Source organism: Salmonella sp. 32100201201700099SM (assembly GCF_017572645.1).
In the GTDB taxonomy this organism is placed as follows: domain Bacteria; phylum Pseudomonadota; class Gammaproteobacteria; order Enterobacterales; family Enterobacteriaceae; genus Salmonella; species Salmonella enterica.
Map to the genome: position 1 here is coordinate 57,672 of NZ_JAGERQ010000002.1, position 57,671 is coordinate 115,342.

Genomic DNA, 57,671 nt, shown 5'->3' on the forward strand with positions numbered 1-57,671 from the left:
TATTATGCAGCACGCCTTCGAACGGATGGCGGCGCACGGAGGTATCGCCGCGATCGTTCATATATTTAAATTCGATGTTCTCTTTGCCGGAACCGTACAGCACGACTTTGTGTACGTTGGCGCTGAGGCTTGCCCACGGCGCATCCACGTCGAACTTATAGTGTTCCGCCAGCGACTTGAGCATTTGAAAGTAGTAAAAATTGCGACGATCCCAACCACGAATCGCGCCGCCTGCCAGCGACAGGTCGGGATTCTGGATCACGCGGTCCGGATCGAAATATTGCTGAACGCCGAGCCCGTCACAGGTCGGGCAGGCGCCTGCCGGGTTGTTGAACGAGAACAGACGCGGTTCCAGCTCGCGCATACTGTAGCCGCAAATCGGACAGGCAAAATTGGCGGAGAACAGAAGCACCTCCGCTTTCTCATCGTCCATATCGGCAACAACCGCCGTGCCGCCGGATAATTCCAGCGCCGTTTCGAACGACTCCGCCAGGCGTTGGGAAAGATCGTTGCGAACTTTGAAGCGATCGATCACCACCTCAATGGTATGTTTCTTTTGTAGCTCCAGCTTCGGCGGATCGGAGAGATCGCAGACTTCGCCGTCAATACGGGCGCGAATGTAACCCTGGCTTGCCAGATTTTCCAGCGTTTTGGTGTGTTCGCCTTTACGCTCTTTAATAATCGGCGCCAGCAGCATCAGGCGTTTGCCTTCCGGCTGCGACAGCACGTTATCGACCATCTGGCTAACGGTTTGCGCCGCCAGCGGCACGTCATGGTTCGGACAACGCGGCTCGCCCACGCGGGCAAACAGCAGGCGCAGGTAGTCGTGGATCTCGGTAATGGTACCCACCGTAGAGCGCGGGTTGTGCGATGTCGATTTCTGTTCAATTGAGATCGCGGGCGATAGCCCCTCAATATGGTCGACATCCGGTTTTTCCATGAGCGACAAAAACTGCCGCGCGTAAGCGGAGAGCGATTCAACGTAACGACGCTGCCCTTCGGCATACAGAGTGTCGAAAGCCAGTGAGGATTTGCCTGAACCCGAAAGCCCGGTCACGACAATCAGTTTGTCGCGGGGGATGACGAGGTTAATATTTTTGAGATTATGGGTGCGGGCGCCCCGAACTTCGATCTTATCCATTCACCTTTCCCGGTAGAGACTCGGATGCCTGGTTTGTTTGAAGGACAAACGGCAGAAACGGCTAATTATGACACAATTTAACCTGTTTGAATATACAGTATTGGAATGCATCTTCAGCTAAAGTATGCAACAATATGAGGTTCGCGCGAGTGACCTGGAACCTGCATCGCAGCTATTAAAATGCTACGTGGAAATGGTACACTCACGCGTTTACACTATTTATGAAATGTATTCAGGAGACTCAATTATGGCCAGCAGAGGCGTAAACAAGGTGATTCTCGTTGGTAATCTGGGCCAGGACCCGGAAGTACGCTATATGCCGAGTGGCGGCGCTGTCGCCAACTTAACGCTGGCTACTTCTGAATCCTGGCGCGATAAGCAGACCGGCGAAATGAAAGAGCAGACTGAATGGCACCGGGTGGTGATGTTCGGCAAACTGGCGGAAGTGGCCGGCGAATATCTGCGTAAAGGTTCTCAGGTGTATATCGAAGGTCAATTGCGTACCCGCAAGTGGACCGATCAGAGTGGCCAGGAACGCTATACGACTGAAATTAACGTTCCGCAGATCGGCGGCGTGATGCAGATGCTGGGTGGTCGCCAGGGCGGCGGCGCACCGGCAGGCGGTCAGCAGCAGGGGGGTTGGGGTCAGCCGCAACAACCTCAGCAGCCGCAGGGCGGCAACCAGTTCAGCGGCGGCGCGCAGTCGCGTCCACAGCAATCCGCGCCAGCGCCGTCTAACGAACCGCCAATGGATTTTGACGACGACATTCCTTTCTGATTTTTGGTAAAAAACTCAAAGCGTTATTTGCATTTTCGCTATAGCTCTCGTCTGCTGAAATGCCTGGTGTAAACCAGGCATTTTCTTACCTGGTATTATTGTCTTAGAGCCTATCCCACCAGGCGTTATTGGCGCAGCCAGTTTGGACACGGACAGCGCGCAAAAACCGGAGCGTACACGTAGTACGTGGGGATTTTGAGCACTGCCCAGGACCAAAATAGCAAGTAAAATAGCCCTAATGGGATAGGCTCTTAGTATCCCTTTCAAAAAAGAGAAGCGCATATCTTACGGAAAAATGTCGCTTATCGCCTCTGGCCGACTCGCCTCGGCACATCATTATCCAGCCGAAGTTCATAAATGTACTGCAATAACCCGGATTGTCTTAAATATGAAAGAGAAAACTCATCTGCAAAATATATAATTTATAGCCATTTTTTGACAACAAAAAGATATTATAAAATAACGGTAGAGAAGGGTCGGTATTATCAATAGTTAATTAAATGTTTGCTTTAGCTTGTGATGAGCTCAAATATGATATGTGCATCTTGCTTTATTTTTAATTGCTGAAGATAAAGTTGTTACTTATAGCTGGCTTTATATAAAAAATGGTTTTATTTGTGTGTGTTTTTACGCAATTCTGATTTTTTACTCCCCACTTATTATATTTTTAATGATTTAAGTTATATTGAAGTCCCTATGACCCTATGTTTTAATTGTGAAAATTCATTTTATCCTCTGGAGGCAAATTTATTAAATACGTATGGTTATAACGCGTATTAAAAAGAAATATGTCCTTAAAATGATTTAGAGTTTCAATGATTAGCTAACAAATCTATTTATCGGCGGGTGGTTTTAATTTGCTGATGACTATTTTTTATTTATGAGCTGAGAGCTTATGCGATACCTATTATTGGGGAAGATATAGTTAGTGCAATAATTGATTTCTACCTAATTAAAAAAATGAAGAGTGTTTTTAATTAAAGCACTCATCTTTGTTGTGGGCGCATAAAAATGGCGTCGTTGTTTTTATTTTTCTGATTACGAGATGTAAGAAAACTGAACTCTATAAAGCGTATTGGTAGCAGGAAGCCAAGGGCGGTAGCGTTCACTTTCTGAATAAGTTGAGCATCCTTTATCCTTTCTAATCCACAAAAACATTTTATTCACAATGTAATATCAGGAGACAACATGGAAGACGAAAGTAATCCGTGGCCTAGTTTTGTTGATACATTCTCTACGGTATTGTGCATTTTTATATTTCTTATGTTGGTGTTTGCACTTAATAATATGATTATTATGTATGACAACTCAATTAAAGTTTATAAAGCAAATATAGAGAATAAGACTAAATCTACTGCTCAAAATAACGGAGCCAATGACAATTCAAATGCTAATGAAATAGTTAATAAGGAAGTGAATACCCAAGATGTGTCGGACGGAATGACTACAATGTCAGGTAAGGAGGTTGGAGTATACGATATCGCCGATGGTCAGAAAACTGATATAACGTCTACAAAAAATGAGCTTGTTATTACGTATCATGGCAGGCTGAGAAGCTTTTCAGAAGAGGATACTCATAAAATAGAGGCTTGGTTAGAAGACAAAACTAATAGTAATTTATTGATAGAAATGGTTATTCCTCAGGCAGACATCTCTTTCTCTGACTCTTTACGACTGGGATATGAACGGGGAATTATTTTAATGAAAGAGATCAAGAAAATATATCCTGATGTAGTTATTGACATGAGTGTTAACTCCGCAGCATCAAGTACAACGAGTAAAGCTATTATCACGACTATTAATAAAAAGATGTCAGAGTGAAATACATAAATCATTACCGCTATTTGCTTGTCTGTTTTTTCCTTGCCATACTCCCTTTTTTCGCTTTATCTTTTCCCGGTATAAGAGAGTATGTTTTTGATAACTTCATGGTTTCTGCAATTTACAATGGAGTCATTATTGCCATTTATATTACAGGTTCTTTGTGTGCATTATTCACTATTCTTAAAAATATTTCAGCAAAAGACATATTAATAGCTCAGGACGCCAGTAGAAAAAATAGCATTCTTTCTAACCTCAATCAGGTTTTGTTTGCCGGGGAACCCAAACAGTGTGATTTCAATTTACTGATGGAATTAGATGACAATGTGTCTACCGCCCGTAACCAACGATTGTCATTTATTATGAGCTGTAGCAATGTGTCGACGCTTGTTGGCCTGTTGGGGACGTTTGCGGGTCTGTCTATTACGATTGGTTCAATCGGGAACTTATTGAGCTCGCCATCAGATGTTGGCGGTGATAATGCAAGTAATACACTCAATATGATCGTGACAATGGTAGCGTCGCTTTCTGAACCATTGAAAGGGATGAATACCGCATTTGTATCTTCTATCTATGGTGTTGTTTGCGCCATACTCCTGACCTCACAAAGTGTTTTTGTTCGCAGCTCCTATTCCCTTGTTTCTACGGAAATCAAAAAATTAAAAATCATAAGCAACAGATCCAATAATAAACAGCGAAGCCTGCGGGTTGAATCAGAGACGCTTGTAGAATTTAAAGAGTTGTTTAAAGCGTTTTTTGATAACTACCTGACAGTTGAAAACTTACGGACGCAGGATGAAGAAAAGAAACGAGAGATGCTATCAGATAGCTTTGTCACTTTGCAAAACCGACTATTGGATAACTCAGCAAAACTGGAACAAATTTCTACGCTGATTGATGGTTATCTGGTAAGCAGTAACGAAAATCTCAAAAAATTATCTGACGGTGTAATAACAATTACCTCTCGTTTATCTGAAGGTAATATCCTGCTTGCTGATAATAATGCACGACTGGAGGCAATGAGTACAATACAAAATATTATAGATAAAAAGAATGATTCAATAATGGCATCAGTTGATAAATGTTATCAGGAATCTCTTTCACATGGTAAGACCATAAACGATATTGCCGCTGGCAGTGCCGATATTTCTCATACTCTCGATGGGCTGAGAAAAGAAATGGATGAGGATATGAATAATGTTCATTTAGCGCTATCCGATCTATCGGCTACTGATAAAAAGATTATTGCCAATACTAAAGAGATTAGTGCTGAAATGGTTAGCTACCGTGATACCTATATGCCATTAATGGAAAAAATAACATCTATGCATCAGGAAATAGTAAAGCAACGTTTGTTAAACAAGGAGGAAAAAAATGAAGATTAAGATGTTTTTTCTGACGACTGCTTTTATTACACAAAGCACATACGCCAGCGAGCTTCCGGTCATTCCTCTAAGAGATTTAGTTAATGCCGCATTAACGCATCAGCCCTCTGTTGCTGTTTCATATTATGAGACTGAAAAGAAAAACAGTGACTTAGATCTTTCACGGGCAGCACTTTATCCTACCCTGGATCTAACATCTGGCCTTAATAATAACAGAAAGGAGTCGTCAGGTACCGAGAGAAACGTTGAAAATAAGGTGTCCTTATCATACCGAATAACGGATTTTGGAGTGAGGGGGGCTAATATCAGGAAATCTGAATATGAAAGAGATAATAGTAAAACTGACTATGAAAAAACAAAGAATATAGTGTCTCAGGAGGTTGTGACAACCTATTACAACATCAGTAAATATCGTGAAATGATTGATGGCGTAAATCTGGAGAAAGAGTTTTATAAAAAGATGCTGGAAACTTTTTCGCTGCTGGTATCTTCCGGTGTAGCTATGCAATCTGATATGCGTAAAGTACAAGTATCTATCGATGCATTAAATACCAGAAGCATTATGTATCAGTCGATGTTAGATGATGAAATGTATAAAATGCAGAATATGACTGGTCTGAATTTGTCACCAGATCAGATTCAAAGCGATGAAAAATTCAACCTCTTCAAAAAATATATCTTTGTCGAAAGTCCTGAAAAACTTATGGACATGGTGATGAAATACAACGATGACTATAAGATGCTTGTCAATACCCGAAAAGCCGCGACCGAAGATATTAATGCCGCAAAATCATCCTATTTTCCGACTGTAGATCTCGTGTCCAGCTATGTACAGAATAATCCGAGCGGTAGTGCCAAAAAAAGTGATTATGAAGATGAATTTAAAACAGGTATCAATGTCAGTTTCAACATTTTTAATGGGTTCAGAAATTCAGCCCAGGAAAGAAAAATGGTGGCAAGTTACTCGCAGGCTAAGCTGCAAATTGACGATTTTTTGATTAAAACGCGTTATAACATTGATTCACAACTTTCAAGATACGCCGCTGCAAAAGAGACTTACTCAGTGGCGGAACGTTCACATACAAACGCGTTACAGCTTACTGAATTATATGAGCAGGAGTTTCAGTTAGGGCAAAAAAGTTTGCTTGATTTAATTTCAAGCCGTAATGAAGCATTTCAGGCATATGTAAGCATGATCGACAGCAAATATAGCCTGTATATTTTAAAGTTACAGCAACTCTCATTGATTTTTCATTTAATGGATTATTTAAAAGGAAATACTGAAAGTGAGTTAAATGTAATGAAATGAATAGAAGACAAAGCGATCATCTCATGATGATAATTATTTCTTTGACGATCTTAATTATTATCCTTACCTACTTTATAGAAATTAATTCAGTGGTTCATGGTCAGGGCGTTATCACCACTAAAGATAATGCTCAGTTAATATCTCTTTCTAAAGGAGGGACGATACAAGATATTTATGTGGCCGAGGGTGATACTGTAAAAAAAGGAGAACTCCTTGCAAAGGTCGTTAACCTTGATCTGCAAAAAGAATATCAAAGGTATAGAACTCAAAAAGGGTATCTGGATAAAGATGTTAACGAAATATCTTTCATTCTTGATAAAGAAAATGAGAGTGGATTGATTACCCTGGATGGCACCCGTTCTTTAAGTAATAAAGAGGTAAAAGCGAATATTGAATTAGTGCATAGTCAGATAAGAGCTAAAGAGTTAAAAAAAACCTCTCTTGATTCTGAGATTAGCGGATTACAAGAGAAGCTGAGTTCGAAAGAAAAAGAACTCGCATTGCTTGCCGAAGAAATAAATATTCTTTCCCCACTGGTAAAAAAAGGAATTAGCCCATATACCAATTTTCTTAACAAGAAACAGGCGTATATAAAAGTTAAGTCTGAAATTAATGATATTGAAAGTAGCATCACTTTAAAAAAAGATGATATTGAGCTGGTTGTTAATGATATTGAGGCGCTTAATAATGAATTGCGATTATCTTTATCTAAAATAATATCTAAAAATCTTCAGGAACTTGAGGTTGTTAACTCTACATTAAAAGTAATAGAGAAGCAGATAAATGAGGAGGATATCTATTCACCGGTTGACGGTGTAATTTATAAAATCAATAAAAGTGCCACTACTCATGGTGGTGTGATTCAGGCGGCGGACTTACTTTTTGAAATAAAACCAAAAGTAAGGACTATGCTGGCCGATGTGAAAATACTACCAAAATACCGTGACCAAATATATGTAGATGAAGCCGTTAAGCTAGATGTCCAGTCAATTATTCAACCAAAGATAAAATCGTATAATGCGACTATCGATAATATTAGCCCTGACTCTTATGAGGAAAATACCGGAGGAACAATTCAGCGTTATTATAAAGTAATTATTGCATTCGATGTTAATGAAGATGATTTACGGTGGTTAAAACCAGGTATGACTGTTGACGCCAGTGTAATTACCGGAAAACACAGCATTATGGAATACCTGTTATCTCCTTTGATGAAAGGCGTGGACAAAGCCTTTTCAGAACCAGTTAATACTAAACGATTAGATACACCTTGAGAGTGAATATAATATTATGGGAAATAAAAGCATACAAAAGTTTTTTGCCGATCAAAATTCTGTAATTGATTTATCTTCTTTGGGTAATGCCAAAGGCGCAAAAGTTTCTCTTTCCGGGCCAGACATGAACATTACCACGCCGCATGGGTCAGTGATCATTGTCAATGGCGCTCTTTATTCAAGTATCAAAGGCAATAACCTCGCTGTTAAATTTAAAGATAAGACTATTACCGGCGCTAAAATTCTGGGCAGCGTAGATTTAAAAGATATTCAACTGGAGAGAATTGACAGCTCATTGGTTGATTCTGCTCAGGTAGAAAAGAAAGGTAATGGCAAACGACGAAATAAGAAGGAAGAAGAGGAATTAAAAAAGCAGCTTGACGAGGCTGAAAACGCAAAGAAAGAAGCTGATAAGGCGAAGGAAGAAGCAGAGAAAGCTAAGGAGGCAGCAGAAAAAGCGCTCAATGAAGCGTTTGAAGTACAGAACTCGTCAAAGCAAATTGAAGAAATGCTGCAGAACTTTTTGGCTGACAATGTAGCAAAAGACAATCTGGCTCAGCAAAGCGATGCTTCCCAGCAAAATACACAGGCTAAAGCAACGCAGGCTTCTAAACAGAACGATGCTGAAAAAGTTCTTCCTCAACCTATTAATAAAAATACCAGTACTGGCAAAAGTAATAGCAGTAAAAATGAGGAAAATAAGCTCGATGCCGAGTCTGTTAAAGAGCCGCTTAAAGTCACATTAGCGCTTGCGGCCGAGAGTAACAGCGGTAGCAAAGATGATAGTATAACTAATTTTACCAAACCTCAGTTTGTAGGTAGCACTGCTCCCAATGCCACGGTTATTATTAAAATTAATGGTATTGCTGTCGGTCAGGCTGTAGCGGATAGTTTGGGTAACTTCACCTTCACAGCGCCTGAAACATTGACTGATGGAACATACAATCTGGAGGCAGAGGCCAAGACTGCTGATGGAAGCGGTAGCGCCAAACTTGTCATTACTATCGATTCCGTTACCGATAAGCCAACATTTGAACTTTCGCCTGAAAGTAGTGTGTCCGGTCATAAGGGCTTAACGCCGACCTTGACGCCTTCAATTGTTGGTACGGCGGAAGAGAATGCTAAGGTTGACATTTATGTAGATAATAAACTGGTTGCCAGCGTTGATGTCGATAAAGATGGAAACTGGAGTTATGAATTTAAAGATAATGAATTATCTGAGGGCGAAAATAGTATAAAAGTCGTTGCCGTGGATAAAGCAGGTAATAAAAACGAAACGACGGATAGTATCATAACCGACACCATTTCTCCGGAAAAGCCGACGATTGAGCTGGATGATAGTAGTGATTCCGGCATTAAAAATGACAACATTACAAATAGCACTCTGCCAACATTTATTGGTGTGGCGGAACCTGGTTCTACAGTCTCTATTTATCTTGGGCTTAAACATCTTGGTGAGGTCATTGTTGCTAAAGATGGGACATGGAGCTATACGCTTACTACGCCGCTCAAGGATGGCGAATACAATATAACAGCAACCGCTACTGATATTGCCGGGCATACCTCTGCGACGGCAAATCTGCCTTTTACTATTGATACCCGTATCAGCTATTTCAGCGCTGAGATTGAAACGACTGATGATAGCGGTATTGTTGGAGATAACGTTACTAACAATACTCGCCCAACCTTTACAGGTAAAACTGAGCCAAATGCTATTATCAGTGTCATAAATAGTGAGACTGGCGAAGAGGTTATTTTTAAAGCGAATGACAAGGGCGAATGGACGTTCAATTTCACTTCAGACTCAGTGGAAGGGGTTAACAATCTTACGTTCACTGTTGAAGATGTCGCTGGCAACAAAAAGGATTTTTCCTTTAGTTACGTTATCGATACTGTTGCCCCTGTACCTCCGACGGTTTCTTTGGAGGATTTTGTTGTTTTACCGAATGGTATAATTTTATCAGGGAATGATTTACCGGCTTTAGTCGGTACGGCAGAGCCAAAGTTTACCATCTTATTGATGCGAGATGGTAAATTATATGACAGCATTGAGGTTGACTCAAACGGGACCTGGAATTATCAGTTTAGTAATAAATTTCTTCAGGGCGCCTATGATATTGAAATCATTTCTCAGGATGCCGCCGGTAATAAATCCTCTACTGTTAAATATTCTTTTACTATTCAAACTGAAGTTGTACCTCCAAAAGCGGAACTCGATGCCAGTGATGATTCCGGTGCAAAAGGCGACTGGATTACCAATAAACATAATGCTCTGACATTACTGGGAACAGCGGATAGGTTTGCTACCGTAAATATCCTTATTGATGGTAAAACGATAGGCGTGACGACTGCGGATGCAGACGGTAACTGGAATTTTGATATTTCCCGAAATCTGTCTGACAATGTTTATAAGATTACGGTTGAATCCATCGATCCTTTAGGAAGAACGTCATCTGTAGATTATCAGCTTACCATTGATAGCTTTACGCCGATCCCTACTGTTATGTTGCATGATAGCGCTGACTCTGGCGTTAAAGGCGATATGATTACTAAAATTAATACGCCGTTGTTTACCGGGATGGCTGAAGCTAATGCTAAGGTTTCCATCTATGTTGACGGTGTGTTAAGTGGTGAGGCTATTGCTGGCGATGATGGTGTATGGAATTTTCAATTTACCACAGCGTTATCCGATGGCTCGCATGACGTAACGGTAAAAGTAGAAGATATTGCCGGTAATACTGCCTCCTCATCAGCGTATAATTTCCAAATCGTAACGCAAACGCAAAAACCAACAATAGAGTTGGTCAACGATACGGGGGTTGATAATACAGACCATATTATTAATGAAAAGAATCCTGCACTGACAGGGACCGCTGCACCCTATTCAACGGTTAAACTCTATGTTGATGGCGCACTGATCGCTGAGGTCAGAACAAATAAAAATGGCAGATGGGAGTATACCCTGAAAGCCGATCAAGGTTTGGTTGATGGCGATCATAGAATAACCGCTTCAGTTGAAGATATCGCTGGCAACATTGCCCATTCGGATCCTTTCTTAATTAGCGTCGATACTGCTATTTCAATACCGATAGTTTCATTGAGCCCGGATTCAGATTCGGGAATTGCAGATGATAATTTAACGAATATCGTTAAACCTACCTTGCACCTAAAAGATATTGATCCGGACATTATCAGTGTTCAGGTATGGGATGCCATGTCTGATACGCAGATCGGTGTTGCCACGCAACAACCTGATGGTTCATGGGCCTATACCTTTACTTCAGATTTAACGGAAGGCTTGCATCAGGTTTATGTCAAGGTTGAGGACATTGCGGGTAATAAAGCGAACAGCGCGGTATTCGATTTTACTATCGATACCACAGTATCAACGCCGGTGATTTCCCTGCTTTCTAAGGATGATACGGGGGTGACAGGCGATAACCTGACCAATATCAATAAGCCAGGTTTTGCTATTTCCGGTGTTGATGCCGATGCGCATCGGGTCGTCGTACAGGTGATGCACAATGGCGTGAGCGAAGAGATCGAACTTTCCCACCTCAATGGTAGTTGGTTATTTACACCAGGGAATACGTGGGCGGATGGCAGCTACACGTTAACGGTGAAAGTAGAAGATAAGGCAGGAAATACCAGCTATTCAGCGCCGCTGACGGTCGTTATCGATACCCAAATCGCCATTGATGGGGTGGAACTGGTCAACGATAGCGGCGTGAAAGGCGATAATATGACCAACGACGACCGTCCCCACTTTCGTGTGACGGTACCTACGGATGTCAATGAAGTCCGTCTGAGCATTGACGGTGGTAATTCGTGGGTTCAGGCAACCCCGGGCGTGGCAGGAAGCTGGGAGTATATCTGGCCGACAGACCTGGCAGATGGTCAATACACGCTAACGGTGGAAGCGACTGATAAAGCAGGCAATACAGTGACGAAGACCATCGATTTCGCGGTGGATACCACGCTGTCAGTGCCGGTCATCGTACTGAATAGCGCGGACGATACCGGTGTCCAGGGCGATAACATGACGAATCGCACCCAGCCGACATTTGCCCTGCAGCATATTGATGATGATGCCGTTCGCGTTACGGTCAGCGTGGAGCATGGCGGCGTCACCACCACATTTGACGCCACGAAAGGCACAGGCGGATGGACCTTTACGCCGACAGGGGCGTGGGCGGATGGGGATTATACCCTGAGTGTGTCAGTCGAAGATAAAGCGGGGAACACCAGTCATTCTGCATCGCTGACGGTGACGGTGGACACGCAAATCGCCATTAATAACATTGAACTGGTCAATGACAGCGGTATTCCCGACGATAATCTGACTAATAACGTGCGTCCGCACTTCCAGGTGACGGTACCGACGGATGTCAACGTGGTGCGCCTGAGCATTGACGGCGGCAAGACGTGGTTCAACGCTACCCAGAGCGCGACGCCGGGCGTCTGGGATTATACCTGGCTGGCTGATGTGGGAGAGGGGAAGCATACCCTGACAGTGGAGGCGACCGACAAGGCGGGAAACCAGACGACGCAGCAACTGGACTTCATCATTGATACCCTACTGTCAGAACCGACTATCGTGCTGGACAACACGGACGACAGCGGAACAAAAGGCGATAACCTGACCAACGTAAATAAGCCGACGTTTTTACTGGGCAATATTGACGTAGACGCGCGGTATGTCACGGTTGAGGTGCTGCATGGCGGCACGAAAGAAGTGCTGACGGCCACCAAAGGCGCGACCGGCATCTGGAGCGTGACACCGACCGGCACATGGGCAGATGGCGACTATACGCTGACGGTGAGGGTGGAGGATGATGCGGGGAACGTAAAATACTCAGCGCCGCTGACGGTCACGGTTGATACCCAAATCACCATCGATGTTATTGAACTGGTTAATGATAACGGTATTCCCGGCGACAACCTGACCAATGACGTTCGTCCACACTTCCGCGTCACGGTGCCAGGGGATGTCAACGAGGTACGTCTGAGTATCGACGGCGGTAATACGTGGGTTCGTGCAACACAGGGCACGGCAGGGATCTGGGATTACACCTGGCCGAAAGATGTGACCGACGGGCTACATACCCTGACGGTAGAAGCGACCGATAAGGCGGGAAATAAGACGACGCAGACGCTCGATTTTACCATTGATACCCGGCTGTCAACGCCTACCATCGCTATGGACAGCAGGGACGATACAGGCGCCATTGGCGATCATATTACGAGCGTCAAAAGACCGGGCTTTACCATTGGCAATATTGACGCCGATGCGCACTCGGTCATTTTGCGGATCACACAGGGCGGCAATAGCCAGGAAGTGACACTAACCCAGGTTGGAGGACAGTGGCGCTTTACGCCAGATGCTGACTGGGCGGACGGTAGCTATACGCTGACGGTAGAGGTAACGGATAACGCAGGAAACGTTCGTCAGTCCACGCCGCTGGTGGTGACGGTGGACACGCAAACCAGCATTACTGATATTACATTGGTCAATGATCATGGCGTACCTGATGACAATCTAACTAATAGCACCCGTCCGCAGTTTGAGATCACGGTGCCGGCGGATGTGAATTCTGTGCAACTGAGCATTGATGGGGGCGCAAACTGGGTGAGCGCGACGCAGGGTATCGAAGGCGTCTGGGGCTATACCTGGCCAACGGATATGGGCGATGGAAAACACACCCTAACCGTCATGGTCACCGACAGAGCGGGCAATACGGCGACGCAAACGCTTGAATTTTTCATCGACACCCGGTTGTCGACGCCGACCATTGCGCTGGATAGCACGGATGATACCGGTACGCCTGGCGATGATATGACCAATCGCACCCGGCCGACTTTTATTCTGCAGAATATCGATTCGGATGTTATCAACGTTACAGTCAGCGTCACGCATAATGGAACGACAACCTCGTTTACCGCGACACAGGGGGCTGGAGGATGGAGCTTTACACCGCCAGCGCCGTGGGGCGACGGTGATTATACGCTGACGGTGACAGTGGAGGATCGGGCGGGAAATACGCGTCCGTCTACGCCGCTGACGGTGACAGTGGATACGCAAATAGCCATTGATCATATTGAATTAGTCAACGATAGCGGCGTCCCTGGCGATAATGTGACAAAACATGTGCGTCCGCAGTTCCAGATCTCGGTACCGGATGATGTGGAAAAGGTTCTTCTGAGTATTGACGGCGGCACGACCTGGGTTACTGCAATCAAGAGTTCGACGGCTGGCATTTGGGATTACACCTGGCCGACGGATATGCCAGAGGGACAGCATACCCTGATCGTGGAAGTGACTGACGGTGCGGGTAATAAGATGACGGGGACGCTCGATTTCACTATCGACATCACGTTGTTGACGCCAACCATTGAGCTAGCGCCCGATCAGGATACCGGACAGAATAAGAACGATAATCTGACCAGCGTCACTCAGCCGGTATTTGTGTTGGGGAGTATCGATAAAGATGTTCGACACGTGGAATTGAGTATTGAGCATAACGGCACGTTTAAAACGGTGGTACTCACCGAATCAGCCGACGGCTGGCGCTATCGACCGGATTCTGCTTTGGCGGACGGTAGCTACACATTCACCGTGACGGTAACAGATGTGGCCGGTAATCAGCAAACATCCGCGCCTTTAAAGGTGACGATAGACGGTACGTTGACTACGCCGGTGATTGAGCTGGCGGCCGGCGAAGATAGCGGTACTGTTGGCGATCGCCTCACCAATCACGATCGGCCTGTGTTCGACATACGCCAGATTGATTCTGACGTTACGCGCGTGATGGTCAAAGTAACTTACAACGGTAAAACGCACGAGGAAGCGGCGGTATTCACCAATGGTCAATGGCGCTTTACGCCTTCTGCGAGCTGGGCTGATGGCTCATATCAGTTAGCCGTTGTGGTGGAAGATCTGGCGGGGAATGTAAAAGAATCTGCGCCGTTAGAGGTACGTATTGATACCACGACAACCATTAACAATATCGTATTGCTTAATGATACTGGCGTGCAGAATGATCAATTAACGAATGTTGCCAAACCGTCATTCAGAATTGACGTTCCCGGTGATGTCGTCCAGGTACGCGTAACCCTGGATGGTGGCGCTAACTGGAATGTGATACGCAAAAATGCCGACGGACAGTGGATTTTTGACAGCCCGAATACTCTGGTTGACGGCACATATACCCTTCGCGTAGAGGCCACGGATGAGGCAGGTAATATTGCGAATAAAGATTTAGTATTTAATATCGATACTAATATACAGGTTCCGACTATTGCTTTAGACGCAGGACAAGATACCGGAGCGAATACAGCCGATAATATTACTAATATTTCACGACCCACCTTTACGATTGGTAATGTTGACCCCGATGTTATCAAAGTCGTGGTGACGATTGATGGTCATGATTATAACGCGACTAAGGTTGGGGCTGGTTGGCAATTTACACCAGGCAATGCCATTCCGGATGGTTCTTATAATATTACCGTTACGGTTGAAGATAAGGCCGGAAATACCGCGACATCGAAACCATTACCTGTTGTGATAGATACGACGGCTGAAATTGAAAGCGTCACGTTGGTTACAGATAGCGGTGATAGCGATGTAGATAACATTACCAAAGTCGACAAGCCGCAGTTTAGTATTGTTACCGCTGATGATATTACCCATGTGCGCGTTAAAATCGATAACGCCGCTAATTGGATTGAACTCACAAAAGGAGGGGATGGTCGCTGGATATTTAATGTCGGTTCGGCATTACCTGATGGGCAACACACTCTCTTGGTTGATGTGACTGATATCGCCGGCAACGTTGCGCAAGAAACGCTGCAGTTTACGATTGATACGACTCTGCGAGAGCCGACAATTGTACTCGATCCCACCCATGATACTGGTGATGATACTAATGATAATCTTACCAGGATTAACAAACCGGTGTTTATTATCGGTAATGTCGATAATGATGTATCACACATTGTGGTTCATCTTGATGGTCGGGATTACACCATTGAAAACAAAGGGGGGAATTTAACCTTTACGCCGGATCAACCGCTGTCTGACGGTCAGCATACGATCTCTGTTACCGTAACGGATATTGCTGGTAATACCAAAACATCGGCCGAACTGCAGATTGAAATCGACACGCAGGTTCAGATTGACAGTGTTACGTTAACAACAGATAGCGGCGTCAACGATCACGATAATGTCACCAATGCTACCCGTCCCTCTTTTGAAATTGCAACGCCTGATGATGTGACATCGGTGCTGGTTTCTTTCGATGGCGTAAACTGGACGCCCATCAGTAAAAATGCGGCCGGGCAGTGGCAATTTACTGCAGGTAGCGCATTGTCTGATGGTCATTATACTCTCCATGTCCAGGCGACGGATCGGGCAGGGAATACGGCAAATTCCACGCTGGGCTTTACCGTGGATACGCAGATTGACGGCCTGAGCGTCGTGATGCTGGACGACGCCGGAAAGGATTCTACGGATGGTATTACGAATATTACCTCTCCACGTTTTGAAATTTCAGCCAGAGAACAGTTGCAGAGCGTGACGGTAATTTTAAACGGGAAATCCAGCACCCTGACTCAGGGGGCAGGTAATAAATGGCTGTTTACCCCTGATACACCGTTAGTGGATGGAACTTACAAAATAGAAATAGTGGCTGAAGATATCGCAGGTAATAAAATTAGCAAAGAGGTATCATTCACAATAGACACTATTGTTTCTGATCCCAGTATTGATTTGCTGGATGCGGATGATACTGGCGAAAGCGCTGTTGATAATATTACGAGTGTCACTACACCACGTTTCGTTATTGGCAATGTACCCGCCGATATTGATACTGTTGTAATCAGAATTAACGGCGTTTCTTATCCGGTTACGGCAAATGGCAATAACCTCTGGGAATTTCAGGTTCCCGTTGCGTTAAACGATGGCGTATATGAAGCCGTTGTTGTCTTCAGAGATATTGCCGGAAATACTTCTGAAACTAAGCTGCCCTTTACCATTGATACCACGACAAGCGTCAGTGTCAGAATGGAGCCAGCGTCTGATACCGGCAGCTCCAATAGCGATAACCTTACGAATAAGCAAAATCCCAAATTCGAAGGTACTGCAGAGCCCAATGCGAAACTGGTGATTACCATTGTTGACGATAAGTCAGGTCGGGAGGTTTTAAAACACACGATTACGGTTGGCGCCGATGGCAACTGGAGTGTGACGCCGAATATACTGCCGGATGGCATGTATACCATCAACGTCGTCGCAACAGATGTCGCGGGAAATACTGCGCAAACGCAGGAAAGATTCACTATCGATACGGTTACGATCGATCCCACCATTCGCCTTTCGGATCCATCTATTGATGATCAGTATGAGGCAACCAGCCTGCGTCCTGAGTTCAAAGGGCTCGCCGAAGCGTTCTCGACGATTATGATTCAGTGGGATGGGAAAGTGGTCGGCTCGGCAAACGCCAATGCGAATGGTGAATGGAGTTGGACGCCGCCATCAGTATTAGCGCCAGGCTCCTATGTTGTGAGCATTGTTGCCAAAGATAAAGCGGGTAATGAATCGTCGCAGGTCGACTTTCCTGTAGTAATACCTGTTATTGATGTCACGCCTCCAACCATAAAGCTCAGCGAGGAGAGCGATAGTGGTGCCTTAGGAGACTTTACGACGAATAATAAAACGCCGACCCTGATTGGGAGCACGTTACCTAATACGATTGTGAGTATTTATGTGGATGGCGTGAAGGTCGGCGAGGCGACAGCGGATACAGCGGGCCGATATACTTTCCAGTTATCGGAAATGAAAGATGGCCATTATGTCGTCCAGGTGGGTATCGTCAACCCTCGCGATAATAGCGAACTGCGTTCCACCGCCGTTGATGTCACTATCGATACCGAGGTTGCTGAACTGGTATGGAATATATCTGGAATGCATGAGGGCGGATATATCAACACGGTGACGCCGGAGATTGGCGGCACCAGTGAGCCAAACAGCAAAATCACTATCTTTGTGAATGGCGTTGAAAAAGCGATTGCTTATACGACAGGCGCAGGACACTGGGGCGTAGTATTACCCGCTTTGGGTAATGACGGTAATTATGAATTAACGTTTAAAGTTGAAGACGTTGCCGGCAATATCAGAGAGTTTGGTCCGCAGAATGTGATACTGGATACGGTAATTTCGCCGTTAACCGTGGTATTACGCGAAGCTGATGACAGTGGCAAAGTTGGCGACTGGATCACCAATAAATCTCATGTCACCATCGATGGTACTGCCGAAGCCGGAAGTACTTTGACCATCAGGAATCCGCAGGGAGTGGTTATTGCTACCCTGGTGGTAGGCAATGATGGTCGATGGAGCGCAGAATTAGATCTGCGTGAAGGTAGTAATGCCTTTGTCGTGGTATCGGAAGATAAAGCGGGCAACAGCCAACAAAAAGATATTCTGATAGAACATGATACGCAGATTGAAATCAGCGATATTTCATTAAGTCGGGATACTAATAGCGGTGATAAATATGATCTGATTACCAATAATAAGTCTCCGGTACTGGTTGCCATGACCGATCCCGGCGCGACGGTACAGGTTTATATTAATGGTGTGTTACAAGGCACAGTAGAGGCGAGTTCGTCAGGTAATATTAGCTATACCATGCCGGCAAATAGCGCCGACGGCGAGTATCAGGTGCAATTTGTTGCTACGGATACTGCTGGTAACCGGGTTGAATCTGCGATTACGACCGTGACAATCGATTCTCAAATTGCTGTCTTTGATATTGATGAAGATTCATTACCGGCCCTCTCTAATAACCGGGCGTTGTCAGTCTCAGGCGTCGGGGAGGCTGGTTCTCAGGTCAGCATCTTTGTCGATGGTAAATTAGTCAACGTTGTTATGGTTGAGGCTGATGGCTCATGGCGCGCGCCGATACTGCTGCAAGATGATGGTACGTTTAATATTCATTTCAGCATTACTGACGTTGCTGGCAACACTCAAGTAAGCAAGAATTACAGTGTGGATGTCGATTCATCAACCGACTTCCCAACGCTCAACCTTGAAGATGCGAGCAACTCTGGTTCACTTGACGATCTGATTACTAATCACAACAAGCCTGTGTTAGTTGGCACCGCAGAAGCGGGAGCCACAATCCATATTTATGTGGATGAAAAGATCGTGGCAAATGTGCTTGTGCTTGAAGATGGAACCTGGTCCTATCAGTTTGATAATGCGTTAAAAGATAGTGAATATTCTATCCGTGTGGTTGCCGAAGACCCGGCAGGTAATACGGCAGAATCGCCTCGCTTACTCGTCACGATAGATACCAGTACGTTTATCGATAATCCTGCTATGGTGGCAGGTTCTGATAACGGTATTTTCAGTAATGATAGTATAACGAGTCAGACCCGGCCTACGTTTAGTATTTTTGGAGAAATGAACCAGAGTGTTCAGATTTTCATTGATGGGGTGTTAGTCGATACGATCACGGTGACGGACAGAAATCAAGTTTATCGACCTGAGTCACCGTTGGGCGATGGTTCCCATAGCATTTATTATGTTATCACCGATAAAGCAGGCAACACGGCTACCTCGAAAACGCTAAACTTTACTATCGATACCTTTAATACGACGCCTGTCGCCATTGATTCTATCGGTGGACAAACGTTAGCAGAGATGACCGGTAGTGATGGCAAAATATATATAACGGACACGACGCGTAACTTATTGTTTAGTGGCAGTGCCGAGCCCAATAGCAAAATAGAAATCATCATTAATGGCTTAAATGTGGGGGAAGTTTGGGTTAATGAAAAAGGCCACTGGCAGATGCCGGTGAACCCGCTTTATTTCACAGAAGGCCAACTGGATATCACTGTTAAATCTACGGACCGTGCTGGTAACGTAAATCAGGAAAAGTATTCCATTTGGGTCGATACGCATATCCAGGTATTTACCAGCGAGCTTGATGACAATAAATCATCATCGAAAACGGACTGGTGGAGTAATAGCTCCACTATTACCATGAGAGGTATGGGGGAAATTGGCGCTACGGTATCATTAATCGTGGCAGGGGTCACGCTGGCAACCGCTGTCGTTGCGGCTAATGGGCAGTGGGAATTATCGACCGATCAGCTTCCGGAAGGGAAATACGATATCACTTTGAGTATTGAGGATAACGCAGGCAACCGTAAGGAAGAGGTACATGAAATATTTATTGATCGAACGCCGCCAAACGCTCCGGTCGTAACTTATTCAGACATTGTCAACGATCTAATTATTATGCAGGGAACGGCGGAAGCCAAATCTCAGCTAATAATAACCGATAGTAATGGGAATACTTATACGTTAACCGTTCCTGATAATGGTAAATGGAGTATGGCGATCCCGTATCCATCGGAAGGGAAGTTTACCATTACGAGTGTGGATGCGATTGGTAACCGGAGTGATGATGTCCCTCTCGATATCATGAAAGAGGTTCCCGTTATTTCATTATCTCCAGACTCAGACAGTGGTACGGTGGGCGATAATATTACGCGCGATAAGCAACCTACCTTTATTATCGGGAATCTGGAAAGCGATGTTGTGGTCGTTCAGGTCGATATCAATGGGACAGTATATAATGCTGAAAAAAATGCCGATGGCGTTTGGTTCTTTACGCCAGGTACACCGTTAGCTGATGGTTCCTATACGATATCGGTAATCGCAAGCGATGCCGCGGGTAATCAGAAAAACTCGTTACCCATTACCGTTACGATCGACAGTACGCTGACGGTGCCGGAGATTGCGTTGGCAGCAGGTGAAGACAATGGCGTTTCAGACAGCGATAACGTGACGAATCACACCCAGCCTAAGTTCACGCTGCAGCATATTGATGCTGATGTGACCGGGGTGACCGTAAACGTGACGCATAACAGCGTGACAGACACCTATCAGGCGACGCAAGGCGCGGATGGCTGGACCTTCACGCCGCCAGCCGCCTGGAATGATGGTACCTACACGCTGAGCGTGACGGTGGTGGATCGCGCGGGGAACTCACAGCAATCTGCTTCGCTAGCGGTGACGGTTGACTCAACGGTGACGGTAACAGCGGATAGCCAGCATGACGATGCGAGCGATGACGCCACGCCAACAGCGGTTACTCCACCGGAGTCTGAAACAGTGAATGCCGAAAGCGATACGCATCTTCGTACAGTGCCGTCTGCGGCGGAAGAAAGCGTGGTGAAGGAGACGGCCTATAGTATTACATTGTTAAACGCTAACTCTGGGGATGAAATAGATCGTTCAATTAGTCAGACACCTTCTTTTGAAATATCAGTACCTGAGAATATTGTTAATGTCAGTGTTATGTTTGAAGGAGAAGAGTTTACTCTGCCGATAACTAACCAGAAAGCAATATTCGAAGTTCCGCTATCTTTAGAAGATGGTGAATATACTATGGACGTGAAATTCATTGATAAGGACGATGATTTCCTGATTAAGGAAAAAACATTCTCAGTCGATCACTCCTCGGCGGATATTGTGAACGCAATGAATGCAAGAGGAAAGACCGAGGATGATATTAATGATTCCCCTTCCACGAGTTCTGTAGGGCACAACAATAACGGCGCTATTGATGTTTTCGCCGTTAATGAAGTTACGCTACCTGTAGATAATCAAGAAGAACACGCATAATAACGGAGGCCCCTCACCTTTGGGTGAGGGGGTTTACTTATGGATAAAAAACTAGAACCTTATTATTTAAGTGCGGAAACGGCATTATCTATAGTGTCTAAAAAATTCAACATAAAAATTGACATCAAAGAGGATGATATAAATTTAAGATTTAAAAAGTACGACAGAAATAACACTGATGACTCTATACAAATGAAGAATTTCTTTTTGTCGTTAGGGCTTTCTCTACAGGATATATTATTTAATAATGGTGAGGATTTACTAAATGAGCCTATGCCGATTTTACTATTAACACCAGAAATGAAGTGGATGGTGTGTGTGAGCGGCGGGCAAAAAATAAAGTTGGTAAACGCGCGCGGTGAACTCTGTTATGTTGAAATTGAAGATGAATATTTAAAAGAGTTATCTGCATTTAGTATACTACCTTTAAATAAAGTTGTTGATAGTATAAGAGTAAAAAATATCATAAAAAACTCTTTATCGATGAACAAGATTTTTTATACTAAATACTTCTTTTCATCTCTTTTTATGGCAATTTTTGCGTTAACTATCCCAGTATTTAGTAATCTGTTCTATGATAAGCTTGTTCCAAGCGCTTCGGTTTCATCGTTATTTGGCGTGGCTATAATTGTTGCTGTATTTATTGTTTTTGAGTTTATCCTTCGTACTTCGAAAGATATTTATCAGTCTATCACAGCAAGGCAGGATGACGTCGATATTGATATCGCATTTCTTGAAGCGGTACTTTATAGTAAAAAGAAAAATGGCAGATCCATGTCATCAGCATTTGTGCTATGGAATGAGTTTCAGAAAATTAAACCCGTTTTATTAAACTCGATCTTTCAACGTATAGCCGATATTCCAATATTTATTATATTTCTCATTGTTATATATGTAAATTTAGGTCTGGTCGTTATTGTACCTGTTACCATGTTTATCGTCTCTATTATTATTTCCCTCGTTAACCACCATTATACTAATGAGTTAATGAACAAACAAAAAGAAGGACAGAAGAACAGGAATATTTTTATCTCAGAAGTTTTCTTATCTATTAAAATGATCCATACCTTAAATAATCAAGGTTTACTTTTTGATTGGGTCAACACATCAAATGAACAGTCGTATCTTAACCTGAAGATAAGGAAATTAAATCTTATCTATCAATCTATATTGGGGAGTATGTCATCTATTACCCAAATAACTATTATGGTAATAGCCTTTTTTATGGTAATCAAGGGTGATGTTACTACTGGCGCAATTGTTTCATCTGTCATTGTCTCTGGTCGTATTTCCGGGATCATTTCGAATTTTTCTTCTACATTAATCTCTATTTTATCAGCAGAAAAAACCGGTAAGGATCTGCTTTCTTTTTTTGATGAAGATCAGGCAGAAAAAACACCGGCATTACAGTCAATATCAAAGTGCAATGGCGATATCTCTATTCGGGGCGTGAGTTATCAGTATGATGCTCAATCTCCGATGATTATTAATCGACTGTCTATAGACATACCTGCGGGGCAGCGTGTCGCAGTGATAGGCGAATGCGGTGCAGGAAAAAGCTCATTACTGGGAATGCTATCTGGCTACCTTTCGCCAACAGACGGTGCCATTTTATATGATGGATATAACTTAGGACATTTATCGCAGAACTTTTTTTCTCAGCATTTAAGTGTGGTGACGACACATGATGTTTTATTCACCGGAACCATTGAAAGTAATTTCGCGTTAAAACCGCAAAACGACAGGGGACGAGTACTCAAGGCGCTTCATCTGGCGAACTGTGGTTTTATCTTGCAACATCCTATGGGGCTGAAGTTTCCGGTGAATTTTATGGCTAAAAACCTGTCATCCGGACAGCAGCAGCAGTTATTATTAGCACGTAGTCTGAGCAGTAACGCCAGCGTCTTTTTATTGGATGAACCAACATCAAATCTGGATGAGAATACCGAGAAGCAAATTTTTGATAACTTAGATGAGTTTATTCATGGGAAAACGTTGATCATGGTGACGCATCGTCGATACCTGATAAAGTATTTTGACCGGGTCCTGGTAATGAAAGGTGGAAAAATAATCCGTGATTGTTCTCCGGATAAATTATTAATGTAAAATAAGCCGCGCTTGTCGCTGTTATCAGGTGGTACTGCTTAATAAAAAAGACCCGTTGCACAAACGGGTCTTTTTTTGTCATTTAACGAGTCGGCAACGTCTTCAATAAGTTTAGCTCAATTCTGTTAGGGCTATTCCACTTGCCATTTTTGGATAACCACACCTGGCGGCCCTCATCAACGGCAATGCGAGGGACGTGATGGTTCGCAAGGCTACCCCTGGCGCGCGATTCCGCGTTGAGATAACCAGTGGGCGGCTTCAGCGGCAGCGATAGCGTATCAGGTCAGCACCATCGGCCATTCTGGCGGGGTCTGGCTCATCGTTTCGACCATCACGGCTTCAATGTTATGCCAGATCGCAGCGAGATCCATCATGGTAATACCGAGTAAGCCGGTGGCAAACCAGCAGGCGGATACCACGCCCAGACCGCTACTGATCACCGCCAGACCAATATAATCTGATTTACGGAAACGGATATTGAGCGTGCTGGCTAAAAACATGAGCACGGCGCTCAGCAGTTGCCAACGGAGAAGAACGACACCAGTGGTTATGGCAGCCATGAAACATTTCCTCTGAATAGACCTTTGTCCAGGACAGCGCGGCGTTGCTCCCGGGAAGCATGGGATATTCTGGCTATCGACGGACGTCACATCAACATCGAATGAAACATTGTTTCTATTTCATTGTTTTTGTGAACTATATCACAAAAACAGGCTTATTCGCCAGATCGGCAATGTATTTTTTGTGCGTTTTATAACCTTATTTTTTGTGTGACTTCTGTGCGTCCGTAGAGAAACTGCCGGAAAGCAAAGATGTATTATTACTACTCTTTTATTTTTTTTCGTGAAATTCAGACCTGATAAAAATATCAAGTTATTTATCAAAAGAAAGGAGTAAAGATGTATACCCCATCGTTTACTTGAGTATAAATCTGATATTATCAAAAATATTTAGCGTCCTGCCTGGTATGCGAGAGAGATTGCGCGTAGTTATTAATGGTAAATGTTGATCGGTAAAAGTCTGTTGCTAATATTGATAAATTCATGCACCGTAAACCTCCGTTTGGTTCACGTCTTATTTTGCCAACAATAGTCACAAATAATGCAGGGAAATAGGCTGAAAATGAGTCAAAGCACACGACGCAAGGTGTTGAGATTTCTCGGAACGATCATTGTGGTGTTACTTCCTGTATTGCTGGCGATCTGGTTTGCTCATATCCGGGCAGTCTCTGAAACCAGAAATCAGTTACATTCATTTGCGCAGTTGGTATTAGATAAAACGGAGCGGGTTATCCTGCAAGCAGATTTAGCCCGCGATGCCGCTGAACAATATCAGGGGCAAGCCTGTACGCCAGCCCATCAACAGCGAATGCTGAATATTATCCGCGGTCGTTTGTACATTAATGAGTTGATTTATGCGAAGGGCCAGCGTTTTCTATGCTCTACGGTTATGACGCCAACAAGTCCTTATTTTATTCCCCGCGCTGACTATAAACGAAAGCCTGACATCGCTATTTATTACTATCGTGATACGCCTTTTTTCAACGGTTATAAAATGACATATATGCAGCGGGGAAACTATGTCGCGGTTATCAATCCCTTATCTTATAGCGAGGTGATGTCAGACGATCCGGCGTTGGCCTGGGGAATGTATGATACGGTGACCAACACCTTTTTCTCCCTGAGTGAACAGGCGCAGGCTGATCAGCTATTACCTTTGGTACGACGGAGTGAACCTGTGTTCCAACAGGGTGAGCGTTTTTATACTCTGGTTAAATCAGCAAAACGACCGGTTGCCGCGATTGTGTCAACCTCAAAGCAACGCTTTTACCAGAACCTCTTTCATCAGCTTACGTTAACGCTACCGTTAGGGATCATCTGTAGCATTATCGTCTTATTTATGTGGTCACGATCCCGGCAGGCATATTACTCACCGCGTCGATTGCTGCAACGGGCCATTACTAGGCACCAGCTTTGCCTTCATTATCAGCCGATCATTGATATCCGAAACGGGACATGTGTAGGTGCCGAAGCGCTATTGCGTTGGCCGGGCTATCACGGTCCGGTGATGAGCCCGTGCGAATTTATTCCGCTGGCGGAAAAAGAGGGGATGATTGAGCAGATCACCGATTATGTCGTCGAAGAGGTATTTAATGATTTAGGTGGTTTTCTGGCCGCGCACCCGCATCTTTATGTCTCTATCAATCTCTCTGCCGCCGATTTTCTCTCTTCCCGACTAATTGTGATGATTCATGAAAAAACGCGTCAGCATTCAGTGCTTGCGCAACAGATAAAGGTTGAAGTGACTGAGCGCGGATTTATTGATGTGCCTAAAATGACGCCGATTATTCAGGCGTTTCGCCAGGCGGGATACGAGGTGGCAATTGATGACTTTGGTACCGGCTATTCGAACTTGCATAACCTGTACTCATTAAATGTCGACCTTTTAAAAATTGATAAATCTTTTGTCGACACGCTAACCACTAATAGCGCCAGCCATTTGATTGTGGAACATATTATTGAAATGGCGCAAAGTTTGCGGCTAAAAATCATTGCTGAGGGGGTTGAAACGGCTGAACAGGTTAGCTGGTTGCTAAAACGCGGCGTTCAATATTGTCAGGGATGGCACTTTGCGAAGGCGTTGCCACCGCAGGAATTCATCGCCTGGTTACAACAAACGCCCGCGCCTCTGACGATACGCGGGCAGACGCCCTACAGGCGGTGACGGTAATCGCTGGGAGTGCGATCGAACTCGCGGCGAAATACACGCGAGAAGGTTTGCTGCGATACATAGCCCAGGTCCATCGCGATATCAAAAATCGGGCGCTCGGTCGTTCGTAGCTCAACGGCCGCCAACAGGAGACGGCGCTGGCGAATATACTCGCCTAATGTTTGATGCGTTACCGTACGAAACATCCGCTGCAAATACCACTTGGAGTAGCCCGATTTTTTTGCCACCACATCAATGTTTAGCGGTTGGTCGATATGTTCATCAATCCATTCGATAAGGGTCTGAATTATCTGCTGATGCGACATATTGTTGCCTCTTAAACAGTATTCGATTCGTCGTTTTGTCTGCGGGCGAGTATAATTCCTCAAGTTAACTTGAGGTAAAGCGATTTATGGAAAAAAAATCTCCCCGTTTAAAAGCCTTACTGACGCCGGGGGAAGTTGCGAAACGTAGCGGTGTTGCTGTGTCCGCCCTGCACTTCTATGAAAGCAAAGGGCTAATTACCAGTATCCGTAATAGCGGTAACCAACGGCGATACAAGCGTGACGTGTTGCGTTATGTCGCGATTATCAAGATCGCCCAGCGTATCGGCATCCCGCTGGCAACTATCGGCGACGCGTTTGGTATCTTGCCGGAAGGGCATACGTTAAGCGCGAAAGAGTGGAAGCAGCTCTCATCGCAGTGGCGCGAAGAGTTAGACCGACGTATTCATACGCTGGTGGCGTTGCGCGATGAGCTGGACGGTTGTATCGGCTGCGGCTGTTTATCGCGTAGCGACTGTCCGCTGCGAAATCCAGGCGACAGACTTGGCGAACACGGGACGGGCGCCCGGCTGCTTGAAGATGATTAACATGCACTCGGCCATCGGGCTGAGCTCACCTAAAACTAAAGCGCCGCTAAGGGCGCTTTAGTTTGTTTCCGGTCTTTGTCTTTCGCTCTATCCCGCTGATTACAGGAGGGTTTCCCCCGACGTCAACACACCTCATATCGAGCACGTGGTGGAGGTTCCGGTTTGTGTTGATACTGTAAGTGTAAGCGACGACGCCCTGTTCGCCAGCGAAATGCTGATTTTTTAGCCGAAATTTTTACGGCAACTGCCATAATTTTCTATAGTTAGTTGGCATACCTTACAGGAGACAGCCATGCTGACGGTGCACCATTTAAATCAGTCTCGTTCGCAGCGTATCCTCTGGGCGCTGGAAGAGCTGGCGTTGCCTTACCAGATTGTGCGTTACCAGCGTGAAAAGACCATGCTGGCGCCGCCGGCATTGAAAAAAGTGCATCCGCTGGGCAAGTCTCCGGTTATCGAAGATCACGGTATGGTTATTGCGGAATCGGGCGCCATCCTGGAATATTTGCAGGACACTTACGACAGTATCGGACGCTTTAAGCCTGCGGATGCGCAGGGAAAACAACACTATCGATTCTGGCTACATTACGCTGAAGGTTCGCTCATGCCCTTGCTATTGATGAGACTGCTCTTTACCTCTCTGGGTAAACCGCCGGTACCATTGGGCCTGCGAACGTTGGGCGGCGTTATCGGTAAGGGCGCGCAAAAAACGTACCTCAATCCGCAACTGGAAACCCATGCGCGCTTTATTGACGGGCATCTGGCAAATCACCCCTGGTTTGCCGGAGAGCAGTTAAGTATGGCGGATATCCAGATGAGCTTCCCGCTATTTGCGCTGCTTGCCCGAGGCGGAATCGCTCATCTCGACCATATCAACGCATGGAAAGCGCGGGTAGAAATGCGTCCAGCCTGGCAGCGAGCGATTCAGCAGGGCGGTCCGTTTACCATTCCCGGCGGATAACGGTGTTTTTGTGAGCAGATTGCGCAACGTATTTGCTAACAGCGATGCGAAAAATTGTTGCTGGATTGCGCAGGGACGATAACGTTTGCGCATCGTCTGGCGATTTATTGAGCATACTAAGCAGAAAAGCATAAAAAGCGGCAAAGTTCAGTTGAAAAAGCGTTGATGATCGCTGGATAATCGTTTGCTTTTTTTTGCCACCCGTTTTGTATACGTGGAGCTAAACGTTTGCTTTTTTGCGGCGCCCCGGTTGTCGTAAATGTAGCACAAGGAGATAACGTTGCGCTGTTAGTGGATTACCTCCCACGTATACCGACGAATAATAAATTCTCAGGGGATGTTTTCTATGTCTACGCCTTCAGCGCGTACCGGCGGTTCACTCGACGCCTGGTTTAAAATTTCACAACGCGGGAGCACCGTTCGCCAGGAAGTCGTTGCTGGCTTAACCACGTTTCTCGCGATGGTTTACTCCGTCATCGTGGTGCCAGGGATGCTGGGTAAAGCCGGGTTCCCGCCTGCTGCCGTCTTTGTAGCGACCTGCCTGGTCGCAGGCGTCGGCTCTATTGTTATGGGGCTTTGGGCGAATCTGCCGCTGGCTATCGGTTGCGCTATCTCGTTGACGGCGTTTACCGCGTTTAGCCTGGTATTAGGGCAGCATATTAGCGTCCCGGTCGCGCTTGGCGCCGTATTCCTGATGGGCGTACTGTTTACCGTTATCTCCGCCACCGGCATTCGTAGCTGGATTTTGCGTAACTTGCCGCAGGGCGTGGCCCACGGAACCGGTATCGGTATTGGCCTGTTTTTGTTGCTGATTGCCGCCAACGGCGTCGGCCTGGTCATTAAAAACCCGCTGGATGGCCTGCCGGTCGCGCTGGGTGATTTCGATACCTTCCCGGTGATTATGTCGCTTGTGGGTCTGGCTGTTATTCTCGGTCTGGAAAAGCTGAAAGTCCCCGGCGGCATTCTGTTGACCATTATTGGCATTTCTATTGTGGGTTTGCTCTTCGATCCTAACGTCCATTTTTCCGGCATTTTCGCCATGCCTTCGTTGAGCGATGAAAACGGCAACTCGCTGATCGGCAGCCTGGATATTATGGGTGCGTTAAACCCTGTCGTTCTGCCAAGCGTGCTGGCGCTGGTGATGACGGCGGTGTTTGATGCGACCGGAACGATCCGTGCGGTCGCAGGGCAGGCTAATCTGCTGGACAAAGACGGACAAATTATCGATGGCGGCAAAGCGCTAACCACCGACTCACTGAGTAGCGTTTTCTCCGGCCTGGTCGGGGCGGCGCCAGCCGCGGTGTATATCGAGTCTGCGGCCGGTACGGCGGCGGGTGGTAAAACGGGCCTGACGGCGATTACCGTGGGCGTGCTGTTTTTGCTGATCCTGTTTCTTTCGCCGCTCTCTTATCTCGTTCCCGTCTACGCAACCGCCCCGGCGCTCATGTATGTCGGTCTGCTGATGCTGAGTAACGTGGCGAAAATCGATTTTGCTGATTTCGTCGATGCGATGGCGGGGCTGGTAACGGCTGTATTTATTGTACTGACCTGTAACATCGTCACCGGGATTATGATCGGCTTTGCCACGCTGGTCGTCGGGCGTCTGGTTTCCGGCGAATGGCGTAAGCTGAATATCGGAACTGTCGTCATTGCGATCGCACTGGTCGCTTTTTATGCCGGCGGCTGGGCTATCTAGTTCTGCCTTCATTCTGAAAAACGGGCGGCGTTGGTCGCCCGTTTTCATTTTCAGGACACATCACGTTACCTTTTGCGTTAATCTGAAGAAGGTGAAACCGAGGCATGATGCCTCTCTCCATCATAAAAAACATCGCAAACAGGGAACGCATGGAAATTTTCTTCACAATACTCATCATGACCCTTGTGGTCTCGCTGTCGGGGGTATTTACGCGTGTATTACCCTTCCAGCTTCCTTTACCCCTCATGCAGATCGCCGTTGGCGCGCTGTTGGCGTGGCCGACGTTTGGTTTGCATGTGGAATTCGACCCGGAACTCTTCCTGGTGCTGTTTATTCCGCCGCTGCTGTTTGCGGATGGCTGGAAGACGCCGACCCGTGAATTTCTTGAGCATGGACGAGAGATTTTCGGGCTGGCGCTGGCGCTGGTCCTGGTAACGGTCGTGGGAATCGGCTTCCTGATTTATTGGCTGGTGCCCGGCATTCCGCTGATCCCCGCCTTTGCGCTGGCCGCCGTGCTGTCGCCGACCGATGCGGTAGCGCTCTCCGGAATTGTGGGCGAGGGGCGTATCCCGAAAAAAATCATGGGCATTCTGCAGGGAGAGGCGTTAATGAACGACGCCTCCGGTCTGGTATCGCTGAAATTCGCCGTCGCGGTGGCGATGGGGACGATGGTCTTTACCGTCGGCGGCGCGACGCTGGAATTTTTTAAGGTCGCTATCGGCGGTATTCTGGCGGGTTTTGTGGTCAGTTGGCTGTATGGCCGCTCGCTGCGTTTTTTGAGCTGCTGGGGCGGCGATGAACCCGCGACGCAAATCGTCCTGCTGTTTCTGCTGCCCTTCGCGTCTTACCTGATTGCCGAGCATATTGGCGTCTCAGGCATCCTGGCCGCGGTTGCCGCCGGGATGACCATCACCCGTTCTGGCGTAATGCGCCGCGCGCCGCTGGCAATGCGTTTGCGCGCGAACAGTACCTGGGCGATGCTGGAATTTGTCTTTAACGGTATGGTCTTTCTGCTATTGGGACTGCAATTGCCGGGTATTCTGGAATCTTCGCTGGCGGCGGCGGAAGCTGACCCGAATGTCGAAACCTGGATGCTCTTTACCGATATCGTGCTGATTTATGCGGCATTGATGCTGGTTCGCTTCGGCTGGCTGTGGACCATGAAAAAGTTCAGCCTGCGCTTTTTGAAGAAGAAACCGATGGAGTTCGCCAGCTGGACGTCGCGTGAAATTCTGATTGCTTCCTTCGCTGGCGTTCGTGGGGCGATCACCCTGGCTGGTGTGCTCTCTATACCGTTACTTTTGCCGGATGGCAGCGGATTTCCGGCGCGTTATGAACTGGTATTCCTGGCGGCTGGCGTCATTCTGTTCTCGTTGTTTGTCGGCGTGATCATGCTGCCGCTGCTGTTGCAACATCTGGAAGTCGCCGATCATGCGCAACAGTTGAAAGAGGAGCGTATCGCCCGCGCGGCGACGGCGGAAGTGGCGATTGTCGCCATTCAGAAAATGGAAGAGCGTCTGGCGGCGGATACCGAAGAAAACATCGATAATCAGTTGCTTACTGAAGTAAGCTCGCGTGTCATTGGTAACTTGCGTCGCCGTGCCGATGGGCGAAACGATGTCGAAAGCTCCATACAGGAAGAAAATCTGGAGCGACGTTTCCGTCTGGCGGCGCTGCGTTCCGAACGCGCCGAGTTGTATCATCTGCGCGCCACGCGAGAAATCAGCAATGAAACATTGCAAAAGCTGCTGCACGACCTGGATTTGATGGAAGCGCTACTGATAGAAAATCAGTAGTCCTTGTGGCCCGGTGGCGCCATGCTTATCGGGCCTACAAGTAGGCCGGATAAGGTGCTTGCGCCGCCATCCGGCAAGGGTTTTAACCTATGGCTTACGGTTGTTTCAGCCAAAACCCTTCGCAACAGGTTAACCATGCCCGGGCGCTGTGCGACAGATACACGCCCTCGCGCCAAATCATGCCCAACTGCCAGCGGAGATCGCTTTCCAGCGGCAGCCAGCGCAGCGTGGCCTTATCCAGACGCTGACAAATTGGCTCCGGCAAAATGGCGATACCGACGCCCGCTTGCACCATGGCGGCGAGAAAATCCCATTGCCCGCTGCGCACGGCAATCCGTGGTTTTACGTCATGCTGGCTAAATAAGGTCATCAACTGGCGGCTCAGGGCAAAGTCTTCGTTATAGATAAGAAGAGGATGCTCCGCCAGAGCTTCAGGCGCGATGGAGTCGCAGGTTGTCCACTGACCGGAACGGGGAACCAGCACGCACAGCGGATGACTGAACAGCGATAACGTCGTCAGCCCGCTCGCTTCTTCCACCGGGAGCGCGGTCATCGCAACATCCAGCTCGCCATTCATTACCGCCTGCTGTACCGTCAGGCCGCCAAACTCCGAAATTTTGAGTTCAACGCCAGGGTAGCGTTGTCGAAACAAACTGATTGGCCCGGCCATCAACATGCCGACCATCGGGGGAATACCCAGCCGCAGCACGCCCTTATTGAGATGGTTAATATCGCTCAACTCGGCCTCTAACTGGCGAAACTCAGCGAGGATCGCCAGACCGCGTTCAAACACCACGCGTCCGGTATCGGTCAGCAATAACTTACGTCCGTCGCGGATCAGTAGCGTACAGTTAAGCTCATCTTCAAGATTTTTCAGCATCTTGCTAATGGTGGGCTGGGTGACAAATAACTTCTCCGCTGCGCGGGTGAAACTTTGCTGGCGCACCACCTCGACAAAATAACGCAGCGTTCTGATATCCATGATTATTCCTTCCGACTATGCCTGCAATGATTTTAATTCATTTCTGCCCGTGACGGAGGTTCTCTATACTGGCGCTCCGTATTATTTTTCAGGACATTCCCTCATGGCTGTGGCGATAAGCCGCGTTACGCCTGCCGTTGTGCAACGACTCCAGGTACCGGTTCAGGTACTGCTCTATGCAGGTTTATTCATTTTTTCCCAATATCTTGTCTCCTGGCTGCACCTGCCGTTGCCCGCGAATCTGGTCGGCATGGTGCTTATGTTGGCGCTGATCGTTTGCCGGATTATTCCGCTTAGCTGGGTACGCGCAGGCGCACGCTGGCTGCTGGCGGAGATGCTGTTATTCTTTGTTCCCGCCGTCGTGGCGGTAGTGAACTATGCCCATCTGTTACTGGTGGACGGCTGGCGCATTTTCTCGGTGATAGCGATCAGTACCTTAATGGTACTCGGCGCGACGGCGTGGGTGGTGGATAAAGTGTATCGCTATGAGATGAGTAGGCTAAACCGTGAATAACGTTCAGTTAAGCGTACTGTGCCTGGTGATTACGCTGGGAATTTACTTCGCCAATAAGCGCCTGTATCGCCGTTTTCGCAAATTGCCGTTGATGCCATTAGTGCTGACGCCGGCACTGCTGGTGTTAATGCTGGTGTTCGGTCATATCTCCTGGCAAAACTACATTGGTGAATCGCACTGGCTATTGTGGCTGCTCGGCCCGGCGACCATTGCCTTTGCGGTGCCGGTGTACGATAACCTCGCGATTATCAAACGTCACTGGATGTCGCTCACCGCGGGCGTAGTGACGGCGACGGTGGTGGCGGTCACCAGTTCCGTTTGGCTGGCGCGTCTGTTCACGTTATCGGATGAGATTCAGCGTAGTCTGGCGGTACGTTCCGTTACCACGCCGTTTGCGCTGGCGGCGGCAGAACCCCTGGGCGGGCAGCCAGATCTGGTGGCGCTGTTCGTGGTCGTCACTGGCGTGTTTGGCATGGCGGTCGGCGACGCGCTATTTTTGCGTCTCTCTATCCGGGAAGGCATGGCAAAAGGGGCAGGATTCGGCGCGGCGTCACATGGGGCGGGCACGGCGCGTTCCTATGAACTTGGTCAGCAGGAGGGCGTCGTCGCCAGTCTGGTAATGATGCTGTCCGGCGTGGTGATGGTACTGGCTGCCCCGCTGGTGGCGAGGGTGATGTTCTGATTTTCCTCCGACCCACGGGGCCGGAGGAAACGGTAAGATTAATGCGCACGCCCTTGTTGTACGCCGAATCCCGTTTGGGAGCGGATAAACTGAGCGCGGAACTGCTCACGTTCACGGTTGCCTTCTGCCGAGTTATCGGTGGCCGAGAAGAACCAGATCCCCAGGAACGCCACGCTGATAGAGAACAGCGCCGGATACTCATACGGGAAGATCGCTTTTTCGTGGCCGAGGATCTGCACCCAAATGGTAGGGCCAAGAATCATCAGCACCACCGCTGTCAGTAAACCTAACCAGCCGCCCAGCATAGCGCCGCGCGTGGTCAGTTTTGACCAGTACATGGAAAGCAGAATGATGGGGAAGTTGCAGCTCGCGGCGATAGCAAACGCCAGGCCCACCATAAAGGCGATGTTCTGATTTTCAAACAGGACGCCGAGGATAATGGCGATCACGCCCAGCACCAGGACGGTGATTTTCGACACCTTCAGCTCTTCACGTTCGGTTGCGCCTTTGCGGAACACGTTGGCGTACAAATCATGCGACACCGCCGATGCGCCCGCCAGCGTCAGACCAGCAACCACCGCCAGAATGGTGGCAAACGCCACTGCCGAAATAAAGCCGAGGAACAGGTTACCGCCTACCGCGTTGGCCAGATGTACCGCCGCCATGTTATTGCCGCCAATCAGCGCGCCCGCGGCATCTTTATAGGCTGGATTCGCCCCCACCAGCATGATAGCGCCGAAGCCGATAATAAAGGTCAGAATGTAGAAATAGCCCATAAAACCGGTGGCGTAGAACACGCTCTTGCGCGCTTCGCGGGCATCGCTGACCGTAAAGAAACGCATCAGAATATGCGGCAAGCCGGCGGTGCCGAACATCAGCCCCAGACCCAACGACAGCGCCGAAATCGGATCTTGCACCAACCCTCCTGGGCTCATAATCGCCGTGCCTTTCGGGTGTACCGCCATGGCTTCGGTAAACAGATTATTGAAGCTAAAGCCGACGTGTTTCATCACCATAAAGGCCATAAAACTGGCGCCAAACAGCAACAGGACGGCTTTGATAATTTGCACCCACGTTGTCGCCAGCATCCCGCCGAACAGCACGTACATCATCATCAGCACGCCGACCAGCACCACGGCGATGTGATAGTTGAGGCCGAACAGCAGTTCAATCAGTTTACCGGCGCCGACCATTTGGGCGATGAGATAAAGCGCCACCACTACCAGGGAGCCACAGGCCGAAAGAATACGGATTGGCCCCTGTTTCAGGCGATAAGAGGCAACGTCAGCAAAAGTATAACGTCCCAGATTACGCAGGCGCTCGGCAATCAAAAACAGGATAATTGGCCAGCCGACAAGGAAGCCCAGCGAATAGATCAGCCCGTCATAACCGGAGGTAAACACCAGCGCGGAAATGCCGAGAAATGACGCGGCGGACATATAGTCGCCGGCAATCGCCAGGCCGTTCTGGAACCCGGTGATATTGCCGCCAGCGGTGTAGTAGTCGCTACGGGAACGTACGCGTTTAGAGGCCCAGTAGGTAATACCGAGCGTAAACACGACGAAAATCAAAAACATGATAATCGCCTGCCAGTTGGTGGGCTGGCGTTCAACCGCGCCGCTAATGGCATCCGCCGCATGAGCGGCGAAGGGGAGTGCGGCGGCGAGCGCCGTCAGAACTCTCTTCATAATGCTTTCACCTCATGCAGTACGGCGTTATTAAGACGATCGAATTCGCCATTCGCCCGCCAGATATAAATTCCGGTCAACACAAAAGAAATCACAATCACCCCGACGCCAATGGGAATTCCTCGGGTGACGCTGGTTCCCGCATGTAGAGGCGTGCCCAGCCAGGCGCGAAGGCGATCAGTAAAATAAAGCTGATATAAACCGCCAGCATGATAACCGACAGAATCGTGGCAAACCGTTGCCGTTTTTCAACTAATTCCCTGAAACGCGCACTGTCTTCTATCCGCTGATAAATTTGGTCATTCATCACAGAGCTCTCCAGAGGTCCCCCTGCGTCTTTCGCGCTACAGGCGCGTTGGCCGCACTCGCGCGCCCCAGCCACATAGTGAACTTGAACTATGCTGCTGAGGGTGTGCTCGCTTGCCGCCTTCCTGTAACACGAAATCCTTTGGGGGAGGGTTTTTTATATTTCCCTCTCCCGGTTTGAGAGAGGGCAGGGGTAGGGTCGTAGGCCGGATAAAACGCTTTCGCGTTGCCATCCGGCATTTATGGTTATGATGGCATCGCGATGGCCTGCTTCTCTTCGAGCAGTTTCTCCACCACGCCAGGATCGGCGAGAGTCGAGGTATCGCCCAGATTGCTGGTATCGCCCGCCGCGATTTTGCGCAAAATACGGCGCATAATTTTGCCGGAACGGGTTTTTGGCAGTGAGTCGGTCCAGTGCAGCACGTCCGGCGTCGCCAGCGGGCCAATCTCTTTACGTACCCAGTTACGCACCTCCGCGTACAGTTCTGGCGACGGTTCCTCGCCGTGGTTGAGCGTCACATAAGCGTAAATCGCCTGGCCTTTGATAGCGTGTGGAATACCCACCACCGCCGCTTCGGCGATCTTCGGATGCGCCACCAGCGCCGATTCGATTTCCGCCGTACCCAGACGGTGGCCGGAGACGTTTAACACGTCATCCACGCGACCGGTGATCCAGTAATAACCGTCTTCATCGCGACGCGCGCCGTCGCCGCTGAAATACATATTCTTAAAGGTAGAGAAATAGGTCTGCTCAAAACGTTCATGATCGCCGAACAGAGTGCGCGCCTGGCCCGGCCAGGAATCGGTGATGACCAGATTGCCTTCCGTCGCGCCTTCTTGCGGATGGCCTTCGTTATCCACCAGCGCAGGCTGTACGCCAAAGAAAGGACGGGTGGCGGAACCGGCTTTCAGTTCGATAGCGCCCGGTAGCGGCGTGATCATAAAACCGCCTGTTTCAGTCTGCCACCAGGTGTCGACGACCGGACATTTTTCCTTGCCGATCTTCTTCCAGTACCATTCCCACGCTTCGGGATTGATCGGCTCGCCGACGGAACCCAGAATGCGTAGTGAAGAACGGTCGGTGCCTTCAATGGCTTTATCGCCTTCCGCCATCAGCGCGCGGATGGCCGTCGGGGCGGTATAGAGAATGTTGACCTGGTGTTTGTCGACCACCTGGCACATGCGAGCGGGCGTTGGCCAATTCGGCACGCCTTCAAACATTAAGGTGGTCGCGCCGCAGGCCAGCGGGCCATACAACAGATAGCTGTGCCCCGTCACCCAACCCACATCGGCGGTACACCAGTAAATATCGCTAGGGTGATAATCAAAGACATACTTAAAGGTGGTCGCGGCGTAGACCAGATAGCCGCCGGTGGTGTGCAGCACGCCTTTCGGCTTGCCGGTGGAGCCGGAGGTATAAAGGATAAACAGCGGATCTTCGGCATTCATCGCTTCAGGCTGATGTTCAGGGCTGGCTTTTTCAATCAAATCGCGCCACCACAGGTCGCGGCCTTCTTGCCAGTCAATGTCGCTGCCGGTGCGCTTCAGGACGATCACATGCTCAACGCTAGTGACATTCGGGTTTTTCAGCGCGTCATCGACATTCTTTTTCAGCGGGATACTGCGTCCGGCACGTACACCTTCGTCAGCGGTGATCACCAGTCGCGAGCTGGAGTCGATAATGCGTCCGGCGACGGCTTCCGGCGAGAAGCCCCCGAAGATCACCGAATGCACCGCACCGATGCGGGCGCAGGCCAACATTGCCACCGCCGCTTCCGGCACCATCGGCATATAAATCGCTACCACATCGCCTTTTTTAATGCCCAGATCCAGCAGTGTATTCGCGAAACGGCAGACATCGCGATGCAGTTCGCGATAAGAGATATGTTTACTCTGCGACGCGTCATCGCCTTCCCAGATAATGGCGGTGCGATCGCCATTTTCCTGCAAATGGCGGTCAAGACAGTTCGCCGCCAGATTCAGCGTGCCGTCCTCGTACCATTTAATCGACACATTGCCTGGCGCAAAGGAGGTGTTTTTCACTTTTTGGTACGGCGTGATCCAATCGAGAATTTTTCCCTGTTCGCCCCAAAACGTATCGGGGTCGTTAATAGACTGTTTATATTTAGTCTCATACTGCTCTGGATTTATCAGGCAACGATCCGCAATGTTGGCGGGAATGGCGTGTTTATGTGTTTGGCTCATGCTGTTGTTCTCCTTGTAGGATGTTAATAATATGTCGCATAAACGTTAAATGTAGGGTCTTAATAAGTTTTGTTTAGTATTTGGGCGACAGATCACGCAAAAAGGGAACTGTGCAAATAAGCAGCAATCTATTTTTTGATTGTGTCCCGCAAAATTAGATAAATTTTCGGGATAACATGACGTTATATGAAATTTTTTAAAAAAGTGATCCGTGTCCGGAAATCAGAAAAGAGAGGGAGTTTTGTCCAGGTTACTAACTCTAAAGTGGTATTTTACATACACTTACAATTGATTAAAGACAACATTTTGAGTGTGGTTATTTGTTACACATAGAGGAGATCAATGTAATAACAGTATTTGTGCGGTTGCTGTTATGGAAAACGATAAAAAATCGCCATTAAAGATAATGGCGCAATCTGGATGAGACCTCTATGGCAAGGAAAACACTACGCGCACGCCGTTTCTTCAGTCTTATATTTCCTTTTTTCTTCATTACCTCTGTTTACGCTGAGCAAACGCCTGTATCCGCAAAAACCGTTACTGTTGAAGCGAAAAATGAAACGTTCGCGCCTCAACACCCCGACCAATATCAGTCATGGAAAGCGACGTCAGAACAGTCTGCCCGTGAAGATGCGCTGGCGGAAGACCCTCGTCTGGTGATCCTGTGGGCGGGCTATCCCTTCTCCCGTGATTACAACAAACCACGCGGCCACGCGTATGCGGTAACTGACGTGCGCGAAACGCTGCGTACCGGCGCGCCAAAAACGGCGGAAGACGGCCCGCTGCCGATGGCCTGCTGGAGTTGTAAAAGCCCTGATGTCGCGCTCCTTATCCAACAAGAAGGCGAAGACGGCTACTTCCATGGCAAATGGGCGCGCGGCGGCCCGGAAATTGTCAACGATTTGGGCTGTGCCGACTGTCATAACACCGCGTCGGACGATTTCGCCCAGGGGAAGCCAGCGTTAACGTTGTCGCGCCCCTATGCTGAACGGGCGATGGAGGCTATCAGCAAACCGTTTGATAAAGCAGGACGGTTTGATCAGCAATCGATGGTTTGCGGCCAGTGCCACGTGGAGTACTACTTTGACGGTAAAAACAAAGCCGTTAAGTTCCCGTGGGATGAGGGCATGAAGGTCGAAAATATGGAGCAATACTACGACGCCATCGCCTTCTCTGACTGGACTAACTCGCTGTCGAAAACCCCAATGCTCAAAGCGCAGCACCCGGAATATGAAACCTGGAGCGCGGGCATTCACGGTAAGAACAACGTGACCTGTATCGACTGCCACATGCCGAAAGTACAGAACGCCGAAGGCAAGCTCTACACCGACCATAAAATCGGCAACCCGTTCGACAATTTCGCGCAAACCTGCGCCAACTGCCACACCCAGGACAAAGCGTCCCTGCAAAAAGTGGTCGCCGAGCGTAAACAGGCGATTCATGACCTGAAAATCAAGGTTGAAGATCAGCTGGTACATGCGCACTTCGAAGCGAAAGCCGCATGGGATGCGGGGGCGACAGACGCGGAAATGAAACCGATTCTGAACGATATTCGCCACGCGCAGTGGCGTTGGGATCTGGCGATTGCGTCACACGGTATTCATATGCATGCCCCGGAAGAAGGTCTACGGATGTTAGGCAGTGCGATGGATAAAGCCGCGGATGCCCGAACTAAACTGGCGCGACTGCTGGCGACCAAAGGCATTACCCATGAAATTCCGCTGCCGGATATTTCGACGAAAGAGAAGGCGCAGAAAGCGATTGGTTTGAATATGCAACAAATCAACGCGGAGAAGCAGGACTTCCTGAAAACGGTCGTACCGCAGTGGGAAGATCAGGCGCGTAAAAACAGTCTGTTAAGCCAATAACCTCACATGTGACAAATTTGCCGGATGACAGCGCAAGCGCTTTATCCGGCCTACAGAAGTCTTGTAGGCCTTAAAGCTGCGCGCCATCAGGCATTATGTAATGGAGTGAATATGAGCGTATTACGTTCGTTATTAACTGCTGGGGTGCTGGCGTCAGGCCTGTTCTGGAGCCTGAGTGGAATTACTGCCACGCCAACGCCGCAGGAGTCGGATCAACGCTGGACGGTCACCCAGCAGCGTAATCCGGATGCTGCCTGTCTGGACTGTCACAAGCCGGACACCGAAGGTATGCACGGTAAACATACGGGCGCTATCAACCCGAACAATAAATTGCCGATAACCTGTACCAACTGCCACGGTCAACCGTCGCTTCACCACCGTGAAGGGGTGAAAGATGTGATGCGTTTTAACGACCCGATGTATACGGTAGAGCAGCAGAACAGCGTCTGTATGTCCTGCCACTTGCCTGAACAACTGCAAAAAGCGTTCTGGCCGCACGATGTTCATGTTACTAAAGTGACCTGCGCCAGTTGCCATTCCCTGCATCCGCAGCAAGACACGATGCAGACGCTAAACGAGAAAGGGCGGATCAAAATATGCGTGGATTGCCACAGCGATCAGCGTACTAACCCGGCGTCCGTTCCGTTGCTTAAGGAGCAGCCATGAGTTGCACCCGACGTCAATTTATTACCCGCGTCGGCGCGCTGGCGGCGGTCAGTGGGATGGCAGGACGCGTTGTAGCGAACACGTTGAATATTAACGGCGTGCGTTATGGCATGGTACACGATGAGTCATTATGCATCGGCTGCACGGCCTGCATGGATGCCTGTCGGGAAGTCAACAACGTGCCGGAAGGCGTATCGCGCCTGACGATTATTCGCAGCGAGCCGCAGGGGACGTTTCCTGATGTGAAATATCGCTTCTTCCGCCACTCGTGCCAGCATTGCGACCATGCCCCCTGCGTTGACGTCTGCCCGACCGGCGCATCATTCCGCGATGCCGCCAGTGGTATTGTCGACGTGAACCCGGACCTTTGCGTCGGCTGTCAGTACTGCATTGCCGCGTGTCCCTACCGCGTGCGCTTTATCCATCCGGTCAGTAAGACGGCGGATAAGTGCGATTTCTGCCGGAAAACTAACCTGAAAGCGGGCAAACAGCCCGCCTGCGTTGAGTCATGTCCAACGAAGGCGCTGACGTTTGGTAATCTGGACGATCCCAACAGCGATATCTCCCGTTTGTTGCGGCAGAAAACCACCTATCGTTACAAGCTGGCGCTGGGCACAAAACCGAAGGTCTACCGCGTTCCCTTTAACTATGGGGAGGTGAGCCAATGACATCCGCTTCTGCATTTCATTTTGCATCACTGGTGTGGGACTGGCCCATCGCCATCTATCTGTTCCTGATTGGCATCTCCGCCGGACTGGTTACGTTGGCGATTCTGCTACGCCGCTTCCATCCGGAGGCGGGCGGTTCGGACAGCACGCTGCTGCGCACTACGCTGGTGTTAGGGCCGGGGGCGATTATTCTTGGTCTGCTGATTCTGGTCTTCCACCTGACGCGTCCGTGGACCTTCTGGAAGCTGATGTTTCACTACAGCTTTACCTCGGTGATGTCGATGGGGGTGATGCTGTTCCAGCTTTACATGGTGGTCCTGATACTGTGGCTGGCGAAAATCTTTGAAAAAGAGGTGATTGCCCTGCAGCAACGTTGGCTGCCGCGGTTAGAGATCGTGCAGAAAGTGTTGACGCTGATCGCGCCGTTCCACCGTGCGCTGGAGACGTTAATGCTGGTGCTGGCGGTTCTGCTCGGCGCGTACACCGGCTTTCTGCTGTCGGCGCTGAAATCCTATCCGTTCCTGAATAACCCGATCCTGCCGGTACTATTCCTGTTCTCCGGGATTTCCTCCGGCGCGGCGGTGGCGCTGATCGCCATGGCGTTACGCCATCGTAGCAACCCGCACAGCACGGAAGCGCGCTTTGTGCATCGCATGGAGGTTCCGGTGGTATGGCTGGAAATTTTCCTGCTGGCGGCGTTCTTCGTCGGTCTGGCGCTGGGCGATGACGGCAAAATGCGGGCGCTGGCGGCGGCGCTGGGCGGCGGATTCTGGAGCTGGTGGTTCTGGCTTGGCGTCGTAGGGCTGGGATTGATTATCCCGATGCTGCTAAAACCCTGGGCCAACCGCAGCGTCACGTTTCACGGCGTGCTGGCCGTTTGCGGCGCCAGTTTGACCGGCGTGCTGCTGCTGCGCTTTTTCATTCTTTATGCGGGACAGCTAACGGTTGCATAATCTGGACATCTTCCTTCCTGAAGCCGGATTTCTGGCGCTGTTGTTGAGTCTCGGGGTCAACGTGTTGACCCCGCTGGCGACGTGGTGCGGGATGGCGCAGCATTGGCGTGGCGTCATGCGCCTGACGACCTGCGGCGCGTGGACGGCGTTCACGCTGCTGCTACTGGCGTTTGCGATTCTGTTTAGCTGTTTTCTGACCAGCGATTTTTCGGTCGTTTATGTTGCGCAGCATAGCCATAGTCAGTTGTCATGGGGACTGAAACTGGCGGCGGTATGGGGCGGTCATGAAGGCTCGCTCCTGCTGTGGGCGCTGCTTCTTTCGGGGTGGACGGTGCTATTCGCCTGGCGCTCCCGGCATGAATCTGACGCGCTTTTTCCGCTGACCCTGAGCATCTTGTCCCTCATTATGGCTTCGCTGCTGCTATTTATTGTGCTGTGGTCCGATCCGTTCCTGCGTATTTTCCCTCCCGCCATGGAAGGGCGCGACCTTAATCCCATGCTGCAACATCTGGGGCTGATCTTACATCCGCCGCTGCTCTATCTGGGTTATGGCGGCCTGATGACCGCGGCGAGCGTAGCGCTGGCCTCGCTACTGTGCGGCGGCTTTAACGCGGCAACCGCCTGGGTGTGCTGGCGCTGGGCGTTACCCGGCTGGTGCGCTCTGACGCTGGGGATCATTCTCGGATCGTGGTGGGCGTATTGCGAACTGGGCTGGGGCGGCTGGTGGTTCTGGGACCCGGTGGAAAATGCCTCATTGTTGCCGTGGCTTGCCGCCAGCGCGTTGCTGCACAGTCTGTATGTCAGCCGCCAGCGCGGGAGCTTCCGCCACTGGTCGTTGCTGCTGGCGATACTGACGCTGATCCTCTCGTTGCTGGGAACGCTGATTGTGCGTTCCGGCATTCTGCTCTCCGTCCATGCTTTTGCGTTAGATAATGTGCGCGCGGTGCCGCTGTTTATCCTTTTTGCCGCGTTAAGTCTGGCATCGCTTGCTCTGTACGGCTGGCGGGCACGGGAGCCGTATCCGGCGACGCGTTTGGGCGGCGGAAAGTGCGAAACGCTCATTCTGGCGACGCTGCTGCTCTTTAGCGCCGTCTTGTTGATCGTGCTGGTCGGGACGCTCTACCCCATGATTTATGGTTTGATGGGCTGGGGAAGGCTTTCGGTGGGCGCGCCCTATTTTAATCGCGTCACGCTGCCGTTTGGCCTGCTGATGCTGGTGGTTATCGTGCTTGCGACAATCAGAAGCCGCAAAGTCTCTGTGCATCGTCAGCTTCCGGCGTTGCTGGCGCATACGGGCGTATTTATCTTCGCCGCCGGGATCATGGTTTCCAGCGGCAGTCGGCATGAAATCAGCCTTAACCTCAGCCCGGGGCAGCAGGTGGTACTGGCGGGCTATACCTTTCGTTTCGAGCGTCTGGATCTGGAAGCCAAAGGCAACTACACCAGTGAAAAAGCGCGGATCACGTTGTGGCGGAATGAAAAACGCATTGGCAGCCTGCAGCCTGAAAGGCGCTTCTATGCCGCGCGTCGTCAACAGATGATGGAGCCGGGGATTCACTGGAACCTGCTACATGACTGGTACGCGGTGATGGGCGAAAAAACCGGAGCGGACCGTTACGCCATGCGCTTATACGTGCAGACCGGCGTGCGCTGGATCTGGGGAGGGGGATTGTTGATGGTGTGTGGCGCGCTGCTGAGCGGATGGCGGGGGAGGAAGCGTGATGCGTAAATTACTCACAGCGTTGCCGGATGGCGGCGTAAGCGCCTTATCCGGCCTACAGGATGCGCAAACCGTAGGCCGGATTAGCGTAGCGCCATCCGGCAGAAAGTTTTTACTCTTAACGATCGTCCTGTTTTTAATCACATTCGCCACCCACGCCCAGGTGGTGGATACCTGGCGCTTTGACAATCCACAACAGCAGGAAAAAGCGCTGTCTATTGCCGGTCAACTGCGCTGTCCGCAGTGTCAGAACCAGAATTTGCTGGAATCCAATGCGCCCGTGGCGGTCAGTATGCGCCATCAGGTTTACAGCATGGTGGCCGAAGGTAAAAGCGAAGCGGAAATCACCGCCTGGATGACCGACCGTTATGGTGATTTCGTGCGCTACAACCCGCCGTTGAATGAGCAAACGCTGCTGTTGTGGGCGCTGCCGTGCCTGCTGTTATTGTTGGTGGGCGTGGTGGTCTGGCGGGTGAGAAAGCGTCAGCACGCAGAAGAGGGGGAACAATGAGCCAGTCTGAGCACTCCACTGTGCCGTTACGTCCCATGCCCGTAAAGCGTCTGACGGCTGCGGCGGTGTTGATGGTGGCTGTCTGTATCGGCGGCTATATGTTGACGCCGAAATGGCAGGCTGTGCGTAGCGAGCAACAGCGTCTGGCCGATCCGCTACGTGACTTTACGAACCCGCAAACGCCAGAGGCGCAGCTTTCCAGGCTGCAAGAAAAAATCCGCGCCAATCCGCAGGATAGCGAGCAATGGGCGCGGCTGGGCGAGTATTATCTCTATCGCAATGCGTATGACAATGCGCTGCTGGCATATCGTCAGGCGTTGCGCCTGCGAGGCGATAACGCGCAGCTTTTCGCCGCGCTGGCAACGGTGCTGTATTACCAGTCCGGGCAACATATGACGCCTGCGACGCGTGAAATGATTAATAAAGCGTTAGCGCTGGATGCGACAGAAGTGACCGCGCAGATGCTGCTGGCGGCGGATGCGTTTATGCAGGCGGATTATGCGCAAGCCGTGTCGCTGTGGCAAACCTTACTGGATGCAAACTCGCCGCGAGTGAACCGCGCGCAGCTGGTAGAGGCCATTAATTTGGCTAAATTGTTACAAAATCGGCAGAAATAATTTTTTCTTTTTTGTGACTTTTGTCATGTGTGCTGTTTAAAAAAACGGCGAATGCGCCACAGGTAAAAATTAATTACCTCAGAATATTATTCGATTTTGACGAAGTAAAAAACTTTCCATAACAAATAGTTATTCATCATTAACACCATAAACTCGCGTTATTATGCATAAAAACAGCCAAAAGCCCTGTTATGAAAGGGTTGCGCAAGACGCTATGCAAATGATACTGATTATGCGCGTTAAAAAACTCTACAAACCAACGCAACACAAATCATACCCTTTCAGTATGTATTGCTCTCATGCTTTCGGCGGAGAGCAACGCTTCATCGAGGAAGTCTGTTGTTATGAAAAATTTGAAAGTCAGCCTGGCCTGGCAAATTTTGCTGGCTATGGTGCTGGGCATTCTGCTGGGCAGCTATCTGCATTATCACAGTGACAGCCGTGAATGGCTGATTGCCAATCTGCTGTCGCCTGCTGGCGATATCTTTATCCATCTGATTAAAATGATCGTCGTGCCAATCGTGATCTCGACTCTGATTGTCGGCATCGCCGGCGTTGGCGATGCAAAACAGCTAGGCCGTATCGGCGCCAAAACCATTCTCTATTTTGAACTGATCACCACGGTGGCGATTATCCTCGGCATTACGCTGGCGAATGTCTTTCAGCCAGGCTCAGGCATTGATATGTCGCAACTGGCGACCGTCGATATTTCGAAATACCAGAACACCACGGCGGAAGTACAAAGTCATGCACATGGGCTGATGGGGACGATACTGTCGCTGGTGCCGACCAATATCATCGCATCGATGGCCAAAGGGGATATGCTGCCAATTATCTTTTTCTCGGTCCTGTTTGGGCTGGGGTTGTCATCCCTGCCGGCAACGCACCGCGAACCGCTGGTGACGGTATTTCGTTCCATCTCTGAAACCATGTTTAAAGTCACCCATATGGTGATGCGCTATGCGCCAGTGGGCGTTTTTGCGCTGATCGCCGTCACGGTGGCGAATTTTGGTTTCGCGTCGCTGTGGCCGCTGGCGAAACTGGTGCTGCTGGTACACTTTGCCATTATCTTCTTTGCGCTGGTGGTGCTGGGCATCGTGGCGCGCCTGTGCGGGTTAAGTATCTGGATTCTGATTCGCATTCTGAAAGATGAATTGATTCTGGCGTACTCGACCGCCAGCTCCGAGAGCGTACTGCCGCGCATTATCGAGAAGATGGAAGCTTACGGCGCGCCAGCCTCTATCACCAGTTTCGTGGTACCGACCGGTTACTCATTTAACCTCGACGGCTCCACGTTATACCAGAGCATCGCCGCCATTTTTATCGCGCAGCTATACGGTATCGACCTGTCGTTGTGGCAGGAAATTGTACTGGTGCTGACGCTGATGGTGACGTCGAAAGGGATTGCCGGCGTGCCTGGCGTTTCCTTCGTGGTGTTACTGGCGACGCTGGGAAGCGTGGGCATTCCGCTGGAAGGGCTGGCGTTTATCGCTGGTGTCGACCGTATCCTCGACATGGCGCGTACTGCGCTAAATGTGGTGGGGAATGCGCTGGCGGTGCTGGTGATCGCCAAGTGGGAACACAAGTTTGACCGCAAAAAAGCGCTGGCCTATGAGCGCGATGTGCTGGGCAAATTTGATAAAACCGCCCAATAACGGATTGCCGGATGGCGCTTTGCTTATCCGGCCTACAAAGAAAGAAAATGTAGGCCGGATAAGGCGTTCACGCTGCCATCCGCAACCTGCTCCGGGTTGCCTGATGGCGCTACGCTTATCAGGCCTACAACGACTACGTTCATCCGGCAATAAACATCAGCCATTTGTTAGCGTTTCGAACTCTTCGCAACCGGTATCAAACCCTTCCAGACAGCTTAGATTCAACCAGTGCAACGCCTTCTGCTTGTTCTTTTCAATAAAGCCCGGTTCACCGTTTAAAAACATCATTCCCGCCCAGTATTCTGAATAGCCGGTACGGGAAATAGCGGAACTGCGTTTGAAATACCAGGCGGCTTTTTCATCATCGGCGGCAATGCCCACGCCGTTGGCGTAAATCAGGCCAAGCAACATTTGCGCATCCACTGCGGAGTCGTTATCCAGATCTTCAGAGGCCTTTTGCAGCAGCGAGATGGCTTTTGGGTAGTCCGGGCGCCCGGCCTGGGTGTTGACCAGGATCCGCGCCAGCGTAATTTCGCCCACTTTACTGCCCGCGTTAGCCGCCTTTTCAGCCAGCTTTTTCGCGTCGGGATAATCCAGGCTTACCGGATTAGTGATTTTGATTTGCGCCAGTAGCGCGCAGGCGTCGGCGTCGCCACTGTCGGCGGCTTTTTGCGCCCAGTATTCAGCTTTGTTCAAATCGCCATAGCTCAACCAACTGTCGGCCAGAAAATATTGTGCGCGTCTGTCACCTGCCTCTGCTGCCTGCAAATACTGGCTACCCGGCTCAGGATCTGCGGCATGGGCAAAGAATGTCATAAACAACATCAATGCAAGAAGTAGTTTCATTTTGAATTTTATTTAGGGTACGGAAAAGACAGTATAAAGAGATCGTATGGATAAAAAAACAGCCTCCGGACGGAGGCTGTTATAGGGAAAATGCCTGATGGCGATGCTAATGCATCTTATCAGGCCTACAGTAGACGCAGGCCGAATAAAGCATTCTGATGCCGCCATCCGGCAGATCAACCCATTGCGCTTTCGCGCAGGCGGGTTTTCAGCTTGTTGTACTCATCAATCACATACTGCTCGGCGGCTCGCTGATCGGCGATCGGCTCAACGCGTACGGCGCAGTATTTGTACTCCGGCGTTTTGGTAATCGGGCTGAGGTTTTCAGTCACCAGCTCGTTACAGGCGCCAATCCACCACTGGTAGGTCATGTAAATCGCCCCTTTGTTCGGGCGATCGCTGACCTGCGCGCGGGTGATGATTTTACCTTTGCGCGAATGAACCCACACCAGCGCTTCATCTTCAATGCCCAGACGCGCGGCGTCGGCGGTATTGATTTGCGCATAGCCCGGTTCATCGGCCAGCGCGGCCAGCGCCGCACAGTTACCGGTCATTGAGCGGCAGGAGTAGTGGCCGACTTCGCGCACCGTCGACAGTACCATCGGGTACTCTTCGGTGAGTTTATCGATAGGCGCTACCCAGTCGCAGGTGAAGAACTGCGCCAGACCGTTGGGGGTATCGAACTTCTCTTTAAAGAGGTACGAGGTTCCCTGATCGGCATCCGACGTGTCGCGGCACGGCCACTGGATATAGCCCAGTTCGCCCATTTTCTCGTAAGTGGCGCCGTAGAAATCCGGGCACAGATGACGCAACTCATCCCAGATCTCCTGGGTGTTGTTGTAGTGCATCGGATAGCCCATCCGGGTGGCGATTTCACTGATAATCTGCCAGTCGGTTTTCAGGTCCCACTTCGGCTCAACGGCTTTAAAGAAGCGCTGGAAGCCACGGTCAGCCGCAGAGAAGACGCCTTCATGCTCGCCCCAGGAGGTAGAGGGTAAAATCACATCCGCCGCCGACGCGGTTTTGGTCATGAAGATATCCTGCACGATGACCAGTTCCAGATCCTCAAACGCTTTACGTACTGCAGAGAGTTCCGCATCGGTTTGCAGCGGATCTTCACCCATAATGTACGCCGCGCGCACTTCGCCATGCGCCGCACGGTGCGGCAGCTCGCTGATGCGATAGCCGGTATGCGCAGGCAGACTTTCTACGCCCCAGGCTTTAGCGAACTTCTCGCGGTTTTCCGGGAACTTAACGTACTGGTAGCCCGGATAAGTATCCGGGAGCGCGCCCATATCGCACGCGCCCTGAACGTTGTTCTGGCCGCGAACCGGGTTAACGCCCGCGCTTGGCTTGCCGAGGTTGCCGGTCAGCATCGCGAGGCTGGTCAGTGAACGCACGGTTTCCACACCCTGATAGAACTGCGTGACGCCCATCCCCCACAAGATCGCTGCGCTTTTCGCGCTGGCATACATCCGCGCCGCCTGACGAATCTCCTGTGCGCTCACGCCAGTGATCTCTTCGACGGACTCTGGCGTATAGCCTTCGACAATCTTACTGTACTCTTCAAAACCTTCGGTACGGCTGGCGACAAACGCTTTGTCGTACAGGTTTTCTTCAATAATGACATGCCCCATGGCGTTGAGCAGCGCGATATTCGAGCCGTTTTTCAACGCGATATGCATGTCAGCGATGCGCGCGGTTTCAATTTTGCGCGGATCGCAGACGATAATTTTCGCCCCGTTGCGTTTAGCGTTAATTACATGATTCGCCACGATAGGGTGGGAATCCGCCGGGTTATACCCGAAGACGAACACTAAATCAGTGTTATCAATTTCGTTAATCGCATTACTCATTGCGCCGTTACCGACCGATTGGTGCAGACCTGCAACCGATGGGCCGTGTCAGACGCGAGCGCAGCAGTCAACGTTATTGGTACCAATAACGGCGCGTGCGAATTTTTGCATTACATAGTTGGTTTCATTTCCGGTACCGCGAGAGGAGCCGGTTGTCTGGATTGCATCCGGACCGTACTTCGCTTTGATGGCGCTCAAACGTTCAGCGACGTAATTGAGCGCTTCATCCCAGGAAACAGATTCCAGTTTGCCGCCACGCTGGCGACGGATCATTGGGGTTTTCAGGCGCGGGGTCAGGATCTGGGTATCATTAATAAAATCCCAGCCGTAGTAGCCCTTCAGACACAGGGTACCCTGGTTGGTTTTCCCCTGCGCCGCCTCAGCCCGGACGATTTTGCCGTTATCGACCACCAGATTGATTTTGCAACCTGATGCGCAATACGGGCAAACCGTGACGACTTTTTTCATCGGTTTCGCTCCAGTTAATCAAATCGCGCATACGCGCTGTCGCCCTCAGTATGCATGTTTTATGCCACTTTTTTAGTATGGGCTTTCCCTGATATTACGGGCGAATTTTGCTCAAAACCCTGACGAAAAACAGGCTATCGTCAGTTTTGACGTGTCGAAAGAAAATGCCGCATGACATTTATTATGGGGAGAAACGCTGAGCGCGGGCCAGATAAGGCGGAGCCGCCATCCGGCAATCGACTCTGCCTGAAGTGGGGGTTTTTAATAAATTATCCGGATGGATAGACTCAAGGCCAGGGAACGCGTTGAGACTAACGCCAGGATAGAACGGGCCGCGGCAGGCAGTGCCATACCGCGGCCCGGCTTCAGAGGAGGCTGAAAAGGATTATCGCGGCAAAAATAGCGGCAATAACGAGATATTTCAGCGCGTAATAGAGAGTGCGGTTTTTCTTTTTCAGTCGCTGCCCGGCATCGCGTGCTGCGTGAACGTATTTAAAGATGCGATTAATCGCACCGGTGCGATCGTTCTCGTCGTTTGGCGAACTGGCGGCGGACATCAACGATGCGCCGACCCAGTGGTTTACGCTCTGCGCCCAGCGCCATTTCATTGGACGCTCAATATCGCAAAAGAGGATAATACGCGTCTGCTCAGTTTTATTTTCCGCCCAATGAACGTAGGTTTCGTCGAAGATGACGGCTTCGCCGTCGCGCCAGCTATGGCGCTGTCGATCAACTTCAATAAAACAGCGGTCGTCATTCGGTGTGCTTAATCCAAGATGGTAACGTACTGAACCGGCATAGGGGTCGCGATGTTTTCCCAGATAGGCCCCGGGAGGCAACTCGGCGAACATCGCCGCTTTGATAGAGGGGATGCTGTTGACCAGCTTTGTCGTTATCGGGCATAACGTTTCTGCCGACGGGTGGGCATCGGAATACCATTTAAGATAAAACCGTTTCCAGCCGCGCTTGAAAAAGGTGTTGAATCCGGCGTCGTTATTGGCCTGCGCGGCTTTTATGTGATGCTGAAGCCGTAGCGCCTCTTCACGAATCACCTGCCAGTTTTCCGTCAGCTTCTGCAGCTCTGGAAATGCCGTAGTATCAAAGTACGGCTGCTTTGCCGGTAACGTTGAGAAGCGAGTCATGAACATATTGATCGGCGCCATAAACGTCGAGTGGTCAAAGAGCTGACGGGAAAGTTTTTGTTTTTCCACCCCGCGTGAATGCGCATAAATGACGCTGATAATAAAAATACCGATAATGATTGCTGCGAACATAACGTCACTGTCCTTCTAAGAAAACCTCATCCCGGGATTTTCAGGCAACCCTCCCGGTGATGCCAAAGAGAAAAGTGTAGTTCGTTGACAATAAATTTACATTTCTACAACTTAAAAGGGCCATTTTTGCTAAAGAAGCGAGTCAGCCCGTTTAACCTTTATCCAGGCTTGCCGACAGTAGAATTGAGATGGCTCCGCTACTTCACCCGGTGACGGCTGATTACGTTATGCCTTATCTCCTGATGACGGCTGCCCGATCACAATGCTTTCGTAAACCGAAAATGACTTTGCTTGTAACCTTCGCGAAGATAAAAACGGTGTGCATCGCGGCGTTTAATATTTGTGGAAAGCTCCGTTAGCTCCGCACCCGCCTGACGTGCTTCTTCTTCTGCCCAGGCCAGAAGCTGACTGCCAATTTTTTGCCCCCGCATCGGCGGTAATACCACCAGCTCCTGAATTTCGCCAATCCAGTTGGCATGATGGAGATGAAACTGCATATGCAGGCTGATCATGCCGACTACCTCTCCGTTGCGCAGCGCTAAACGATAATGAACGTTGGGGTCCAGTAAATTAGCGGCGAATCCATCCCTGAAAGCCTGATAATCAAGCTCATTTTTAAGTAACTCACAGATAAGCGCGTAAACAGAATCGGTATCCTCTGTTGTCGCGTGGCGTAATTCACAGACTGACATAATGTCCTCCCGACGCTTCATCAGGATCAACCATCTTTCGACAGACTGTAGCAAACTACCGTCATGATTTATTCTATGACAGTTAAACGGTGGATAACGTGCAGCCAAAGATCACTCTGATGGCAAGGGGGAGGGCGAGCCTCCCGGGAGTTAGGTGGCAGGCTGATGTTTAACCACGTTAATCATCCACGGCACACCGAAACGATCGCTGACCTTGCCGAAACCCTGCGCCCAGAAGGTCTCCTGCCAGTCCATTTCGGTTTGCCCTTGTGCGGCAAGGTTATCAAACCAGCGCTTCCCTTCTGCTACATCCTGGGTATCAAGCACCAGCGTAAAGCCGGAATAATGCGCCGTTCCCGACGGGCTGGCATCACTCATCATGATATCGCTGCCGGCAATGCGCATGTTGGCGTGGGCGATAGCAGTATCGGGAAAGCGCATTCCTGACGGGCAGCCCTCTTCGTTATCCGCCGCCGAGGGGGGCATTTCACCGAAGCTGAGTTTATAAAGCAGTTCTGCGCCTAACGTTTGTTGATAATACGCGATGGCGTCGGCACAGTTGCCGGCAAAAGAGAGATAGGGACTTAACGGCATGATGGTTACCTCAGGTAAGAGATGCTCGTTAAGTGTAGTTCGAAATTGGCACAATATTGTCGGTGGCAGGGCCGCTCAGGCCCGGTAAGCAAGGCGCTACCGGGCAATGATACGGTAAATCAGTTCTTTTTCACGAACTCGGATTTCAGTTTCATCGGGCCAAAACCATCGATTTTGCAGTCGATGTTATGGTCGCCTTCAACCAGACGAATGTTCTTCACTTTGGTGCCGATTTTCAGCATGGAAGAGCTGCCTTTTACTTTCAGATCTTTCACGATGGTGACGCTATCGCCGTCCGCCAGCAGGTTGCCGTTGGCGTCTTTGACAATCAGCTCATCGCTCTCCTGAGCGGGTTCCGCATCGTTCCATTCGTGAGCGCATTCCGGGCAGATGAACATGCCGTTATCTTCGTAGGTATATTCGGAGTTACATTGCGGGCAGTGGGGTAATGACATGTTGGTATCCTCAAAAAGTCAGCGGGGGCAAACGCGCCCAAAAATGGCAGATCGCCGAAAAAGGCCGCAATTATACACAAAATCCTTAGTGTTGTCGGGACTATTGCCGCTTTTATAAAAGGGGCTGCGCCACGCCAGTCAGCAATGGTTTACACTCAAATAACCGCTTTTTTACTGTCACCACAGCGCATTAGGGCGTCCTTATTTACACCTTTTGACCGAATTGACATATATGTGTGAAGTTGATCACATATTTAAACCCTGTTAGGGTAAAAAGGTCATTAACTGCCCATTCAGGCGTCAACAGGTTCGGTTGTACAGTCCGTAACCGGACAGTGTAAGTAAACCTGCTACGCTTGTATGAGGGATAGCGTTCGCGCCCCTCCCTCCGCTCGACGGCGACGCTGGCGCGGTATGCCAGTGCCCGCCGTATACAGCGCTACAGGGCTTAGCCTATGAGGACAGCTATGCTGAAAAGGAAAAAAATAAAACCGATTACACTGGGCGATGTGACCATCATTGATGATGGTAAACTTCGCAAAGCGATTACCGCCGCCTCGCTGGGCAACGCGATGGAGTGGTTTGATTTTGGTGTTTATGGATTTGTTGCCTACGCGTTGGGTAAAGTCTTTTTCCCCGGCGCCGATCCCAGCGTCCAGATGATTGCCGCGCTGGCCACGTTTTCCGTTCCCTTCCTGATTCGTCCGCTCGGCGGGTTATTCTTTGGTATGCTCGGCGATAAATACGGGCGCCAGAAGATCCTGGCGATCACGATTGTGATTATGTCGATCAGTACCTTCTGTATCGGGTTAATCCCCTCTTACGCGACGATCGGTATCTGGGCGCCAATACTGTTGTTGCTGTGTAAAATGGCGCAGGGCTTCTCGATTGGCGGGGAATATACCGGCGCGTCGATCTTTGTCGCGGAATATTCGCCGGATCGTAAACGTGGATTTATGGGAAGCTGGCTGGATTTTGGTTCCATCGCCGGGTTTGTGCTGGGCGCGGGCGTGGTGGTCTTAATCTCGACGATTGTCGGCGAGGAGAATTTCCTTGAGTGGGGCTGGCGTATTCCGTTCTTTATCGCCCTGCTATTGGGAATTATCGGTCTCTACTTACGCCATGCGCTGGAAGAGACGCCAGCGTTTCAGCAGCACGTGGATAAACTGGAGCAGGGCGACCGCGAAGGGTTGCAGGATGGGCCGAAAGTCTCCTTTAAAGAGATCGCCACCAAGCACTGGCGTAGCCTGTTGTCATGTATCGGTCTGGTGATTGCCACCAACGTGACCTACTACATGCTGCTCACCTACATGCCGAGCTACCTGTCGCATAACCTGCACTATTCTGAAGATCACGGCGTGTTGATTATCATCGCCATTATGATCGGGATGCTGTTTGTGCAGCCGGTGATGGGGTTGCTGAGCGACCGTTTCGGTCGTCGTCCGTTTGTGATTATGGGCAGCATTGCGCTGTTCGCGCTGGCGATCCCGGCCTTTATCCTGATTAACAGTAACGTTATTGGCCTGATTTTTGCCGGTTTGTTGATGCTGGCGGTGATTCTGAACTGCTTTACCGGGGTGATGGCCTCGACATTGCCGGCGATGTTTCCGACGCATATTCGTTACAGCGCGCTGGCGGCGGCTTTTAATATCTCTGTATTGATTGCCGGTCTGACGCCAACGCTGGCGGCCTGGCTGGTGGAAAGCTCGCAGGATCTGATGATGCCGGCGTATTATTTGATGGTCATCGCGGTGATAGGCTTGGTTACCGGTATTTCCATGAAAGAGACGGCTAATCGTCCGTTAAAAGGCGCAACGCCAGCGGCGTCGGACATCCAGGAAGCGAAGGAAATTCTGGGCGAGCATTACGATAATATTGAGCAGAAAATCGACGACATCGATCAGGAAATTGCGGAGCTGCAGGTCAAACGTTCGCGTCTGGTACAGCAACATCCGCGTATCGATGAATAAATTTCGCGCTTAAGGTTCGCTTAATCTCTCGCGGGCATACTCTCCTCCATACCTTTGGAGGAGAGCGTCATGAAAAGCTATATTTATAAAAGTTTGACGACCCTGTGTAGTGTGCTGATTGTCAGCAGTTTTATCTATGTGTGGGTCACGACGTATTAAACGCCTGTTATGCCTTTTTCAACAGCACCCAGGCACGGGTGCCTGTTCTTTCCGTACGGTTTTGCAGGAAAAACTGTCCCTGATGTAGCTGGGTGATGCGGCTGACGATACTCAGCCCCAGGCCAATTCCGCCATAACGGCTGTCCATCCGCACGAACGCTTCGCTTAGCTTCCCGCATTTGCTTTCATCAATACCCGGCCCCTCGTCTTCGACCGCCATAATAGCGTCGGGGTCGGCGCTAATGTGGATAGTGATATGGGTTCCTTCAGGGCTATAGCGATGCGCGTTTTCCACCAGATTTCGCAGCAGCATACGCAGTAACGTTGCGTCACCGCGCACCACCACGTCCGCCGCGCTTTCCGGCAGCAACAGAGTTTGCTGGCGCGTTTCCAGCATGGTGTTCAGCTCATCGTAGGAGGGGAGGATCACATCTTCCAGCAGTTTTACTTCCTGATAATTCCCGGAAGAGAATGACTGGCCCACGCGCGCCAGTTGCAGAAGCTGGGAGACGCTATCCATCATCTGGTCAAGACGGGCGATAAGCGGCGCGACATCAACATTGTGGGTTTTTGACAATAATTCCAGATGCAAACGCACCCCCGACAGCGGCGTGCGTAGCTCATGGGCCACATCGGCGGTAAAAAGGCGTTCATTGTCGAGCGTGGTGGTCAAACGCGTAACCAGTTGATTGATCGCCGAGACGACGGACTCAATCTCAAGCGTGGAGCTGTGAATGGCGATCGGCGTCAGATTATCCGCCGTCCGCGCTTCCAGCTCTTTTTGCAGTTCGGCGAGCGGGCGGGTAATACGCCGTACCGCCTGGTAGCAAACCAGCAGCGTCAGGCTAACCATAAATATGCTGGGGACGATCAGGCTGGCGGCCGCCTCGCGAATTTCGTGCATGATATGGCGATCGTTGTTGCGATTATCCCGCAGCGCCTGCTCGAACAGTTGGATTTGCTCAGTGCTTTCATGCCATAACCAGAAGGTACTGATTAGCTGGAACACCAGCAGAATAAGACCAATTGTCAGCGTTAAACGCTGGCGAAGGGTCATCGCTCTTCGCTGAAAACGCATCAGGCTCACTTAGCTTTCCTCAGTGGCAACCAGCATGTAGCCAAACCCGCGAACCGTGCGAATGCGCGACTTGCCGACTTTGTCGCGCAAATTATGTATATGCACTTCCAGAGTGTTGGTCGAGGGTTCGTTATCCCAGTTGTAGATATCGTTATAAAGAATTTCCCGGTGCACCGGACTGCCTGCCTTGAGCATCAATCGTGAGAGCAGCGCGTACTCCTTAGGCGTCAGGGTCAGTTCCTGTCCATCCCTCCATGCCTGATGGCGGCCTATATTGAGCGTCAGATTGCCAACCGTCAGTTCACTTTCACCCTGGTTATTATGGCGGCGCAGCAACGCGCGGATGCGGGCGTGCAGCTCCTCCAGGGCGAAGGGTTTTACCAGATAATCATCTGCGCCGACATCCAGCCCGCTAATGCGGTCGTTGAGCGTATCGCGGGCGGTCAGAATGAGTACCGGCAGGGTGTATTTTTTCTGTCGGATTCGCGTCAGGAAATGCAGGCCATCCTCATCGGGCAGCCCTAAATCCAGCACCATCAGACTGTAATGACCAGACTCCAGACTATGCTCGGCGGCACGCGCTGTCGAAACGCCATCACACGCATAGCCTTCGGTTTGCGCGGCGAGTATTAACCCCTGTAATAATAGCGTGTCGTCTTCAACAATCAGTATCTTCATTCGCTTAGTCTCCTGCACGGTTGCAGAATATCATCTGCGGCCTGGTAATACGTCGTTTGTACGCCGGTTAATCCCAGCATGGTTGAGAAAAGATTGTCCTGTGAATAATCCAGCGTGCTCGCCCGTTTTTGCAGGCAGGCCTGATCCACCTGATAACGCTGTTGATAATCTTTAGAAAGCCAAATGAGCATCGGGACATGTTTTTGCGTATCCGGCGCAATGGAATACGGCAGGCCGTGTAAATAAACGCCATTTTCACCCAATGATTCGCCGTGATCGGAAAGATAGACCAGGCTGGTTGTGAATTTATCCTGATGGGATTTCAGCAGGTTAATGGCTTTATCCACAATATAGTCCACGTACAGCACAGTATTATCATAGGTGTTGATCAACTGCTGTTGGGAACAGTTCTGAATTTCGTTCGTGTCACAGGTTGGGGTAAATTTTTTAAACTGCGGTGGATAACGGTTGTAATAGGTTGGGCCGTGGCTGCCGATGGTATGCAGTACAATAACGCCATCGCCTTTCAAATGGTCGATATAGTCTTCCAGACCGTGAAATAACACCTCATCGTAGCACTCGCCGTCGATACACTGTCCGGGCAGGTTTAGCTCGGTGACATTTTGATGCGGAACGCGATCGCATGCGCCTTTACAGCCGCCGTCATTATCATTCCACAGTACGTTAATCCCCGCGCGCTGGATAATATCCAGTAGCCCTTCCTGGTGATGCGCCAGCTCTTCGTCATAGTGTTTGCGCGGCATATCAGAAAACATGCAGGGAACGGAGATCGCGGTCGCCGTACCGCAAGAGGTGGTATGCGGGAAGTAGATCACATCGTCTTTCGCCAGCCGCGGATTGGTGTCGCGCGGATAGCCGCCAAGAGAGAAATCATCGCCGCGCGAGGTTTCGCCAACGATGAGAATCGTCAGGTTTTTGCGATCGCCTTTCAGCATTAATGGATTGCGATGGGCATCCTCGCCAATGCGTACCAGCGGCAAATTCGCCAGCCGTTGATGC

General features: G+C 49.6%; 37 protein-coding genes and 2 pseudogenes (2 of these 39 cut by a window edge). 23 read left to right on the forward strand and 16 right to left on the reverse strand.

The window, feature by feature from the left end; translation table 11 throughout:
- A protein-coding gene (gene uvrA / locus J4685_RS03690) for an excinuclease ABC subunit UvrA (protein WP_000357754.1) crosses the window boundary here: on the reverse strand, window positions 1-1,141 show its 5' portion. 1,685 nt of this gene lie to the left of the window's left edge; 1,141 of the gene's 2,826 nt are visible here — the first part of the coding sequence; it begins with the start codon at window positions 1,139-1,141; its stop codon lies beyond the left edge, outside the window.
- 247 nt (window positions 1,142-1,388) lie between these two features.
- Between uvrA and ssb1 the strand changes: the two genes are divergently transcribed.
- The 7 genes from ssb1 (at window position 1,389) to siiF (ending at window position 23,513) form a co-directional block, all read left to right on the forward strand.
- Entirely contained in the window at window positions 1,389-1,919 is a 531-nt protein-coding gene (ssb1, locus tag J4685_RS03695) for a single-stranded DNA-binding protein SSB1 (RefSeq protein WP_000168322.1), read from the forward strand.
- 1,188 nt (window positions 1,920-3,107) lie between these two features.
- On the forward strand, window positions 3,108-3,740 hold the full coding sequence (siiA, locus tag J4685_RS03700; RefSeq protein ID WP_000389228.1) for an SPI-4 type I secretion system auxiliary protein SiiA: 633 nt from the start codon (window positions 3,108-3,110) through the stop codon (window positions 3,738-3,740).
- Window positions 3,737-5,125, forward strand: a complete 1,389-nt coding sequence (locus J4685_RS03705; RefSeq protein WP_000875202.1) for a MotA/TolQ/ExbB proton channel family protein — start codon at window positions 3,737-3,739, stop codon at window positions 5,123-5,125. The genes siiA and J4685_RS03705 overlap by 4 nt, the downstream gene beginning before the upstream one ends.
- Complete coding sequence (gene siiC / locus J4685_RS03710) at window positions 5,115-6,434, forward strand: SPI-4 type I secretion system protein SiiC (RefSeq protein ID WP_001670706.1); 1,320 nt, start codon at window positions 5,115-5,117, stop codon at window positions 6,432-6,434. Before J4685_RS03705 ends, siiC begins: the two co-directional genes overlap by 11 nt.
- Window positions 6,431-7,708, forward strand: a complete 1,278-nt coding sequence (gene siiD / locus J4685_RS03715; RefSeq protein WP_001081935.1) for an SPI-4 type I secretion system protein SiiD — start codon at window positions 6,431-6,433, stop codon at window positions 7,706-7,708. The genes siiC and siiD overlap by 4 nt, the downstream gene beginning before the upstream one ends.
- Window positions 7,709-7,724: 16 nt before the next feature.
- Window positions 7,725-21,407 carry an Ig-like domain-containing protein gene (locus J4685_RS03720; protein ID WP_000527199.1) on the forward strand — a complete coding sequence of 4,561 codons (13,683 nt, stop codon included), beginning with the start codon at window positions 7,725-7,727 and terminating at the stop codon, window positions 21,405-21,407.
- Between the two features lie 39 nt (window positions 21,408-21,446).
- Window positions 21,447-23,513, forward strand: coding sequence for an SPI-4 type I secretion system protein SiiF (gene siiF / locus J4685_RS03725; RefSeq protein WP_000358573.1), 2,067 nt, complete (start codon window positions 21,447-21,449; stop codon window positions 23,511-23,513).
- Between the two features lie 278 nt (window positions 23,514-23,791).
- Here the strand turns inward: siiF and J4685_RS03730 are convergent, their stop codons facing one another.
- Window positions 23,792-24,073: a YjcB family protein gene (locus J4685_RS03730; RefSeq protein WP_000719058.1), complete on the reverse strand. Its 282-nt coding sequence runs from the start codon at window positions 24,071-24,073 to the stop codon at window positions 23,792-23,794.
- A 562-nt stretch (window positions 24,074-24,635) separates the two neighbouring features.
- Here J4685_RS03730 and J4685_RS03735 point away from each other — a divergent pair.
- A complete protein-coding gene (locus tag J4685_RS03735) occupies window positions 24,636-26,237 on the forward strand; it encodes an EAL domain-containing protein (protein WP_000083651.1) in 1,602 nt (533 codons plus the stop codon).
- On the opposite strand, the gene soxS is transcribed toward J4685_RS03735, so the two are convergent.
- A complete protein-coding gene (gene soxS, locus J4685_RS03740) occupies window positions 26,225-26,548 on the reverse strand; it encodes a superoxide response transcriptional regulator SoxS (protein ID WP_000019483.1) in 324 nt (107 codons plus the stop codon). The genes J4685_RS03735 and soxS overlap by 13 nt on opposite strands.
- 86 nt (window positions 26,549-26,634) lie before the next feature.
- On the opposite strand from soxS, the gene soxR reads away from it, so the two are divergent.
- From soxR to J4685_RS03760, 4 genes are all read left to right on the forward strand, one after another.
- Entirely contained in the window at window positions 26,635-27,093 is a 459-nt protein-coding gene (gene soxR / locus J4685_RS03745) for a redox-sensitive transcriptional activator SoxR (RefSeq protein ID WP_000412686.1), read from the forward strand.
- Window positions 27,094-27,385: 292 nt separating this feature from the next.
- Window positions 27,386-28,054 carry a glutathione S-transferase family protein gene (locus J4685_RS03750; RefSeq protein WP_000958578.1) on the forward strand — a complete coding sequence of 223 codons (669 nt, stop codon included), beginning with the start codon at window positions 27,386-27,388 and terminating at the stop codon, window positions 28,052-28,054.
- 346 nt (window positions 28,055-28,400) lie between these two features.
- Window positions 28,401-29,750: a guanine/hypoxanthine transporter GhxP gene (ghxP, locus tag J4685_RS03755; RefSeq protein ID WP_000106906.1), complete on the forward strand. Its 1,350-nt coding sequence runs from the start codon at window positions 28,401-28,403 to the stop codon at window positions 29,748-29,750.
- 149 nt (window positions 29,751-29,899) lie between these two features.
- Window positions 29,900-31,546: a Na+/H+ antiporter gene (locus tag J4685_RS03760; protein ID WP_023211844.1), complete on the forward strand. Its 1,647-nt coding sequence runs from the start codon at window positions 29,900-29,902 to the stop codon at window positions 31,544-31,546.
- A gap of 94 nt (window positions 31,547-31,640) precedes the next feature.
- Here the strand turns inward: J4685_RS03760 and J4685_RS03765 are convergent, their stop codons facing one another.
- Window positions 31,641-32,528, reverse strand: a complete 888-nt coding sequence (locus J4685_RS03765; protein WP_000354962.1) for a LysR family transcriptional regulator — start codon at window positions 32,526-32,528, stop codon at window positions 31,641-31,643.
- 103 nt (window positions 32,529-32,631) lie between these two features.
- Here J4685_RS03765 and J4685_RS03770 point away from each other — a divergent pair, with 103 nt between their 5' ends.
- Both J4685_RS03770 and J4685_RS03775 read left to right on the forward strand, forming a co-directional pair.
- Window positions 32,632-33,042, forward strand: coding sequence for a CidA/LrgA family protein (locus J4685_RS03770; protein ID WP_000257347.1), 411 nt, complete (start codon window positions 32,632-32,634; stop codon window positions 33,040-33,042).
- Window positions 33,035-33,724, forward strand: coding sequence for an LrgB family protein (locus J4685_RS03775; protein WP_001067096.1), 690 nt, complete (start codon window positions 33,035-33,037; stop codon window positions 33,722-33,724). The genes J4685_RS03770 and J4685_RS03775 overlap by 8 nt, the downstream gene beginning before the upstream one ends.
- 38 nt (window positions 33,725-33,762) lie before the next feature.
- Here the strand turns inward: J4685_RS03775 and actP are convergent, their stop codons facing one another.
- The 3 genes and pseudogenes from actP to acs form a co-directional block, all read right to left on the reverse strand.
- Window positions 33,763-35,412, reverse strand: coding sequence for a cation/acetate symporter ActP (gene actP / locus J4685_RS03780; protein ID WP_000832536.1), 1,650 nt, complete (start codon window positions 35,410-35,412; stop codon window positions 33,763-33,765).
- Window positions 35,409-35,719: pseudogene (locus J4685_RS03785) on the reverse strand (DUF485 domain-containing protein). Before J4685_RS03785 ends, actP begins: the two are co-directional and overlap by 4 nt.
- Window positions 35,720-35,964: 245 nt before the next feature.
- Window positions 35,965-37,923, reverse strand: a complete 1,959-nt coding sequence (gene acs / locus J4685_RS03790; protein WP_000083879.1) for an acetate--CoA ligase — start codon at window positions 37,921-37,923, stop codon at window positions 35,965-35,967.
- Window positions 37,924-38,354: 431 nt separating this feature from the next.
- On the opposite strand from acs, the gene nrfA reads away from it, so the two are divergent.
- The 7 genes and pseudogenes from nrfA (at window position 38,355) to gltP (ending at window position 46,581) form a co-directional block, all read left to right on the forward strand.
- Entirely contained in the window at window positions 38,355-39,791 is a 1,437-nt protein-coding gene (nrfA, locus tag J4685_RS03795) for an ammonia-forming nitrite reductase cytochrome c552 subunit (protein ID WP_000101781.1), read from the forward strand.
- Between the two features lie 111 nt (window positions 39,792-39,902).
- Window positions 39,903-40,457: a cytochrome c nitrite reductase pentaheme subunit gene (gene nrfB / locus J4685_RS03800; protein WP_000115062.1), complete on the forward strand. Its 555-nt coding sequence runs from the start codon at window positions 39,903-39,905 to the stop codon at window positions 40,455-40,457.
- The gene (nrfC, locus tag J4685_RS03805; RefSeq protein ID WP_001278025.1) at window positions 40,454-41,125 is read left to right on the forward strand and encodes a cytochrome c nitrite reductase Fe-S protein; all 672 of its coding nucleotides are present in this window, start codon (window positions 40,454-40,456) and stop codon (window positions 41,123-41,125) included. The genes nrfB and nrfC overlap by 4 nt, the downstream gene beginning before the upstream one ends.
- A complete protein-coding gene (gene nrfD / locus J4685_RS03810) occupies window positions 41,122-42,078 on the forward strand; it encodes a cytochrome c nitrite reductase subunit NrfD (RefSeq protein WP_000199631.1) in 957 nt (318 codons plus the stop codon). Before nrfC ends, nrfD begins: the two co-directional genes overlap by 4 nt.
- Window positions 42,071-44,309: pseudogene (gene nrfF, locus J4685_RS03815) on the forward strand (heme lyase NrfEFG subunit NrfF). Before nrfD ends, nrfF begins: the two are co-directional and overlap by 8 nt.
- A complete protein-coding gene (nrfG, locus tag J4685_RS03825) occupies window positions 44,306-44,926 on the forward strand; it encodes a heme lyase NrfEFG subunit NrfG (protein WP_000083247.1) in 621 nt (206 codons plus the stop codon). Before nrfF ends, nrfG begins: the two are co-directional and overlap by 4 nt.
- A 344-nt stretch (window positions 44,927-45,270) precedes the next feature.
- On the forward strand, window positions 45,271-46,581 hold the full coding sequence (gene gltP, locus J4685_RS03830) for a glutamate/aspartate:proton symporter GltP (RefSeq protein ID WP_000793278.1): 1,311 nt from the start codon (window positions 45,271-45,273) through the stop codon (window positions 46,579-46,581).
- Window positions 46,582-46,737: 156 nt separating this feature from the next.
- Here gltP and yjcO read toward each other — a convergent pair whose 3' ends face one another.
- The 6 genes from yjcO to J4685_RS03860 all read right to left on the reverse strand — a co-directional run bounded on the left by yjcO (window position 46,738) and on the right by J4685_RS03860 (window position 52,766).
- Window positions 46,738-47,427 carry a Sel1 family TPR-like repeat protein YjcO gene (yjcO, locus tag J4685_RS03835; RefSeq protein ID WP_000771455.1) on the reverse strand — a complete coding sequence of 230 codons (690 nt, stop codon included), beginning with the start codon at window positions 47,425-47,427 and terminating at the stop codon, window positions 46,738-46,740.
- Window positions 47,428-47,603: 176 nt separating this feature from the next.
- Window positions 47,604-49,751, reverse strand: a complete 2,148-nt coding sequence (locus J4685_RS03840; protein ID WP_011233236.1) for a formate dehydrogenase H subunit alpha, selenocysteine-containing — start codon at window positions 49,749-49,751, stop codon at window positions 47,604-47,606.
- Window positions 49,752-50,116: 365 nt separating this feature from the next.
- Entirely contained in the window at window positions 50,117-51,025 is a 909-nt protein-coding gene (gene lpxO / locus J4685_RS03845; RefSeq protein WP_000457029.1) for a lipid A hydroxylase LpxO, read from the reverse strand.
- 257 nt (window positions 51,026-51,282) lie between these two features.
- Entirely contained in the window at window positions 51,283-51,717 is a 435-nt protein-coding gene (gene phnO / locus J4685_RS03850; RefSeq protein WP_001536166.1) for an aminoalkylphosphonate N-acetyltransferase, read from the reverse strand.
- Window positions 51,718-51,867: 150 nt separating this feature from the next.
- Window positions 51,868-52,311, reverse strand: coding sequence for a VOC family metalloprotein YjdN (gene yjdN, locus J4685_RS03855; RefSeq protein WP_001131306.1), 444 nt, complete (start codon window positions 52,309-52,311; stop codon window positions 51,868-51,870).
- A gap of 119 nt (window positions 52,312-52,430) precedes the next feature.
- Window positions 52,431-52,766 (reverse strand): zinc ribbon domain-containing protein YjdM, encoded by a 336-nt coding sequence (locus tag J4685_RS03860; RefSeq protein ID WP_000056482.1) that lies wholly within the window; start codon window positions 52,764-52,766, stop codon window positions 52,431-52,433.
- 467 nt (window positions 52,767-53,233) lie between these two features.
- On the opposite strand from J4685_RS03860, the gene proP reads away from it, so the two are divergent.
- Window positions 53,234-54,736 (forward strand): glycine betaine/L-proline transporter ProP, encoded by a 1,503-nt coding sequence (gene proP / locus J4685_RS03865; RefSeq protein ID WP_000919705.1) that lies wholly within the window; start codon window positions 53,234-53,236, stop codon window positions 54,734-54,736.
- A gap of 69 nt (window positions 54,737-54,805) precedes the next feature.
- Window positions 54,806-54,895, forward strand: coding sequence for an LpxT activity modulator PmrR (gene pmrR / locus J4685_RS03870; protein WP_000844399.1), 90 nt, complete (start codon window positions 54,806-54,808; stop codon window positions 54,893-54,895).
- A 7-nt stretch (window positions 54,896-54,902) separates the two neighbouring features.
- Here pmrR and pmrB read toward each other — a convergent pair whose 3' ends face one another.
- The 3 genes in view from pmrB to eptA are tightly spaced (at most 9 nt apart) and all read right to left on the reverse strand, a layout consistent with a single transcriptional unit that may run on beyond the window.
- Window positions 54,903-55,973: a two-component system sensor histidine kinase PmrB gene (gene pmrB / locus J4685_RS03875; protein WP_011233238.1), complete on the reverse strand. Its 1,071-nt coding sequence runs from the start codon at window positions 55,971-55,973 to the stop codon at window positions 54,903-54,905.
- A 9-nt stretch (window positions 55,974-55,982) separates the two neighbouring features.
- Entirely contained in the window at window positions 55,983-56,651 is a 669-nt protein-coding gene (gene pmrA, locus J4685_RS03880) for a two-component system response regulator PmrA (protein ID WP_000697894.1), read from the reverse strand.
- Window positions 56,648-57,671: the 3' portion of a phosphoethanolamine transferase EptA gene (gene eptA / locus J4685_RS03885; RefSeq protein ID WP_000919284.1), read on the reverse strand. It continues 620 nt past the right edge of the window; the window shows 1,024 of its 1,644 coding nt (coding positions 621-1,644); its start codon lies off the right edge, out of view; the stop codon is at window positions 56,648-56,650. Before eptA ends, pmrA begins: the two co-directional genes overlap by 4 nt.

Bases quoted from the DNA above. Each gene is read 5' to 3' on its own strand.
- proP (WP_000919705.1), top strand. From the start codon at position 53,234: ATGCTGAAAAGGAAAAAAATAAAACCGATTACACTGGGCGATGTGACC.
- J4685_RS03770 (WP_000257347.1), top strand. From the start codon at position 32,632: ATGGCTGTGGCGATAAGCCGCGTTACGCCTGCCGTTGTGCAACGACTC.
- soxS (WP_000019483.1), bottom strand. From the start codon at position 26,548: ATGTCGCATCAGCAGATAATTCAGACCCTTATCGAATGGATTGATGAA.
- ssb1 (WP_000168322.1), top strand. From the start codon at position 1,389: ATGGCCAGCAGAGGCGTAAACAAGGTGATTCTCGTTGGTAATCTGGGC.
- soxR (WP_000412686.1), top strand. From the start codon at position 26,635: ATGGAAAAAAAATCTCCCCGTTTAAAAGCCTTACTGACGCCGGGGGAA.
- J4685_RS03730 (WP_000719058.1), bottom strand. From the start codon at position 24,073: ATGGCTGCCATAACCACTGGTGTCGTTCTTCTCCGTTGGCAACTGCTG.
- actP (WP_000832536.1), bottom strand. From the start codon at position 35,412: ATGAAGAGAGTTCTGACGGCGCTCGCCGCCGCACTCCCCTTCGCCGCT.
- J4685_RS03760 (WP_023211844.1), top strand. From the start codon at position 29,900: ATGGAAATTTTCTTCACAATACTCATCATGACCCTTGTGGTCTCGCTG.
- nrfA (WP_000101781.1), top strand. From the start codon at position 38,355: ATGGCAAGGAAAACACTACGCGCACGCCGTTTCTTCAGTCTTATATTT.
- siiA (WP_000389228.1), top strand. From the start codon at position 3,108: ATGGAAGACGAAAGTAATCCGTGGCCTAGTTTTGTTGATACATTCTCT.
- nrfC (WP_001278025.1), top strand. From the start codon at position 40,454: ATGAGTTGCACCCGACGTCAATTTATTACCCGCGTCGGCGCGCTGGCG.
- J4685_RS03765 (WP_000354962.1), bottom strand. From the start codon at position 32,528: ATGGATATCAGAACGCTGCGTTATTTTGTCGAGGTGGTGCGCCAGCAA.
- ghxP (WP_000106906.1), top strand. From the start codon at position 28,401: ATGTCTACGCCTTCAGCGCGTACCGGCGGTTCACTCGACGCCTGGTTT.
- siiF (WP_000358573.1), top strand. From the start codon at position 21,447: ATGGATAAAAAACTAGAACCTTATTATTTAAGTGCGGAAACGGCATTA.
- nrfG (WP_000083247.1), top strand. From the start codon at position 44,306: ATGAGCCAGTCTGAGCACTCCACTGTGCCGTTACGTCCCATGCCCGTA.
- phnO (WP_001536166.1), bottom strand. From the start codon at position 51,717: ATGTCAGTCTGTGAATTACGCCACGCGACAACAGAGGATACCGATTCT.
- yjcO (WP_000771455.1), bottom strand. From the start codon at position 47,427: ATGAAACTACTTCTTGCATTGATGTTGTTTATGACATTCTTTGCCCAT.
- J4685_RS03720 (WP_000527199.1), top strand. From the start codon at position 7,725: ATGGGAAATAAAAGCATACAAAAGTTTTTTGCCGATCAAAATTCTGTA.
- yjdN (WP_001131306.1), bottom strand. From the start codon at position 52,311: ATGCCGTTAAGTCCCTATCTCTCTTTTGCCGGCAACTGTGCCGACGCC.
- acs (WP_000083879.1), bottom strand. From the start codon at position 37,923: ATGAGCCAAACACATAAACACGCCATTCCCGCCAACATTGCGGATCGT.
- pmrB (WP_011233238.1), bottom strand. From the start codon at position 55,973: ATGCGTTTTCAGCGAAGAGCGATGACCCTTCGCCAGCGTTTAACGCTG.
- nrfD (WP_000199631.1), top strand. From the start codon at position 41,122: ATGACATCCGCTTCTGCATTTCATTTTGCATCACTGGTGTGGGACTGG.
- J4685_RS03735 (WP_000083651.1), top strand. From the start codon at position 24,636: ATGAGTCAAAGCACACGACGCAAGGTGTTGAGATTTCTCGGAACGATC.
- J4685_RS03860 (WP_000056482.1), bottom strand. From the start codon at position 52,766: ATGTCATTACCCCACTGCCCGCAATGTAACTCCGAATATACCTACGAA.
- siiC (WP_001670706.1), top strand. From the start codon at position 5,115: ATGAAGATTAAGATGTTTTTTCTGACGACTGCTTTTATTACACAAAGC.
- gltP (WP_000793278.1), top strand. From the start codon at position 45,271: ATGAAAAATTTGAAAGTCAGCCTGGCCTGGCAAATTTTGCTGGCTATG.
- siiD (WP_001081935.1), top strand. From the start codon at position 6,431: ATGAATAGAAGACAAAGCGATCATCTCATGATGATAATTATTTCTTTG.
- nrfB (WP_000115062.1), top strand. From the start codon at position 39,903: ATGAGCGTATTACGTTCGTTATTAACTGCTGGGGTGCTGGCGTCAGGC.
- pmrR (WP_000844399.1), top strand. From the start codon at position 54,806: ATGAAAAGCTATATTTATAAAAGTTTGACGACCCTGTGTAGTGTGCTG.
- J4685_RS03750 (WP_000958578.1), top strand. From the start codon at position 27,386: ATGCTGACGGTGCACCATTTAAATCAGTCTCGTTCGCAGCGTATCCTC.
- pmrA (WP_000697894.1), bottom strand. From the start codon at position 56,651: ATGAAGATACTGATTGTTGAAGACGACACGCTATTATTACAGGGGTTA.
- lpxO (WP_000457029.1), bottom strand. From the start codon at position 51,025: ATGTTCGCAGCAATCATTATCGGTATTTTTATTATCAGCGTCATTTAT.